The sequence below is a fragment of the Gordonia soli NBRC 108243 genome, assembly GCF_000334455.1.
Lineage (GTDB): Bacteria > Actinomycetota > Actinomycetes > Mycobacteriales > Mycobacteriaceae > Gordonia > Gordonia soli.
In genome coordinates, this window is sequence record NZ_BANX01000030.1 from 57,672 (window position 1) to 115,342 (window position 57,671).

47 protein-coding genes (2 of these 47 cut by a window edge) are annotated in these 57,671 nt (G+C 68.0%); 11 read left to right on the forward strand and 36 right to left on the reverse strand.

The genetic code is table 11. From position 1 onward, the window contains the following. The 4 genes from GS4_RS19010 to nadA all read right to left on the reverse strand — a co-directional run. Positions 1-1,010: the 5' portion of a histidinol-phosphate transaminase gene (locus GS4_RS19010; protein ID WP_007623569.1), read on the reverse strand. It extends 130 nt beyond the left edge of the window; the window shows 1,010 of its 1,140 coding nt (coding positions 1-1,010); its start codon is at positions 1,008-1,010; the stop codon falls past the left edge of the window. Next, complete coding sequence (hisD, locus tag GS4_RS19015) at positions 1,007-2,341, reverse strand: histidinol dehydrogenase (RefSeq protein WP_007623571.1); 1,335 nt, start codon at positions 2,339-2,341, stop codon at positions 1,007-1,009. The genes GS4_RS19010 and hisD overlap by 4 nt, the downstream gene beginning before the upstream one ends. Before the next feature lie 283 nt (positions 2,342-2,624). Continuing rightward, the gene (gene nadC / locus GS4_RS19020; protein ID WP_007623573.1) at positions 2,625-3,536 is read right to left on the reverse strand and encodes a carboxylating nicotinate-nucleotide diphosphorylase; all 912 of its coding nucleotides are present in this window, start codon (positions 3,534-3,536) and stop codon (positions 2,625-2,627) included. Further along, positions 3,529-4,578, reverse strand: a complete 1,050-nt coding sequence (nadA, locus tag GS4_RS19025; protein WP_007623575.1) for a quinolinate synthase NadA — start codon at positions 4,576-4,578, stop codon at positions 3,529-3,531. The genes nadC and nadA overlap by 8 nt, the downstream gene beginning before the upstream one ends. A gap of 168 nt (positions 4,579-4,746) precedes the next feature. Here nadA and GS4_RS19030 point away from each other — a divergent pair, with 168 nt between their 5' ends. Beyond that, positions 4,747-5,481: an NUDIX hydrolase gene (locus GS4_RS19030; RefSeq protein WP_040511080.1), complete on the forward strand. Its 735-nt coding sequence runs from the start codon at positions 4,747-4,749 to the stop codon at positions 5,479-5,481. A gap of 119 nt (positions 5,482-5,600) precedes the next feature. Here GS4_RS19030 and GS4_RS19035 read toward each other — a convergent pair whose 3' ends face one another. Genes GS4_RS19035 through GS4_RS19060 form a run of 6 tightly spaced genes read right to left on the reverse strand, consistent with a single transcriptional unit; the run spans position 5,601 to position 10,913 of the window. Then, the gene (locus tag GS4_RS19035) at positions 5,601-6,311 is read right to left on the reverse strand and encodes a DUF2567 domain-containing protein (RefSeq protein ID WP_007623579.1); all 711 of its coding nucleotides are present in this window, start codon (positions 6,309-6,311) and stop codon (positions 5,601-5,603) included. Continuing rightward, positions 6,308-6,559, reverse strand: a complete 252-nt coding sequence (gene bsaP, locus GS4_RS19040; protein WP_040511098.1) for a biotin synthase auxiliary protein BsaP — start codon at positions 6,557-6,559, stop codon at positions 6,308-6,310. The genes GS4_RS19035 and bsaP overlap by 4 nt, the downstream gene beginning before the upstream one ends. A 31-nt stretch (positions 6,560-6,590) precedes the next feature. Next, on the reverse strand, positions 6,591-7,643 hold the full coding sequence (bioB, locus tag GS4_RS19045; RefSeq protein WP_007623583.1) for a biotin synthase BioB: 1,053 nt from the start codon (positions 7,641-7,643) through the stop codon (positions 6,591-6,593). Then, positions 7,640-8,365, reverse strand: a complete 726-nt coding sequence (gene bioD / locus GS4_RS19050) for a dethiobiotin synthase (RefSeq protein WP_007623585.1) — start codon at positions 8,363-8,365, stop codon at positions 7,640-7,642. Before bioD ends, bioB begins: the two co-directional genes overlap by 4 nt. Further along, positions 8,362-9,549, reverse strand: a complete 1,188-nt coding sequence (locus tag GS4_RS19055) for an 8-amino-7-oxononanoate synthase (RefSeq protein ID WP_040511100.1) — start codon at positions 9,547-9,549, stop codon at positions 8,362-8,364. The genes bioD and GS4_RS19055 overlap by 4 nt, the downstream gene beginning before the upstream one ends. Positions 9,550-9,563: 14 nt before the next feature. Further along, positions 9,564-10,913 carry an adenosylmethionine--8-amino-7-oxononanoate transaminase gene (locus GS4_RS19060; RefSeq protein WP_007623589.1) on the reverse strand — a complete coding sequence of 450 codons (1,350 nt, stop codon included), beginning with the start codon at positions 10,911-10,913 and terminating at the stop codon, positions 9,564-9,566. A gap of 184 nt (positions 10,914-11,097) precedes the next feature. Between GS4_RS19060 and GS4_RS19065 the strand changes: the two genes are divergently transcribed. The 4 genes from GS4_RS19065 (at position 11,098) to treY (ending at position 19,037) form a co-directional block, all read left to right on the forward strand. After that, positions 11,098-11,685 carry a TetR/AcrR family transcriptional regulator gene (locus GS4_RS19065; RefSeq protein WP_007623591.1) on the forward strand — a complete coding sequence of 196 codons (588 nt, stop codon included), beginning with the start codon at positions 11,098-11,100 and terminating at the stop codon, positions 11,683-11,685. A gap of 191 nt (positions 11,686-11,876) precedes the next feature. Then, complete coding sequence (locus GS4_RS19070; protein ID WP_040511101.1) at positions 11,877-14,087, forward strand: acyltransferase family protein; 2,211 nt, start codon at positions 11,877-11,879, stop codon at positions 14,085-14,087. 81 nt (positions 14,088-14,168) lie between these two features. After that, positions 14,169-16,697: a glycogen debranching protein GlgX gene (glgX, locus tag GS4_RS19075; RefSeq protein WP_007623594.1), complete on the forward strand. Its 2,529-nt coding sequence runs from the start codon at positions 14,169-14,171 to the stop codon at positions 16,695-16,697. Positions 16,698-16,700: 3 nt separating this feature from the next. After that, a complete protein-coding gene (gene treY, locus GS4_RS19080; protein WP_007623595.1) occupies positions 16,701-19,037 on the forward strand; it encodes a malto-oligosyltrehalose synthase in 2,337 nt (778 codons plus the stop codon). A gap of 6 nt (positions 19,038-19,043) precedes the next feature. Here the strand turns inward: treY and GS4_RS19085 are convergent, their stop codons facing one another. From GS4_RS19085 to GS4_RS19125, 9 genes are all read right to left on the reverse strand, one after another. Beyond that, a complete protein-coding gene (locus tag GS4_RS19085; protein ID WP_007623596.1) occupies positions 19,044-20,006 on the reverse strand; it encodes a hypothetical protein in 963 nt (320 codons plus the stop codon). A 62-nt stretch (positions 20,007-20,068) separates the two neighbouring features. Then, on the reverse strand, positions 20,069-21,247 hold the full coding sequence (locus GS4_RS19090) for an MlaD family protein (RefSeq protein WP_007623597.1): 1,179 nt from the start codon (positions 21,245-21,247) through the stop codon (positions 20,069-20,071). Next, a complete protein-coding gene (locus tag GS4_RS19095) occupies positions 21,244-22,401 on the reverse strand; it encodes an MlaD family protein (RefSeq protein WP_157226695.1) in 1,158 nt (385 codons plus the stop codon). The genes GS4_RS19090 and GS4_RS19095 overlap by 4 nt, the downstream gene beginning before the upstream one ends. Before the next feature lie 50 nt (positions 22,402-22,451). Continuing rightward, positions 22,452-23,561 (reverse strand): MCE family protein, encoded by a 1,110-nt coding sequence (locus GS4_RS19100; protein WP_007623599.1) that lies wholly within the window; start codon positions 23,559-23,561, stop codon positions 22,452-22,454. Then, on the reverse strand, positions 23,555-24,544 hold the full coding sequence (locus GS4_RS19105; protein ID WP_007623600.1) for an MCE family protein: 990 nt from the start codon (positions 24,542-24,544) through the stop codon (positions 23,555-23,557). Before GS4_RS19105 ends, GS4_RS19100 begins: the two co-directional genes overlap by 7 nt. Then, positions 24,541-25,575 (reverse strand): MCE family protein, encoded by a 1,035-nt coding sequence (locus GS4_RS19110; RefSeq protein ID WP_007623606.1) that lies wholly within the window; start codon positions 25,573-25,575, stop codon positions 24,541-24,543. Before GS4_RS19110 ends, GS4_RS19105 begins: the two co-directional genes overlap by 4 nt. Beyond that, positions 25,572-26,969 carry an MlaD family protein gene (locus tag GS4_RS19115; RefSeq protein ID WP_007623608.1) on the reverse strand — a complete coding sequence of 466 codons (1,398 nt, stop codon included), beginning with the start codon at positions 26,967-26,969 and terminating at the stop codon, positions 25,572-25,574. The genes GS4_RS19110 and GS4_RS19115 overlap by 4 nt, the downstream gene beginning before the upstream one ends. A gap of 15 nt (positions 26,970-26,984) precedes the next feature. Then, positions 26,985-27,851 (reverse strand): MlaE family ABC transporter permease, encoded by an 867-nt coding sequence (locus GS4_RS19120; RefSeq protein WP_040511081.1) that lies wholly within the window; start codon positions 27,849-27,851, stop codon positions 26,985-26,987. Positions 27,852-27,853: 2 nt separating this feature from the next. Continuing rightward, positions 27,854-28,711 carry an MlaE family ABC transporter permease gene (locus tag GS4_RS19125; RefSeq protein WP_040511082.1) on the reverse strand — a complete coding sequence of 286 codons (858 nt, stop codon included), beginning with the start codon at positions 28,709-28,711 and terminating at the stop codon, positions 27,854-27,856. Between the two features lie 374 nt (positions 28,712-29,085). Here GS4_RS19125 and treZ point away from each other — a divergent pair, with 374 nt between their 5' ends. Both treZ and GS4_RS25675 read left to right on the forward strand, forming a co-directional pair. After that, positions 29,086-30,834 carry a malto-oligosyltrehalose trehalohydrolase gene (treZ, locus tag GS4_RS19130; RefSeq protein WP_157226696.1) on the forward strand — a complete coding sequence of 583 codons (1,749 nt, stop codon included), beginning with the start codon at positions 29,086-29,088 and terminating at the stop codon, positions 30,832-30,834. A 687-nt stretch (positions 30,835-31,521) separates the two neighbouring features. Next, entirely contained in the window at positions 31,522-31,836 is a 315-nt protein-coding gene (locus tag GS4_RS25675; protein ID WP_040511083.1) for a hypothetical protein, read from the forward strand. Between the two features lie 187 nt (positions 31,837-32,023). On the opposite strand, the gene ilvA is transcribed toward GS4_RS25675, so the two are convergent. Continuing rightward, positions 32,024-33,406: a threonine ammonia-lyase IlvA gene (gene ilvA, locus GS4_RS19140; RefSeq protein WP_040511106.1), complete on the reverse strand. Its 1,383-nt coding sequence runs from the start codon at positions 33,404-33,406 to the stop codon at positions 32,024-32,026. Positions 33,407-33,670: 264 nt separating this feature from the next. Between ilvA and GS4_RS19145 the strand changes: the two genes are divergently transcribed. Then, positions 33,671-34,654 (forward strand): SMP-30/gluconolactonase/LRE family protein, encoded by a 984-nt coding sequence (locus GS4_RS19145; protein ID WP_007623618.1) that lies wholly within the window; start codon positions 33,671-33,673, stop codon positions 34,652-34,654. On the opposite strand, the gene GS4_RS19150 is transcribed toward GS4_RS19145, so the two are convergent. From GS4_RS19150 to lspA, 5 genes are all read right to left on the reverse strand, one after another. After that, positions 34,597-34,869: a hypothetical protein gene (locus GS4_RS19150; RefSeq protein WP_007623619.1), complete on the reverse strand. Its 273-nt coding sequence runs from the start codon at positions 34,867-34,869 to the stop codon at positions 34,597-34,599. The two genes, GS4_RS19145 and GS4_RS19150, sit on opposite strands and share 58 nt — an antisense overlap. Before the next feature lie 204 nt (positions 34,870-35,073). Beyond that, the gene (gene dnaE / locus GS4_RS19155; RefSeq protein WP_007623622.1) at positions 35,074-38,616 is read right to left on the reverse strand and encodes a DNA polymerase III subunit alpha; all 3,543 of its coding nucleotides are present in this window, start codon (positions 38,614-38,616) and stop codon (positions 35,074-35,076) included. A 406-nt stretch (positions 38,617-39,022) separates the two neighbouring features. Continuing rightward, on the reverse strand, positions 39,023-40,255 hold the full coding sequence (locus tag GS4_RS19160) for a serine/threonine-protein kinase (protein ID WP_245555768.1): 1,233 nt from the start codon (positions 40,253-40,255) through the stop codon (positions 39,023-39,025). Positions 40,256-40,336: 81 nt separating this feature from the next. Continuing rightward, a complete protein-coding gene (locus GS4_RS19165) occupies positions 40,337-41,263 on the reverse strand; it encodes an RluA family pseudouridine synthase (RefSeq protein ID WP_007623625.1) in 927 nt (308 codons plus the stop codon). Beyond that, entirely contained in the window at positions 41,256-41,900 is a 645-nt protein-coding gene (lspA, locus tag GS4_RS19170) for a signal peptidase II (protein ID WP_007623627.1), read from the reverse strand. The genes GS4_RS19165 and lspA overlap by 8 nt, the downstream gene beginning before the upstream one ends. Positions 41,901-41,924: 24 nt before the next feature. On the opposite strand from lspA, the gene GS4_RS19175 reads away from it, so the two are divergent. Further along, complete coding sequence (locus tag GS4_RS19175; RefSeq protein ID WP_245555769.1) at positions 41,925-43,007, forward strand: hypothetical protein; 1,083 nt, start codon at positions 41,925-41,927, stop codon at positions 43,005-43,007. Positions 43,008-43,143: 136 nt separating this feature from the next. Here the strand turns inward: GS4_RS19175 and GS4_RS19180 are convergent, their stop codons facing one another. Continuing rightward, positions 43,144-43,689 carry a WKL family lipoprotein gene (locus tag GS4_RS19180; protein WP_007623638.1) on the reverse strand — a complete coding sequence of 182 codons (546 nt, stop codon included), beginning with the start codon at positions 43,687-43,689 and terminating at the stop codon, positions 43,144-43,146. A 232-nt stretch (positions 43,690-43,921) separates the two neighbouring features. On the opposite strand from GS4_RS19180, the gene GS4_RS19185 reads away from it, so the two are divergent. Beyond that, positions 43,922-44,878 carry an asparaginase gene (locus GS4_RS19185; RefSeq protein ID WP_007623640.1) on the forward strand — a complete coding sequence of 319 codons (957 nt, stop codon included), beginning with the start codon at positions 43,922-43,924 and terminating at the stop codon, positions 44,876-44,878. A gap of 25 nt (positions 44,879-44,903) precedes the next feature. On the opposite strand, the gene GS4_RS19190 is transcribed toward GS4_RS19185, so the two are convergent. Next, positions 44,904-46,367 (reverse strand): DNA polymerase IV, encoded by a 1,464-nt coding sequence (locus GS4_RS19190; protein ID WP_007623642.1) that lies wholly within the window; start codon positions 46,365-46,367, stop codon positions 44,904-44,906. A gap of 90 nt (positions 46,368-46,457) precedes the next feature. Then, complete coding sequence (locus GS4_RS19195) at positions 46,458-46,910, reverse strand: nitroreductase/quinone reductase family protein (RefSeq protein WP_040511111.1); 453 nt, start codon at positions 46,908-46,910, stop codon at positions 46,458-46,460. A gap of 123 nt (positions 46,911-47,033) precedes the next feature. Between GS4_RS19195 and GS4_RS19200 the strand changes: the two genes are divergently transcribed. After that, on the forward strand, positions 47,034-47,747 hold the full coding sequence (locus tag GS4_RS19200; protein WP_007623646.1) for a TetR/AcrR family transcriptional regulator: 714 nt from the start codon (positions 47,034-47,036) through the stop codon (positions 47,745-47,747). A gap of 21 nt (positions 47,748-47,768) precedes the next feature. Here the strand turns inward: GS4_RS19200 and GS4_RS19205 are convergent, their stop codons facing one another. The 8 genes from GS4_RS19205 to GS4_RS19240 form a co-directional block, all read right to left on the reverse strand. Then, complete coding sequence (locus GS4_RS19205) at positions 47,769-48,665, reverse strand: RNA polymerase sigma-70 factor (RefSeq protein WP_007623648.1); 897 nt, start codon at positions 48,663-48,665, stop codon at positions 47,769-47,771. After that, positions 48,662-49,876, reverse strand: a complete 1,215-nt coding sequence (locus tag GS4_RS19210) for an NAD(P)/FAD-dependent oxidoreductase (protein WP_007623650.1) — start codon at positions 49,874-49,876, stop codon at positions 48,662-48,664. The genes GS4_RS19205 and GS4_RS19210 overlap by 4 nt, the downstream gene beginning before the upstream one ends. A gap of 95 nt (positions 49,877-49,971) precedes the next feature. After that, on the reverse strand, positions 49,972-53,199 hold the full coding sequence (gene ileS / locus GS4_RS19215) for an isoleucine--tRNA ligase (protein WP_007623658.1): 3,228 nt from the start codon (positions 53,197-53,199) through the stop codon (positions 49,972-49,974). A gap of 304 nt (positions 53,200-53,503) precedes the next feature. Beyond that, positions 53,504-54,454 (reverse strand): hypothetical protein, encoded by a 951-nt coding sequence (locus GS4_RS19220; protein ID WP_007623659.1) that lies wholly within the window; start codon positions 54,452-54,454, stop codon positions 53,504-53,506. Between the two features lie 18 nt (positions 54,455-54,472). Beyond that, positions 54,473-55,309, reverse strand: coding sequence for a DivIVA-like cell division protein Wag31 (gene wag31, locus GS4_RS19225; protein ID WP_007623661.1), 837 nt, complete (start codon positions 55,307-55,309; stop codon positions 54,473-54,475). A 309-nt stretch (positions 55,310-55,618) separates the two neighbouring features. Next, entirely contained in the window at positions 55,619-55,939 is a 321-nt protein-coding gene (locus GS4_RS19230; protein WP_007623663.1) for a YggT family protein, read from the reverse strand. A gap of 147 nt (positions 55,940-56,086) precedes the next feature. Next, the gene (locus tag GS4_RS19235) at positions 56,087-56,863 is read right to left on the reverse strand and encodes a cell division protein SepF (RefSeq protein ID WP_007623665.1); all 777 of its coding nucleotides are present in this window, start codon (positions 56,861-56,863) and stop codon (positions 56,087-56,089) included. Positions 56,864-56,969: 106 nt separating this feature from the next. Continuing rightward, on the reverse strand, positions 56,970-57,671 hold the 3' portion of the coding sequence (locus GS4_RS19240; protein ID WP_007623668.1) for a YggS family pyridoxal phosphate-dependent enzyme. 72 nt of this gene lie beyond the right edge of the window; 702 of the gene's 774 nt are visible here — the last part of the coding sequence; its start codon lies beyond the right edge, outside the window — the gene reads right to left on this strand; it ends in the stop codon at positions 56,970-56,972.

A 57,671-nucleotide genomic window follows, 5' to 3' on the forward strand; every position in this document is an offset into this window, starting at 1 on the left:
AGGTAGCGCTGCCAACTGGCCGCCGCATCCCGGAAGGGTCCGAACAGCACGAAGTTGGCGTCGGACTCGGCCACTCGATAGCCCGCCGCGGCGAGTTCGCCGACGACCCGCCGCCGCTCGGCGATGATCGTCGCGACCCCCGCCAGCGTCTCGTCTCCGTGTCGTAGTGCGGCACGCGCAGCCGCCTGCGTGATCACCGAGAGGTGATAGGGCAGCCGGACCAACAGCAGGGCCTCGATCACGGCCGGGGCCGCCGCGAGGTAGCCGAGTCGGCCGCCCGCGAACGCGAAGGCCTTGCTCATCGTGCGACTCACGACCACCTTGGTCGGGAACTCGTCGATCAGTTCCACGGCGCTGGGACGTTCGGAGAACTCGCCGTACGCCTCGTCCACGATGACGATTCCCGGTGCGGCCGCGACGATCGCGCGCAGGCCCTCGTTGGAGATCGACGCCCCGGTCGGATTGTTCGGCGACGTCACGAAGACGACGTCGGGTGCACGGCCGGCGATCTCGTTGACCGCTGCGTCGATGTCGAGTCCGAAATCCGTTGTCCGATATGCCTCGAGCCATGTGGTGTCGGTACCGTCGGAGATGATCGGGTGCATCGAGTACGACGGCACGAATCCGAGCGCGCTCCGCCCGGGACCGCCGAACGCCTGCAGCAGCTGCTGCAGGATCTCGTTCGATCCGTTTGCGGCCCAGAGGTTCTCGACCGACAGCTGCACTCCCGTCGCCCTCGTCAGGTACTCCGCGAGTTCGGTCCGCAGCGCGACGGCGTCGCGGTCGGGGTACCGGTGCAACGCGGTGGCTGCCGCTCGGACCGATTCGGCGACGTCGTCGACGAGGGCGGCACTCGGCTCGTGAGGGTTCTCGTTGGTGTTCAAGGTGACCGGCACCGTCAACTGCGGTGCGCCGTAGGCACTCTTGCCGCGCAGACCGCTGCGGATCGGCAGGTCGTCGACCCCGATCCGCGCCCCCGGCGTACGCGAGGTGGTCGGCGAGGTGCTCACGACGTCGCTCCTGCGGCGAACCGGCGGGCGACGGCATCACCGTGCGCGGGCAGATCCTCAGCCTGGGCGAGGGTGACCACGGTGTCGGCGACGTCGCGGAGTGCGGCCTCGTCGTAGTCGATGACGTGGACGCCCTTGAGGAACGTCTGCACCGACAGGCCGGATGCGAAGCGGGCCGAGCCCGAGGTCGGCAGAACGTGATTGGAGCCGGCGCAGTAGTCGCCGAGACTGACCGGCGCGTAGTCGCCGACGAAGATCGCACCGGCGTTGTGTACCCGCTCGGCGACCGCCGCGGCGTCGCGGGTCTGGATCTCCAGGTGCTCTGCCGCGTAAGCGTCGACGACTGCCAGGCCGGCGTCGAGATCGTCGACCAGGACGATGCCGGACTGCTTGCCGCCCAGTGCGGTCTCGACGCGTTCGCGGTGCTTGGTCTGGGCGACCTGGACCGCGAGTGCCTCGTCGACCGCATCTGCGAGTGCGACGCTGTCGGTGACCAGGACCGACGCCGCGAGGACGTCGTGCTCGGCCTGGCTGATGAGGTCGGCGGCCACGAGATCCGGCGTGGCGGTCTCGTCGGCCAGGATGGCGATCTCGGTGGGGCCGGCCTCGGAGTCGATTCCCACGACACCGCGACAGAGCCGCTTGGCCGCGGTCACGTAGATGTTGCCGGGGCCGGTGATCAGGTCGACGGGGTCGAGCACCGTGCCGTCGCTGTCGGTGTCGGTGCCTCCGTAGGTGAGCAACGCGACGGCCTGAGCGCCGCCGACCGCCCAGACCTCGTCGACACCGAGTAGAGCGCACGCGGCGAGGATCGTCGGGTGCGGCCGTCCGCCGAACTCCTTCTGCGGCGGCGACACCACCACCAGCGATCCGACACCTGCCTCCTGCGCGGGTACGACGTTCATGATCACCGACGAGGGGTAGACCGCATTGCCGCCGGGAACGTACAGGCCGACCCGCCGGACCGGGATCCACTTCTCGCTGACCACACCGCCGTCGACCACCTGGGTCCGGCTGGTCTCGCGCCGCTGGTCGGCGTGGACCGTGCGGGCACGGGTGATCGACTCCCGTAGGGCGTCGGCGATCGCCGGATCCAGCGAGTCGAGTGCCGCTGCGATGGCATCGGTCGGCACCCGGACCGAGTCGGGCCGGACACCGTCGAACCGCTCGCCGTACTCGAGGGCGGCGTCGGCGCCGCGATCGGCGACCGCATGGACGACCGGCGCCACCGTGTCGAGGACTGCGTTGACGTCGGTGCCCCCGCGGGGCAGCGCGCGACGCAGTTCGGCGAGCGTCGGGGTGCTACCGCGCAGATCGGTTCGGGCCAGCATGGGTTCTCCTGGTCGGATCATGGGACCCGTCCAGGATATGTGGTGACGCCATCGGGTTTCACATCCGCCACTGCGCCCCCGCTTTCCGGCGCGTTTGTGGGGTGCTGTCCGGCCGGTGATCAGCCCACGCGCGTACGGTGCGGCCACCGTGCACGCGACCACAATCTGCCGTCCAGCGGGTCACCGCGTGGATATTGCTCGCGGCGGACGGCTGAGTGGCAGATTGTGACCGGCCAGACGGCTGAGCCCGGTCTGATCCTGCCGACCTCGGCGCGACAAGCACTCAGGGCGCCGGGATGTCCAACCCGAGGTCGAGGACGGTGACCGAATGGGTGAGGGCGCCGACCGCCAGGTAGTCCACACCGGTGCGCGCGTAGTCGCCGGCGACGTCGATCGTGAGGCCGCCCGAGCTCTCCAGACGGGTGGTCGGCGAGTGTGCGTCGCGTCGTTGGACGGCCATCTGGGTCTCCCAGAGCGCGAAATTGTCCAGCAGGACCAACTCCGGCGACAGCGCCAGCACCTCGTCGAGCTGCGCCAGTGAGTCCACCTCGACCTCGACCGGGAGGTCGGGAGCGGCCGCCCGCACCGCTCCGAGGGCGGCCGTCACCGAGCCGGCCGCCGCGACGTGGTTGTCCTTGATCAGCGCGGCGTCGCCGAGACCCATCCGATGGTTGACTCCGCCGCCCGCACGGACCGCGTACTTCTGCAGACGTCGGAGACCCGGCAGGGTCTTGCGTGAATCGCGGATGGCCGTCGACGTGCCCTGCACCTCGGCCACCCACTCCGCGGTGGTGGTCGCGATCCCCGACAGATGGCACAGCAGGTTCAGGGCGGTCCGTTCGGCGGTGAGCAGTCGGGCGGTCGGCGCAACGACGCGCAGCACCACCGAGCCCGGCTCGAGCCGGTCACCGTCCGACAGTGCCGCGACGACCTCGTAGGAATCCGCGCCGATCACCTCGTCGAACACCGCACGTGCAACCGGCAGGCCGGCGAGCACACCGTGGGCGCGACTCACGATGGCCGCCTCGGTGGTCGCTTCGGGCGGCACCGTCGCCGCACTGGTCACGTCGGGCCCGTAGCGCAGGTCCTCCTCCAGCGCGGTGCGGATCAGCGTGCGGACCTCGTCGTCGACCAGCGTCTGTTCGGTCACCGAGCCGAGAGACGCCGAGTAGTCGCGGGTCGTGGTGTCATTCACCGGAGCCGGGGTTTCCGATCGCGATCATGCGCTGCACCGACAGTCGCGCACGCTCGGCGACATCGGGGGCGACGTGTACCTCGTCCCGTCCTTCGCGGAGGCAGCGCAGCAACGCGGCCGGGGTGATCATCTTCATGTACGGGCACGATGCGCGGTCGTTGACGGCCTGGAAGTCGACACCCGGCGCGGCTTTGCGCAACTGGTGCAACATCCCCACCTCGGTGGCCACCAGGACCTGCTTGGCGCCGGTCTCACGGGCGGCGTCCAGCATCCCGCCGGTGGAGAGGATCTTGACCTTCTCCTCGGGCACGAAACCCTCGCCGGCCAGGTACAGCGCCGACGTCGCGCAGCCGCATTCCGGGTGGATGAACAGATCGGCGTCCGGGTGTGAGTTCGCCTGGGCGGTCAGCTCGTCGCCGTTGATCCCGGCGTGCACGTGGCACTCGCCCGCCCAGATGTGGATGTTGTCCCGGCCGGTCTCGCGCTTGACGTGTGCGCCGAGGAACTGGTCCGGGAGGAAAAGGACGTCCTTGTCGGGGTCGATGGACGCGACCACGTCCACCGCGTTCGACGACGTGCAGCAGATGTCGGTGAGGCCCTTCACCTCGGCCGTGGTGTTCACATAGGACACCACCACGGCGTCGGGGAACTCGGCCTTCCAGGCCCGCAGCTCGTCGGCGGTGATGGAGTCGGCGAGGGAGCAGCCGGCCCGCTCGTCGGGGATGAGCACGGTCTTGTCCGGACTCAGGATCTTCGCGGTCTCGGCCATGAAGTGCACGCCGCAGAAGATGATCTCGTCGGTCTCGGCCTCCGCGGCGATCCGCGAGAGCGCCAGCGAGTCACCGACGTGGTCGGCGACGTCTTGGATGGCCGGGAGCTGGTAGTTGTGCGCGAGCAGGGTCGCGTTGCGAGCTCGGGCGAGCCTGCGGACCTCTGCGGCCCACTCCTCGGTCGGTTCGACGCCGGTGTATCCACCAGGTGCGTCGTACCACTCGACATCCACCTGTCCGAGGCCCACGGGCCGGTCGCTGGTGATGCTCATCTGCCACTCCTCCAGTCGTGACGTGCGACAGGGCTGGGCCGCACGGCAGGTTTTCGACTGATGATCGAAAACACTGTCATCGTAACACCGGTCACGTTCTGCCCATTCCCGCCGGGACACGCCGCGCGCCGGACGGCCGCGCAGGGTGAGCGCCATACAATCGACGCCATGTCCGTGCCGCGGCCCGATTCCGCCCCCTCGGTCCGCCCGGCCCCCGACGATCCGTCCGACCTCCGCGTCGAGGTCCTGACCGCGGTCTTCCAGGTACGCGCCGTCGCCGACCACGACGATCCGGTGCTCTGCGTATTGCTGCGGGGTCCGGGCGACCGGGCCCCCTGGACACTTCCCGGTGGCGACGTCGGCGCAACGGAGACGCTCTCGGCGAGCGCCCGACGCCTACTCGACGAACAACTGGACGTCCGGTCGGTGACCCACATCGAGCAACTCTCGGTGTTCTCCGACCCCACACGCGTGCCGGGCGCACGGACCATCGCCTCGACCTATCTGGCGCTCATCCCGACCGAGGCGTCGCCCCACCTCCCGGATACGGCACGGTGGCATCCGGTGGACGATCTACCCGAACTGGCTTTCGACCACCACACCATCGTCGAGGCGGCGCGGCATCGGCTGGCCGCGAAACTCTCGTACACCAACATCGCGTTCGCCCTGGCGCCGGCACGCTTCCCGATGTCGGAGCTTTCCGAGATCTACTGCGCCGCACTGGGTTATCCGGTGGACACCACCAATCTGTTGCGCATCCTGAGTCGGCGAGCGGTCATCGTGTCGACCGGGACCGTGGGCAAGACCGGGCGGACAGGAGGGCGACCACCGGCCCTCTACCGCTTCGCCGACACCGAGTTGCGCGTCACCGACGAGTTCGCCACGTTGCGCCCACCGCTCTGAGTCGGACCGCGGCAGCAATCGCCGATCCAGCGCCGGGCCGCAAAGGCACGGCGAGCCGTGCTCCCCCGCCCACTCCGCAGCGGATGTCAGGTCACCTACGACGATGGCAACCGGCAGGCTCAGCCCGTCGCGACCACGGGTGCGCCGGGCGGCGATGGTGGCGGTGTCCGCCGGAGATCGCCGACACCGAGGTCGGCATCACGGGACAGCAGGGCCAGCAGCAGATAGGTCAAGGCCACCGCGATCGGCGCTCCGACGAGGATCACCCACGGCTGGGCGGCACCGTCGCGGATGGCGCCCTCGAGCCAAAGGTCCGGCGTCACCGAGAACCGGGCACCGACCGGCAGGGTCCGCGGGTCGTCGAAGCGCCAGTCGGCGACCAGTGTCCCGATCCACGCGGCGAGACCGGACCCGAGGATCGAGGCCACCGCGAGGACGCCGAATCCGAGCGGTCCACGCCGGTTCCGGGCGACGAACCAGGCGAGCAATGTCACGAGGACGCCGAAGGCGAACTGCAGGATGAGGAAGACCGCGACGCCGCCGAACTCCTCACCCGCCTGGTCACCGGGGATGATGGCCGCGTCCGCCGAGACGACGCGTCCCGACATCGTCGGGGTGACCCAGGCCCACACGAGTCCGAGCACCACGGATGCCAGGAGTGTGACGCCGACGATCGCGGCGAGCGACCGACCCCGATGTGTGTCCGTCGCAATCGACGGACCCGCCGGGGTCCCGGCACCCGCGAACCCGGCGTCGGCGAAACCGGGATGCGGTTCGGCCGACGGGCCCGTCGTGGTCGGGTCGCGCTGTTCGTCTCCGCCCGAGCTCACCGACGACCCAGCTCGGTCGAATCCACCGTGCCGTGGCGAGAGCAACGCGCCGACCATCCGTCCGGCACCACCTGCACGACCATCCGACGGCCGCACTGTCCGCAGAACCGCGGCGGCTCGAGGCCGAGGCGCGCCGAAGGCGGGATCGCCTCGGTGGATTCGAGTTCGAGTTCGATGCCGGTGAACACACCGAATCGGCACGGTTCGGCGAGCGGTCCGGGGATCTCGACGCCGGTCGGAGCGGTCATGTCGGGCACCCTACCCCAGCTCTCCGCGACCTCAGATGCTGTCGTTGAGTGCCTTGATCGGCATCGACAGGTCGGTCAGCAGATCGAGGTCGTCCTCGGCCGGGCGGCCCAGGGTGGTCAGGTAGTTGCCGACGATCACCGCATTGATACCGCCCAGGATGCCCTGCTTGGCACCGAGGTCGCCGAGGGTGATCTCACGGCCGCCGGCGAACCGGAGGATGGTGCGCGGCAACGCGAGCCGGAAGGCAGCCACCGACTTGAGCGCCTCTGAGGCGGGCAACACGTCCAGGTCGCCGAACGGTGTGCCCGGGCGCGGGTTCAAGAAGTTCAATGGCACCTCGTCGGGTTCCAGCGACGCGAGGTCGGCGGCGAACTCGGCACGCTGTTCGAGCGACTCCCCCATGCCGAGGATGCCGCCGCAGCAGACCTCCATGCCGGCGTCGCGGACCATCCGCAGGGTGTCCCAGCGCTCCTCCCAGGTGTGCGTCGTGACGACATTCGGGAAGTGACTCCGCGCGGTCTCGAGGTTGTGGTTGTAGCGGTGCACCCCCATGTCCTTGAGCTGATCGACCTGCTCCTGGGTGAGCATGCCGAGGCTGCAGGCGATCTGGATGTCGACCTCGTTGCGGATCGCCTCGATGCCCGCGGCGACCTGACTGAGCAGACGCTTGTCGGGTCCGCGGACGGCGGCGACGATGCAGAATTCGGTCGCGCCGGTCTTGGCGGTCTGCTTGGCGGCCTCGACCAGCGACGGGATGTCGATCCACGCACTGCGCACCGGCGAGGCGAACAGTCCCGACTGCGAACAGAAGTGGCAGTCCTCCGGGCAGCCGCCGGTCTTCAGCGAGATGATGCCCTCGACCTCGACCTCGGGTCCGCACCACCGCATCCGCACGTCGTGGGCGAGTTCCAGCAACTCCGGGAGACGATCGTCGGCGAGGTGCAGGACCTCGAGCACCTGATCGCGACCGAGTGGCTCGCCGCGCTCGAGTACCTGCTCGCGGGCGATCGCGAGGATGTCGCGCGGGTCGTGTGCGTCGGGGTCCGCACCGCTGGTGCGGGGATCGACGGGTGCCTGGGTCACTGGGGTACTCCTTCTCGACGGTGGACTGCGAACTCGGTGGTGAGCCAGTGCGGGTCGAACCATGACCCCGCACGGCGTCGGAAATCGTCTGGGGCCAGCGACCCGGCCCCGGTCGGGATCACCCCGACGACCGGTACCCCGGTCAATCGTGAGAGATCGGTGCGATTGCACGTCATCGCGAGATCGGGCTCCTGCGGCCACGATCCGATGACGAGTCCGGACGGTCGGAGACCGTGAGCACGGAGTGCGCCGACGGTCAGCTCGGCGTGGTTGAGGGTCCCGAGGCCGGCCGGTACGACCACCACGATGCCGTCGGCGGCGACCGCCGAGGAGACGTCCAGCAGCGTCAGGTCGGGGGCGAGTCGGACGAGCACGCCACCCGCCCCTTCGACCAGCGTCACGTCGTGACGGGCCGCGAGTTCGCCGACCGCGTCGATGATGTCGGAGAGGAGCACCGGTGGCATGCCGGACCGACGTGCGGCCGTCTCGGGTGCCAGCGGGTCGGGGTAGCGCGCGCATTCGGCACCGACCACCGGACCGACGAGACGTCGGATGTCGGCGAGGTCGCCGGGTTGGTCTTCCGACACACCTGTCTGCACCGGTTTGCAGACCGCGACGCTCGCACCGATCGTGCCGACGGCTGCGGTGATGGCGGCGGTCACCACGGTCTTCCCCACGTCCGTGGAGGTGCCCGTCACCGCGTGTACGATGCCGCGCGTCATCGGACGCCTTGACTTTCCAGTGCCGCACAGACGATCTCGGCCACGTGGTCGAGGGTCGCCGGGTCGAGGTCGGCACGCACCGTCAAGCGCAGGCGAGAGGTCCCGATCGGTACCGACGGTGGGCGAAAACATCCGACCAGCACGCCCTGCTGTCGGCACCGGGCGGCGGCCGCCACCGCGGCGTGCGGGTCCCCGACGACGAGGGAGATGACCGCCGACTCCGGCTCGGGTGCACCGCAACGGTCGGCGAGCCGGGCGGCGTTGGCGTGGAGTCGTCGAGGCAGCGTCGGATCGCCCTGCAGGACGGCGAGGGCCGCTCGTGCGCCGCCGACGGCCGCGGGCGCCAACCCCGTGTCGAAGATGAACGACCGCGCGCGATCGATGAGGTGCGATCGCACGACGTGACTGCCGAGGACCACGCCTCCCTGAGAACCGAGCGACTTGGAGCACACCGTGGTCACGATCAGATCGGGTGCACCCGCCAGACCTGCCTCGGCCACCAGTCCCCGACCACCGGGTCCGCGGACGCCGAGCCCGTGGGCCTCGTCGACGATCAGTGCGGCGCCGTGATCTCGGGTCGCGGCATAGAACTCGGCGATCGGAGCAAGCCGTCCGTCGATGCTGTAGACGGCGTCGGTGACCACCAGCGCCCGCTCCTCGGTTCGATCGCGCAGGATCGTGCGGATCGCTTCGTGGTCGCCGCGGTCAACGACGACCACGCGAGCCCGTGAGAGTCGGCAGCCGTCGATGAGTGAGGCGTGCGCGCCGGAGTCGCTGACGATCAGGTCGCCGCGTCCGACCAGCGCTGTGATGGCGCCGACGTTGGCCAGGTAGCCCGACGAGAAGAGCAGTGCCGCCGGGAAACCCATGAAGTCGGCGAGCTGCTGCTCGAAGTCGATGTGCAGCTCCGTGGTTCCGACCACCAGCCGTGACGCCGTCGCCCCGGCGCCCCAGCGCTCCAGGGCGTCGCGGGCCCCGGCGACCACTCGCGCATCGGTCGAGAGACCCAGATAGTCGTTGGAGGCCAGGTTGATCCCCGCGGCGCCGACCGATCCGGTGGTGCGACGAATCAGCGGATCGCGGTGGACACCACGCTCTTCGCGGATCGCGGCGTCGGCGGTGAGCCATGCGAGGGCCCGATCCTCCCCCGTGTTCGAGTGCCGGGGCGCCTCGGCCGACACGATCACCTCGTCGACGCTCACCGTGCACCTCCCGCGACGTCGACGGGCAGTCGCGCGTCGTCCATGGGCAGCCGTGTGACCGCAGCGTTCTCGTGCACTCCGCCCGCGATGACCGCAGCCGCGACACCTGCGCACAGCTGCGCGATCTCGGCGTCGGTACAGACGAACGGCGGCATCACGTACACGAGGTCACGGAAGGGGCGAATCCAGACACCTGCCGCAACAGCGGCATCCGTGGCCGCGACCATGTCGACGGGGCGATCGAGTTGCACCACCCCGATGGCACCCAGCACCCGGACGTCGGACACGCCCGACAGATCCCGCAGCGCGGCCAGTCCGGAGCGGAGTCCCGACTCGATGGCAGCGACCCGCGACCGCCACGGCGTGTCCAGCAGGAGTTCGGTGGAGGCGACGGCCACCGCACAGGCGAGCGGGTTGGCCATGAACGTCGGCCCGTGTGCCAACCCACCTGCTTCGCCGCGGCTGATGACCTCGGCGATGTCGGTGGTGCACAATGTGGCCGCCAGGGTGAGGTACCCACCGGTCAGAGCCTTGCCGACGCACATGATGTCCGGCGCCACCCCGGCGTGGTCGGCGGCGAACATCTCGCCGGTGCGCCCGAAGCCGGTGGCGATCTCGTCGAAGATCAGGAGGACGCCCGCGGCGTCACAGATGCGCCGCAGGTCCACGAGCAGCCTCGGGTCGTGGAATCGCATCCCGCCGGCCCCTTGCACGAGCGGCTCGACTATCACCGCGGCAAGTTGGTCGGCCTCATCACTGACGACACGCTCGAGTTCGGCGACGTAATCGGCGGACCAGGTCGCCGGTGGCGCCGGGACGAAGACCTGCTCGGCGAGCACGCCGCGCCACATGGTGTGCATCCCGCCGTCTGGATCGCACACGCTCATCGGGGTGAAGGTGTCGCCGTGGTACCCGCCTCGCCAGGTCAGCAGCTTCGTACGGCCGAGCGCGCCCCGACTGCGGTGGTACTGCAACGCCATCTTGACCGCGACCTCCACCGACACCGAACCGGAGTCGGCGAAGAAGACCTTCTGCAGCGGGCCCGGCGTCAGGTCGACGAGCAGTCGGGCGAGGTGCGCGGCCGGCTCGTGCGTGAGCCCGCCGAACATGACGTGCGACATCCGGCCGAGTTGGGCCGTGGCCGCATCGTCGAGTACCGGATGGCGGTAACCGTGGATGGCTGCCCACCAGGAGCTCATCCCGTCGATCAGCGACCGCCCGTCGGCGAGTCGGAGTCGCACGCCCGAGGCCCCCTCGACGACCAGCGGCGCAGTGGTCGGCGGCATGGCGCCGTAGGGATGCCAGATGTGCTCGGCATCGAGGCGACTGACCTCGGAGTGATGCACGGATCGGGTCCTTCCGGCGATGGTCCGAGATCTCGATCCGGTCGAGATCTCCTGGTGTCGGCTATGGGCCGGCCGACCACGGCCCGCCCCCGCGGCCGTGTGGTCCTGGACACTGTACAGGCACTGCCTGGACGGCGTACAGGAACCGCGCGCCGGACGCGATGGCGCCCGTTAGGCTGGCCCGGTGAGCAACAGCCGAGCCGATGTCCTCGCCGCGGCACGGCACATATTGACCCAGCACAGCCTCGCCGACCTCTCGATGCGTCGACTGGCGACCGACCTCGGAGTGCGTCCCAACGCGCTGTACTGGCATTTCCCCAACAAACAGACGATGTTGGCTGCCCTGGCAGACGACATCCTGGGCGACGTCGCCGGCCCCGACGCGGACTGGTCGTGGGATCAGCGCCTCGAGCACCTCGCATTGGCCATGCGCGCAGCCCTGGTCGCCGTGCCGGACAGCGCGGAAGTCGTGTCGTCGAGCTGGGCCAGCGGGTTGTCGCAGAAGTCCATCGCCGCGGACGTGGCGGACACGGCTCGGGCCGGTGGTCTCGACACCCGCGATGCCCAGGCCGTCGCGACGGCAGTCTGCCAGCTGGCCATCGGCTTGACGATCGAGGAACAGACCCGCAACCAGATGGAACGCCTCGGCGTCACCGGGCCGTCACATCGGGATTTCGCCGGCGAGTTCGCCGATGGCCTTGCGGTCATCCTCGACGGAGCACGACTCCGTGCCGGCGCCGAGATCGAGCCGCGGACACCTTCCTCGACCTGAGTCGGACGCCCCGCACCAGAGCCTGAGGGATACCTGAGCGCGCGGTGTCTGAATCGTTGATTCACAGGTTGGCCGGGTACATTTCTTCCCGACACCGGCCACCATGCCCCGGGTGATCAGCGCCCGCGGTGTCGGTGTGCAGGGTGAACACCCCCCTCACGAATCCCGACGAACGGAAGACAGCACCGGTCTTGGCAGCTCCGACGCGTATAGATCCGCCTGCGCCAGCAGCGGCGACCCCGCCGACAGTGCCGGCTTATCGCACAGACCTGGACGGTCTGCGCGGCATCGCCATCACGTTGGTCGCGTGTTTCCACATCTGGTTCGGCCGGGTCTCCGGCGGCGTCGACGTCTTCCTCACCCTCTCCGGGTATTTCTTCATCGGCTCGCTGCTGCGCCACGCTATCCACAGTCAGGCCGTCCACGTCACCTGGCGCGACACCGTCGATCCGTGGCCACGTCTCAAGCGACTCCTACGCCGACTCCTGCCGGCGCTGATGACCGTGCTGCTGGCAGTGACCATCCTGACGCTCGTGATCTTGCCGCAGACCCGCTGGGTCAACGTCGGCAACGAGCTGATCGCGAGCGCGCTCTACTACCAGAACTGGCATCTGGCGTTCAATTCACAGGACTACCTCGCGGCGAGTTCCGCGAACAGTCCGCTGCAGCACATCTGGTCGATGTCGGTACAGGGGCAGTTCTTCGTGGTCACGTTGCTGACCGCCCTCGCGTTCGCCGGTCTGCTCAAACTGATGGCGCGCTTCGTGTCCCGCTTCGCCGAGCCCGCGGTCATCCGCGCGCTGGTCGCCGGGGCGGTCATCGCCGTGGCTGCCGTGTCCTTCTACTGGGCGCACATGCGAATGGGCGTCAACCAGCAGTTCAACTACTACGACACGCTCTCCCGCCTCTGGGAGCCGCTGGCCGGTGGCCTGTTGGCGATCTGGCTGCCGAAGATGCGGATCCCGAACTGGATTCGCAACGTCGCGGCGGTCGTCGCACTCGGCTTGATCATCTCGTGCGGCTGGTGGATCGACGGTGTCGACTCCTACCCGGGACCACTCGCCCTCGTCCCCGTCGTCTCCACGATGGTCATCATCTGGGCGGGTGCCACCGCGCTGCAACGACCACGGCGCAGGCACGCCGCGAACGCCGCCGAGTCACAGGCGATGCCCGCGGTCAACCGTTTCCTCGCCGCTTCGTGGCCGGTCTGGCTGGGTACGGTCGCATACTCGCTCTATCTGTGGCACTGGCCGCTGCTGATCTTCTACCTCACCTGGCGCGACAAGGACCACGCGAACTTCTTCGAGGGCGTCGGCCTGATCGCGGTGTCCATCACCCTCGCCTGGCTCACCAAGCGGTACATCGAGGATCCGCTCCGGGGAGGTGGCCGATCGACGCTCACACGCGGCCGCCGGGACGGCCGGAGCCGTTGGCTGGGCTACACCTCGGTGGTGACGACCGTCCTGGTCGTCGGCACGCTGTTCACCGGCGTCGGGATCAAGCTGTGGGACCGCCACGTGTCCAACATCGTCGTCGACACCGCGAACCTGGATCCGCGGCTGTACCCGGGTGGTCGTGCGCTGCTCCACGGGACACCCGTTCCCGCCCTCGACCCGCAGCCGTCCGCGCTGAACGTCACCAAGGACTTCCCGGAGACGTCGACCGACGGGTTCATGAGCGATTTCAACGATCCGGACATCCACGTCGGCACCTACGGTGATCCCACCGCGACCCGCACCCTGGCGCTGATCGGTGGGTCGCACGCGGAGATGTGGGTGACCGCCCTCAACCTCCTCGGCAAGCGCAACCACTTCAAGGTCACCACCTATCTGAAGATGGGGTGCCCGATGTCCACCGAGTTGGTCCCCAAGCAGGCAGGTGTCCCCTACCCGCAGTGTCACGACTGGGTGATGCGCGTGATGAAGAAGGTCATCGCGGACAAACCCGATGCGGTGTTCACCAACTCGACGCGACCGCGCGACTACGAACCCGGCGACTGGGTTCCGCCGACCTACACGCCGATCTTCGACGAGTTCATCGAGGCCGGCATCCCGGTCCTCGGCATCCGCGACACCCCGTGGCCGCACAATGCCCAGGGCGCGATAGACAGTCCCACCTGTCTGGCCGACGGCGGTGACGCCGAGAGCTGCGGGACCAACCGTTCGCTCGCGCTGGCACCCGATGACCCGGCGAAAGCACTCGCGGCGACCCGTCCGATGTTCCACGCACTCGATCTGTCCAACGGAGTGTGCTCGGCAGATCTGTGTCCGGCGGTCGCGGGAAACATCACGGTCTACAAGGACTGGCACCACCTCAGCGCCACCTACGTCCGCAGCCTCACCGACGAACTCGGTCGGCAGATGGGCCTCGCGATCCCGTGGACGGGACCGGCTGCGCACTGACCGTCGGCGACCGACAGGCGTCCGAGATGACCGGCGCGCCGACCACGACTAGGGTCGTCTCATGATCAGTGGAAGGTGGGTATGACCGTCTCCCCGACCGCCGACGGCGAGTCTGATGCCATGTCCGGCCAGCCGGGGGGCGCTAGCCCCACGATCGGCGATCACGCCCTCGACGTCGCGCCGGCGACCGAGGCGCCCGCAGCGCCGATCATCGTGTGGCCTGGCACCCCCTATCCGCTCGGTGCCACCTATGACGGTGCGGGAACCAACTTCTCGCTGTTCTCCGAGGTGGCGACCGCGGTCGAGCTCTGCCTCGTCGACGATCGCGGGCACGAGCGCCGCATCGCCCTCGACGAGGTCGACGGATACTGCTGGCACTGCTACCTCCCGAATGTCGGGCCCGGGCAGCATTACGGCTTCCGGGTGTACGGCCCCTACGATCCCGACCGCGGATTGCGATGCGATCCGAGCAAGCTGTTGCTCGACCCGTACGGCAAGGCGTTCGACGGAGCATTCGACGGCGACGCATCGCTGTTCTCGTACCCGCTCCCGGGCACCGAAGAGCAGGCCGCGGAGCGTGCCGCAGAGTTCGCCGGGGCCGCGGCGGACGCGCAGACCGACGCCGAGGACCCCGCTGCCGCGGACGCCTCCGAGGGCGACGCGTCCGATGAGATCCTCTCCGACGATGCGCAATCCGCGGACGACACGGCCGAAGTCGCGACTCCTGCGGCCATCGGATCAGCTGCGGGCCCCACCGCCGACACCGCGAACGACGAGGCAGCAGCTGCCCCGACGTCGGAGACGCCACCCGAGATCGGCAGCGTCGCGACCGAGCCGCTGCCCGAGGACCCACCGACCCCGGAGATGCCGCAACTCGACTCCCTGGGCCACACCATGGTTTCCGTCGTCATCAACCCGTATTTCGACTGGCAGAACGACCGCTCGCCCAACCGGCCCTATCACCAGACCGTCATCTACGAGGCGCACGTCAAGGGGATGACCGCAACACATCCCGATGTTCCCGAACACCTGCGCGGAACATACGCTGGACTGTGCCACCCGGTGATCATCGACCACCTGAAAGCCTTGGGCATCACGGCGATCGAGCTGATGCCCGTCCATCAGTTCATGCAGGACTTCGTGTTGCAGGACAAGGGACTCCGCAACTACTGGGGTTACAACACCTTCGGTTTCCTGGCACCGCACGTGGAGTATGCCTCGCACCCCGGCAGTGCCGTGACCGAGTTCAAGGCGATGGTCCGCGAGTTCCACAATGCCGGCATCGAGGTCATCCTCGACGTGGTCTACAACCACACGGCAGAGGGCAACCACCTCGGCCCGACGGTCTCGTTCCGCGGCATCGACAACGCGGCGTACTACCGCCTGGTCGACGGTGATCCGGCCATGTACATGGACTACACCGGCACCGGCAACAGCCTCAACGGCCGCCATCCACACACCCTGCAGCTCATCATGGACTCGCTGCGCTACTGGGTGCTCGAGATGCACGTCGACGGCTTCCGGTTCGACCTGGCGTCCACCCTCGCCCGCGAACTCCACGACGTCGACCGTCTGTCGGCCTTCTTCGATCTGGTGCAGCAGGATCCGGTGGTGAGCCAGGTGAAGCTCATCGCCGAGCCGTGGGACGTCGGTGAGGGCGGCTATCAGGTCGGCAACTTCCCACCGCTGTGGACGGAATGGAACGGCAAGTACCGTGACACCGTCCGCGACTACTGGCGTGGGGAGCCGGCGACCCTCGGCGAGTTCGCATCGCGACTCACCGGCTCGTCCGACCTCTACGAGGCCACCGGACGCCGTCCGCTGGCCAGCATCAACTTCGTGATCGCCCACGACGGCTTCACCCTGCGGGACCTGGTGTCCTACAACGAAAAACACAACGAGGCCAACGGGGAGGACAATCGCGACGGCGAGAGTCACAACCGCTCGTGGAACTGCGGCGTCGAGGGCCCCACCGATGATCCGGAGATCCTCGAACTCCGGGCCCGGCAGCAGCGCAACATCCTGGCCACGCTGTTCCTCTCGCAGGGCACCCCGATGCTCGCACACGGCGACGAGCTCGGCCGCACACAGGACGGGAACAACAACGTCTACTGCCAGGACTCCGAATTGTCGTGGATGGATTGGGATCTGCGCGAGACCAACGCCGATCTCCTCGAGTTCACCCGTCGTGCCATCGCCCTGCGTACCGAGCATCCCGTCTTCCGCCGCCGCCGCTTCTTTGCCGGCAACCAGGCCGGCTGGGGCGACCCGGAGGTGGACATCGCCTGGCTCACACCCGCGGGCGAGGAGATGACGAACGCAGACTGGGACAGTGGTTTCGCCAGGAGCCTCGCGGTCTACTTCAACGGCGACGGCATCCAGGAGAAGGACGAACGTGGCGAGACGATCGTGGACGACAGCTTCTACATCTGCTTCAACGCCCACGACGGCGGGATCGACTTCCGTCTCCCGCCCGAGGTGTACGGCCCGGAGTGGGAGGTCGCGCTCGACACCACGAGTTCGACGGGTGACCGCGAGATCATCGCAGCCGCAGGCGATCTCGTCCCGGTGGGCGCTCGCTCGGTCCTCGTGCTCCGTAAGGTGGGCTGATCGGTGAGCCGCGGCGGTGCCCACCGACCGGCTCCCGTTGCCACCTACCGGCTGCAGCTGACCCCCGACTTGGGGTTCGCGGACGCTGCCGCCGTCCTGCCCCACCTCGCGGCTCTCGGCGTCAGCCACCTGTACCTCTCGCCGATCGGCCGCGCCACGGCCGGTTCGCAGCACGGATACGACTGGGTCCCGCCGCCGGGTGTCGCCGATGTGCTCGGCGGATCCGACGGATTGCGCGGGCTCCGCGCCGCCGCAGATGAACTCGGGCTCGGGCTCATCGTCGACATCGTGCCCAACCACACCGGTGTCGCCGACGCCCGACAGAACCCGTGGTTCGCCGACCTGCTGGCACGAGGACCGGAGTCGGCCTACGCGAAGTACTTCGACGTCGACTTCGCACCGGACAACGGCGTCGACGGCAGGATCGCCTTACCCGTCCTGGGAGACGAGACAGACCTCGACGCGCTCGAGATCCGCGACGGCTGGCTGCACTTCTACGATCACGCCTATCCCCTGGCCCCGGACACCGGCGTCGGCACACCGGCCGAGGTCCACGACCGCCAGCATTACCGCCTCGTCCCCTGGCGCAGTGGTCTGATCGGCTACCGACGATTCTTCGCGATCAACGAACTCGCCGGCGTGCGCCAGGAGGACCCGGAGGTCTACGACGCAACCCACGGATGGCTACGCGAGCTGATCGCCGACGACCTCGTCGACGGTGTCCGGGTCGACCACCCGGACGGCCTGTGGGACCCACAGGGTTACCTGGAGAGATTGCGTGCCGACCTGGGGCCGGACCGACTGCTCTACATCGAGAAGATCCTGGCCACCGACGAGCCACTCGAACCGTCGTTGCCGGTGGACGGGACCACGGGTTACGACCAGCTCCGCATCATCGACGCCGTGTTCACCGCGCCTACGGGGGTCATCGCACTCGCCGAGATCCACGAGCGACTGACCGGGGTCGCGGGTGACGGCCGATGGCTTCGCTCGACCGAGCACGCCCGCAAACTGGAGACCATCGCCGAGACCTTCCCGACCGAACACCGTCGGCTCGTCGCCGCGGTACGGGCGGACAGCGGTCCCGACGCCGAGGGTTTCCCGGTGCCCGGGGAACCCGAGCTGCTGTCGACCGCCACCGCCGAGATCATCGCCGACCTCGGCGTCTACCGGGCCGACTACCCCGCCCTGCGGAGTCGGCTCGAGGCAACCGCCGCGCGAGTGAGTGCGACCCGTCCGGGTCTCGCCGGTGCGGTGGCCACGGTCGTCGAGGCCACCGGCCGACACGGCGCCGCGTCGGCCCGACTGGCCCAGACCGGCGGGGCGGTCACCGCGAAGAGCGTGGAAGACAGTCTCTTCTACCGCACCGCCCGACTGGTGTCCGCGCAGGAGGTCGGCGGGGACCCCGCAGAGCCCGCGGTCGATCTCCGGGACTTCCACGCGCACAACGAGGCACGTGCGGAGCGCTGGCCACTCGCGATGACCGCGTCCTCGACCCATGACACGAAACGAAGTGAAGACGTGCGGGCCCGCATCGCGATCCTGGCGCAGGTGCCGGAGCGGTGGACCCAGCTCGTCGACGCGCTGTGGCGGGATCAGCCGCCACCGCATCGCTTGACCGGATACTTCCTGCTGCAGAACTTCATCGGTGTCTGGCCGGTCGACGGCCCGGTGACCGACGATCTGCGCGAGCGGTTGCACGCCTATGCCGAGAAGGCGATACGCGAGTCAGGGCTGCGAACGACCTGGACAGACATCGACGACGATTTCGAGTCGGCGGTGCACAGCTGGATCGACGCGCTGCTGGGCGGCGATTCGGCGGCCGCGATCAGTGAGTTCGTCGCCGGTATCCGCCGGTCGTGGGAACTCGAGTCCGTTGCGCGGAAGGCGATCACGCTGCTGTGCCCCGGCGTCGGCGACATCTACCAGGGGACCGAATGGTGGGACGACTCGCTCGTCGATCCGGACAACCGGCGGCCGGTCGACTACCGCCGGCCCCTGGACGGACCGAAGACGACGGTGGTGCGGCACGCGCTGGCCCTACGCACCCGCCATCCGGCCGCCTTCGGGGTCGGCGGCACCTATCTGCGACTGAGCGCGTCCGGGCCGGCGGCCGAGCACGTGGTGGCATTCGGTCGCGGCCACGACGACTCCGCCGAGGTGGTCGTCCTGGCGGCGCGTTTCACCCACAGCCTCGACCACGAACGGTGCGCCACGACTTCGGTGGCACTCCCCGCAGGCAGATGGCGCGACGTCGCCGACGACTCCGAGTACTCCGGGAGCATCCCGTTGTCGACGGCCATGTCACGGACCGGGGTCACGCTGCTCGAGCGTGTCTGAGGCGGATCAGCCCGCCGGCGCCGGTTGCGGCGCCGGAGTCGGGGTCGCCGGGGCCGGTGCCCCGCCGGTGGCGCCGGGGAGCGCACCGCCCCCACCGGGCAACGACTGCGACGGATCGATCTGTCCGTTGGCACTCCCGGGCGGTCCGTCGACGTTGGAGACCAGCCATCGACCGTCCTCCTTGCTGAGGTCGAGTCGGAAGACCATCAGATTCGAGGTGCCGTTCGGGGCAGTTGCGCTGCGTCCGGAGACCTCGGCCATCACCAAGGTCTTGGCGCTGTCGGTGCCGAAGGACTCGACCGAGGAGAGCTTGATCGACGAGGTCGCCTGCAACTTCAGCGATTCGACGTTCTGCTGGGTGGCCTGTCGATCCTGTTCGAGCCGTTCGCGCAGCTTGCCGGTCGACAGCGGGCCGAGCAGTTCCTTGTAGTTGTCCGCGTTCTCCGCGTTGAGCGTGCTGACGAGCTTGGTGACGAACTCCTCGGAGGCCGCCTTGCTGTCGGTGAACGCGTCGAGTCGTTGCGACTGCTGGCGTGCCTGCAGGGCCAGCAGCACGACCGCCACCACGAGCGCGACCACCGCCAGCGCTGCGATCGCCTTCAGGACGCCGCGTCCGGACACGGTGAACGAGATCTGGCGTCCGCTCGCCGACTTCGGATCCGGAGTCGGCGGTTCCGAGTCGGGCTCGTCCTCCGCGGCAGCAGCCGACGACGCACGGGTCGCGGAACGTTGCGCCGCCGAGCGAGACGCCTTCGACGTCGGCCGCTTGGCGGTCGCCTCGGTCGTCCCGGTCCCGCTCACCCCGGCGCTGTCCGCCACGGCATCGTCGTCCCCCGAGCTACCGTCCCCCGAGCTACCGTCTCGCGTGTCGTCGTCCGCGGTCGGGTCGAGGTCGGCGCCATCGGCCGGCACGGTCTCGAACTCGTCGTCCGGAGTGGTCTCGTCGGGAGTGGAGTCGCGTTCGCTCATCAGTGGTGGGTCACGTCCTCAAAGTGATGTCGGTACTGGGCCGCGCAGAGCCGGATTCGGAGCTATCCCAGCGGGACGGTCCGTGCCTTCGGGTCGTACCCGGGTGGCGGGCCGGCGGTGTCGTCGCCCGGCGGACGCGGCGCGTTGGCCGAACCGCGGACCTGCTGCCGCTCGTCCTCGGTGACACAGTACAGATTGGTCGGGATGGTCAGTTCCAGGATCTTGGTCGGATCGTTGGGTGTGACCGCGTAGTTGCACGACGGCCGCGTGAACAACGAGCCGAACGCCCACCACGCACCGTCGTGGAACATGTACATGCTCTTGATGCCGGCGTCGCGGATGGACGGGAACAGCTGGGCCAGTGCCGGAGCGCGCAACGCGCCCTGCCGCGAGATCTCCACGAACTGTTTGAGTACGTCGGAGAGCGGATCCCGCATCTGCCCGAACGAGCCGCTCAGACTGGTGAACTGGCTGGGACCGCGGCCGAGGAGGGTCCGCAGTTCCTTGTCGGACGCAGCGGCCGCGTTGATCACCGAACTGATCCCGGCGACCGTCGACCCGAAGTCCGGCTGGATCTCAGCCGTCGTCTTCAGGATCGTGCCGGAGTCCTGGATCAGCTTGGTGGTCTGTGGGAGCACCCGATACAGATCGGCGAAGATCGTCCCGCCCGAGTCGAAGAGGACGCGCAACTGGTTGGTGCCATCGGCATTGAGACCCACCTCGAGGTTGTCGACGATCGAGCGCAGCTTCACCGGATCGATCTGCTCGATGACGTTCAACGACGACTCGAGCAGGTTCGGGAACGGCGCGGTGACCCGCGTCTGCGTCGCCTGGATGACGTCACCGTCGGCGAAGTAGGGGCCGTCGGCGGTCGGCGGCTGGAAGTCGACGTATTGCTCACCCGCGGCCGAGAGGCCGAGAGCCGCGACCACCGAGTTCCGGTTGATCTTGACGTCGTCCTCGATCTCCACCGAGACGTCCACCGACTCCGGACGGACCTGGATGTCGGTGACGTCCCCGATCCGGGAGCCGCGCAGGGTGACCATCGAGGTCTGTTGCAGGCCACCGGAGATCGGGAAGTGCACGGTCAACGCGTAGGTGCCCTGCAGCGGTTGCCATCGCAGTGCCCCGAACGTGAGATACGCCAACCCGATCAGCATCACCACGATGAGGCCGAGGTTGCCCACCATCACGCTGTGCGAACGCAACCAACCGAACAGGCCCGAGCCACGTGAACTCATCCGCAGCACCCCTTCGTCCCGGTCAGTCGGGCCAGCAGTCGCGTGAGTGTCTGCTGCAGTGCCGCAGAGCCCTCGTCGACGTCCTGGAGTTCCGGCAGGCGCGACGCGGAGTCGACGCCGACGCCGGGGCTGAGGAAGTAGACCTTCGCCGAGACCGACGCCGCGCTGCTCGCGGTCGACTTGGCCCATTTGGGGGTCAGCTTGGCCATGTTGTCGGCGAGCGGACCGAGTGTGGTCGCAGTGTCCCGCAGACCCGCGAGCACCGTGGACAGATGGCCGAGCATCTCGATCATGTTGCCCTGGTTGGTGTTCAGGAAGTCGTTGGTCGCCGACGTGACGCGATCGGTCTTGTCGAGCGTCGACAGGATGAGACCCATCTGGTTGTTGACCGCGTTCAACGCCGGACCGAGCTTGTTCACCGACGCCATGATCTGCGCGCGACCGGCGGCGAGCTGCCCGGTGAGCACCCGGGTGTTGGCGAGTGCGGAGTCGACCCGGCCCGCGTTCGCGTTGAACTTGGTGATCGCGGTCGTGAGTCCTTCCACGGCACCGTTCAGCTGGTCCGGGTTGGTCGACACCGCACTGCTCAACTCACTGATGATGCTGGTGAGCGAGTTCAGCGAGCCACTGTCGACGACGCCGGTGAGACTGACCAGCAGGTCCTCCACCGTCGCCGCGGCCGACGTCGGTCCGGTGAGGCTTCCGCCCGCCGGGATTCGAGCCGCCGAGGCCGGGTTCTCAGGCGGCAGCAACGCGACGAAGACGTCACCCAATGGGGTGGCCTGCCGCAGTTCTGCCCCCGTTCCGACGGGGATCGCGGTCGAGCGGCTGATCTGCATGGTGACCGCCGCCGTGTAGTTCTCGGCCACGATGTCGGTGACCTGACCGACGTCGGTGCCGTTCAGCTTCACCTTCGCGCGGCCCGGCAGGTTCAGCGCGTTGTCGAAGCGGGCGTGCACCTCGATGGAGTCGCCGATCCCACCCGGCGCGGGCAGCGGCACCTGCTCGACGGTCAGCCCGGGGAGGACACCGCATCCGGAGAACAGCAGCATCGATGCGACGGCGACCGCGAGCACGCCACGACGACCGGAACGACGCTCCCGACCGTCGGTGCTCACCCGGAACGCAGACACCCGGGACCCGTGCGGGTGCATCGCCGGCCCGGGCCGGCGGAGGGCCGTGTGCAACAGCTCTGTGCGGCGGGTCATTTGCTCAACTCCAGCAGTCCGTTGAACACCCCGAGGTCGGGGCCGAAGTCCTTGAGTTGGCCGGTCCGGCAGCCGTCGGCCTGGAGGTTGATCGCCTGGCAGAACTTCGACACCAACTCGTTGTCCAGCAGCGACTTGTCGAGCAATACCTGCGCACGCCACGCGCGCGTCTCCGCCGACACCGAATTGCTGAGGTTCTGGAACAGCAGCGGGCCGACGTCGACGGTCTCCACGACCTGTCGCGAATAGTCGCTGAGGTTCTCTGCCAGCGCAGCCAGTCGGCCGGTGGAGGCACCGATGGTCCCGGAGTTGTTGCGAAGGAACTCGGTGGTGTTCTGCAGGGTGGTGTTCAGGTTGCCCAGCGTGGCCACCAGACCGGGCGACTGTCGTTGCAGGATCTGCGACACCTGGTTGATCGAACTCGAGAAGGCCTTCATCTTGGGGTAGTTGTCGACGAGTCGGGTCGTCAGCTTCTGGATGGCCTTGATGATCTCCACCAGTCCGTCGCCGTTGCGCGAGACCACCTGAGAGGCCTTGCTCAACTCGTTGATCGCCTCCTGCATGCGTTCACCGTTGCCGCTGGCGATCCCCGCGGTGATGTCGACCATGTCGGCGACCGGTCCCTCACCGGGACGCGTTCCCGACAGCGACTTCACCAGTCCGTCGATCGAGTCGAACAGCTCGTCGATGGACACCGGCGCCTTGGTCTCGGTGATCACCGAACCGTCTGTCAGCTTCGCGCCCTCGGAGTACGTCGGCGACAACTCGATGTGACGTGTGGTGACGATCGACGTGTTGACGATGGCGGCCGTGGCGTTCGCCGGGATCGGGACGTCGTTGTCGACGGTGAAGGTGACCTTCACCCGATTGCCCTGCGGCTCCACCTTGGTGACCTGTCCGACCGGCATGCCGAGGACGGCGACGTCGTTGCTCTCGTAGAGTCCTGCGACGCTGTCGAAGAACGCGGACACCGTGATCGTCGAGCCGAAGGCCGACGACACCGACGCCGGCAGGATCGAACAGCCGGAGACACCGACGACCACACCGAGTGCCACCGCCGTCGCTGCGAGGGTCGACCGGATACGCCCCATCCCGCGGCTCAGCATCCGTTCACCACCCGGGCCAGGCACAGCCAGTTGTCGGGGAAGATGCCCCATGGCAGATAGCCGTTGGCATACGGCCCGTCGCCGATGATGTTGTTGGTCAACCGTGCGGTCACGGGCAGGATCTCCAGGAGCTTGCGCAGGTTGTCCCGATTCTTCTCGAGGCCCTGCGTGATCGTGTTGAGGTTCGCCATGATCGGCGCGAACTGGTTCGAGTTCTCCGCGGCAACCGCTTTCGCCTGCGTCGTCAGCGCCGCGATGCCGTCCAGCATCCGGGTCACCAGAACCTCGCGGGCGGAGATCTTCTCGGCCAGTTGACGTCCCTGACCCACGATGACCGCCAGCTGGAACTGGTTGTCGTCGACGATCCCGGTGATGGTGCGGGTGTCGTCGACGAGTTGGTTGATCTGGTCACGCCGATTGGTGATCACCTTCGACATCGCGGTCAACGAGTCGAGCGTCGGCTTGGTCACCGCGGGCGCGCCGGCGAGCTGACGGTTCAACGTGCGCAGACCCTGGGCGAACTGCTCGTCGTCGATCCCGGCCAGGATCGGGGTGCCCTTCTCGATCGTCTGGTTCAGGTCGTAGGGAACCCGGGTCTGGGCGATCCGGCCGTCGTGTGCCGGATCGGTCGAGTCACCCAGCGAGACATCGACATAGCGCTGCCCGAGCAGGGTCGACAGCTTGATCTCGGCAGAGCCGTTGGCCGTCACGTCGACGTCCTTGTCGACCTTCATGGTGATCTTCACGTGATCGCCGGACAGTTCCGTCGCCGAGACCTTTCCGACGTCGATCCCGGCGACGCGCACCTTGTCGCCCGGCCGGATGCCACCCGCCTGCGCGAAGTCGCCGTAGTAGGTTTTCTTGCCGATGCCCGCACCCGCGATACCGGTGATCGCCACGAGAGCGAGCACCAGGACCGCCGCGCCCGCGACGCCGAACCAGAATCGGCGGTTGTCCCGATAGTGCCTGGAGAACCAACTCATCGGCACACCACCGAATGCTGAGTGCCGCCGATCTTGTTGATCAGCCCGGGCGGGAAGAGGACGTCACCGATGGCGATGTCGAGATCGCAGGCGTAGATGTTCAGGTAGGCCCCCTCGCCGAGCACCATCGGGAAGTGGCCCAGGAAGATCGGCAGGTTCTTCGCGAGCCCGTCGAGGCGCGAACCACTGTTGATCAGCGTTCGCGTCGCGGCGCGAGCATCGGTGGCCGCATCCTGCAGCGACCCGCGGCTCTGGGTGAGGACCTCGGCGAATCCGCTGGCCGTACGGCCGATCTGACTGACCGACTTACCGAAGGCGGCCGAGTTGGAGTTCAGGTTCTCGATCAGCTTGGAGATGCTGGTGATGACCGTGCCCACCTGGTCCCCCTGAGCCGCGAGGTCGCGCATCACCGTGCTGAGATTGGTGATCACGGCTCCGATGACCGCATCGCGGTCGGCCATGTCGCTGGCGAGCCTGCCGACCTCGGCCACCGTGTTGCTCAGTGACACGTCGTTGCCCTGGAACGCCTGGATCAGGCCCTCCGACAATGCATTCACCTGCTCGGGCTGGAGAGTGTCGAACACCGGCTGGAAGCCCGAGAGGAGCTTGGTGACGTCGAACGAATCCTCCGAGGGCATCTTCAGGCTCGATCCCTCCGCGAGCGGCGTGCTGTTCTCCCCCTTGACCAGGGTCAACGACAGGAAGCGCTGGCCGATGAGGTTCTGGTAGCGGATCGATGCCTGCGTGTTGCTCAGGACCTTCTGGTCCTTCTCCACGATGAACTGCACACGGGCGCGGCCCTTGTCGAGATCGACGGACTCGACGCGGCCGACGCGGACGCCGGCCATCCGGACGTCGTCTCCCTCGATCAGTCCGGAGACGTCGTTGAAATAGGTGCTGAACGAGGTGGTCGATCCGGGGACGGAACGCTCCAGCGTCGACCAGATGGTGTATGTCAGAAGCAACGCGATCACCGCGAACAGGGAGAACCCGATCAGCGGTCGACGAAAGCTCGACTGTGGCTGGCTCATCGACCACCTCGCTGCTCGCCGGAGGCCGCACCCGACGGTTTCGGTTGTTGCGGGCTGGGCTTCTGTGCGCTGGGCTTCTGGGCACTCGGCTTCTGGCTCGCCGAGGGCTTTCTCGGGGTCACGGACTGGACCAGCGGCCCCAGCATGAGCGTCTCCGCGGCGTTGGGCTGGCGCCGCAGTGCGGCACCCAGCGTCTTGTTGTCGGTCTTGGTGGTCACCTGGCCGAAGGCAGAGGCGACCTTTCGGTTCAGCTCCGGGTACACCTGCAGCGGGCCGGAACTCGTCGGTCCGGTACCGGTGCCCGGTCCCACACATCCGGGCCCACGGGATTGTCCGTAGGGCCCGCCGTTGTACACCGGGCAGTTCTGTCGCGTATAGCGCTGGAACGCGCCGAACCCGATGCCGAGATTCAGCTGGACATGGCCGTTGACACCGGTGAACACGGTGAGGACGCGCGCGGCCAGATTGTTCAGGGCGGTGATCGACTGCGGGAGGGACTGGGGTTCCAGCACCAGCGCGCCGAGCATCGTGTTCAGGTCCCGCACGACGTTCTTGCCGCCGTTGGGGTTCTGCGCGAAGAGCGCCTGGGTCTCGTCGAGGAACCCACCCGTCGCGGTCAGGAGTGCGGTCAGGTCGCGTTGCTTCTCGGCGATGGTCATCGCCGGGACCACACTGCGCCCGAGGGCATCCAGTAACTGCGGCGCCGACTGTGACAACCCGCGGATGGAGCGGTCGAAGTTCTCGAATCCGGACGGTGCGCCGGGCGGGAACTGCGCGTTGATGCTCTTCCAGTAGTTGTCGAGGATCGGGACGAAGTTACCGAAGACGGCACCGCCACCCTTGAGCGCATCCGACAGCGTGCCGAGCACCGCCGCGAGATCCTCGGGTGGGACCGCCTTGAGGAGCGCGTGCAGTTCGTTCTGCGCATCCTGGAGCTTGATCGTCTCTCGCGACCGATCGGCGAGGATCGTGTCGCCCGAAGAGAGTCGGCTGGTGCCCGGGTCGGCCGGCCGCACCAATTCGACCGCGTTGACGCCGAAGAGATTGGCCGGCACCGTCCGCGCGGTCACATCGGATGGAATCCCCGACGCCTGCTTGGGCTCCAGATCGATGTCGACGTTCTTGAGCTGCTGCGTGCCCCCGCCGGTGGCGTCACCGAGGCTGACCGCCGAGACCGTGCCGACGATCAGCCCGTTGTAGCGGACGTCGGCACCATCGGTCAGTCCGTCGCCGACGTCGGTGAGCTGGGCGCGCACCGGCACCGTCGAGGTGAAGGTGCCCTGGTAGCGCATGAGCAGCAGCACGAACACGATGACGAGCACGAGCAGGAAGATGAGCCCACGCAGGACGTACTGCAGGAGTGAGGGATTGCGGCCGTCGGTGGCTATCTGCATCGGATGTCGCCTCCCCTATCCCGAGACCCGGATCCCGGGGTCGGTACCCCAGAAGACGAGGGTCATGATCAGGTTCGCGAAGACGATGACGATGATCGCCATACGGATCGCGTGACCCGCGGCGACGCCGACACCCTCCGGACCACCGGACGCGAAATAGCCGTAGTAGCACTGGATGAACGTCGTCAGCAGCACGAACACCAGGACCTTGATGAACGAGAACACCATGTCGCCCGACACCAGGAACTGGTGGAAGTAGTACAGGTAGGTGCCGGCGCCCTGACCGCTCTGGAACTGGAACATCACCTGGCACGCGATGTAGTTGGCGGCCAACGAGATCGCGTACAGCGGGATGATCGCGATGACCGCGGCCGACATCCGGGTGGTCACCAGGTACGGCAGCGGACGGATCGCGATCGACTCGAGTGCGTCGATCTCCTCGCTGATCCGCATCGAACCCAACTGGGCTGTGAACCGGCATCCCGACTGCGCGGTGAACGCCGTCGCGGCCAGCAGCGGCGCGATCTCACGGGTTGTCGCGAAGGCCGAGAGGCCACCGGTCACCGGCCCCATGCCCAGGAGGTTCAGCGCGGTGTAGCCCTCGATGCCGACGGTCGCGCCGCCCATGACACCGAGGATGATCATCACGCCGACGGTGCCGCCGCCGACCACGATCGCGCCGTTGCCCCACGCGACGTCCGCGAGCAGGCGCCAGACCTCTTTGCGGTAGTGGGTGAACGCGATGGGCACCGAGCCGATGGACTTCACCAGGAAGGTGATGAGGTGCCCCATCTGCGCGAGCAGACCGCGCGGGGCCCGATAGACGGACTTGGCCGCCTCGACCGGGCGGAGCAGCGGGGGTACATACCGGGACGCGGTCATCGTCACACCACCTTCGCCGGGAAGAGCATGGTGAACACCTGGGTGAGGATGACGTTCACGGTGAACAAGAGCAGGACCGAGTTGACGACGGCGGCGTTCACCGAGTTGGCGACGCCTGCCGGTCCACCCTTGGTGTTCAGACCTCGGTCACAGGCGACCACCGCCACGATGGCACCGAATATGACCGCCTTGATGATGGCGAACGCGAGGTCGGCCGTCGACGCGAAGGACGCGAAGGTACCCGTGTAGCTGCCGGGCGTACCGCCCTGGAAGTAGACGTTGAAGACGTAGCCACTGATGAAGCCGACGAAGCAGACGAAGCCACACAGCAGGAAGCTGACGACCATCGTCGCCAACAGTCGTGGCGAGATCAGTCGCTGGACCGGGTTGACGCCCATCACCCGCATCGCGTCGACCTCGTCGCGGATGGTGCGCGAGCCGAGGTCGGCGGCGATGGCCGACCCCACGGCCCCGGCGAGTAGGAGTGAGGTGACCAGCGGTGCGCCCTGTCGGATCACCCCCAGTCCGGTCGCGGCGCCCGAGAACGACGTGGCGCCGATCTGTCCGGCGATGTTGCTGACCTGGATCGAGACGATCACCCCGATCGGGATCGCCACGAGCATGGTCGGGATCACCGAGGTGCTGGCCATGAAGGCGCACTGTCGGATGAACTCGCCGAACGGGAACCGTCGTTTGACGATGTCGACGACCAGCACCTTGAACACCTCGACGAACATGCCCATCTGGCGTCCGAAGGTGTCGAACGAGGCCATGACGTGCTCACGGAACCATCGACTGATCCCACCGGAGCGCCGCGTGCGCACTTCCTCGTTCTCCGAGGTCACCGCGTCAGTACTCAATCCCCTACCTCGCGTCTGGACTGCCCCACCTGGCAGAGCCCGATTCCCCCAGGTCGCTCACCGTGAGCGGTTCCCCGACAGGCCCGACGGAGTCCGTCGGCGGCCCTGCTGTCCCCCGTCAGTCAGCTTTACTCCGGTGTAATGTACCCCGTCTCCTCAGCGTCTTGTGCTTCGGGTCACACTACCGTCACCTGCGGCGATTTCCGGGGCGACATACCTTGGGTTTCGTGACCGAGGTTCCCGCCACCCCTCCCTCTGATGTGAAGGCCGCCGACGTGGAGGAAACGATAACTGGGACGAACGACCAGAGGGGACGAAATCGGTCCTTTCCGGTCCCGGGTACACCATTCCGTGGCCCGCGCGACATCGACGACATACGCGTCTGGGCACCGCGCGCCGGCTCCGTCGGGTTGCGCACCGACGACGAGGCGGCCGCCGATCGTCCGATGGAGGTCGATGGTGGAGGCTGGTGGCGCGTGTCCGGCGCTGCCGGCGCCACTGCCGGCTCGGGGCCCGGCCTCGGCGCGCGGTACGGCTTCGTCGTCGACGGCGCCGACCCGATCCCCGATCCCCGGGCGACCCGCCTGCCGGACGGCGTGCACGGACTGGCCGCGTTGTCGGCCGTCGATCCGGCATCGCGTCCGGACACCGGGTGGACCGGGCGCTCGATACGTGGAGCCGTCATCTACGAACTGCACGTCGGCACTTTCACGCCCGCGGGCACGCTCGATGCGGCGATCGATCGGCTCGACCATCTGGTCGACCTCGGCGTCGACTTCGTCGAGGTCATGCCCCTGAACGCCTTCAACGGCGACCACGGATGGGGGTACGACGGAGTCGGCTGGTTCGCGGTGCACGAGCCCTACGGCGGGCCGGATGCGTTCGTCCGCTTCATCGACGCCTGCCACCTACGCGGGGTCGGCGTGGTCCTCGACGTCGTCTACAACCACCTCGGTCCGTCGGGCAACTATCTCGACCGGTTCGGGCCCTATCTCACCGAGGGTGCGACCGGGTGGGGTGCGGCGGTCAACCTCTCCGAGGCCGACTCCGACGAGGTGCGGTCGTTCATCGTCGGCAACGCCCTGCGGTGGTTCGCCGAGTTCGGCGTCGACGCGCTGCGTCTCGATGCGGTCCACGCGCTAGCCGACCACCGCGCGGTCCACATCCTCGAGGAACTCGCGGTCTCGACCGACGCATTGGCGGCCGACCTCGACCGGCCGTTCTCGTTGATCGCCGAGAGCGATCTCAACGACCCCCGGATGATCCTGGCCCGTGCCGATGGTGGATACGGGCTTACCGCGCAATGGAATGACGACGTGCATCACGCGATCCACGCCGCGGTGTCGGGTGAACGGCAGGGCTACTACGCCGATTTCGGCGACCCCGACGCGCTCGCGAAGGTGTTCCGAGGTGGCTTCTATCACGACGGCACGTACTCGTCCTTCCGACGGCGAGGCCATGGTCGACCGATTCCGACGGACGTGGTGCGTGCATCGTCCTTGGTCGCCTTCACCTGCGATCACGACCAGGTCGGCAACCGGGCGATCGGCGACCGACCGTCGGCGTACCTCACCGGGGGTCAGTTGGCGATCAAGGCCGCCCTGGTGCTGCTCTCCCCTTTCACCGCGATGCTGTTCATGGGCGAGGAATGGGGCGCGGACACGCCGTTCCAGTTCTTCACCTCTCATCCGGAACCCGAGTTGGGTCGGGCGACCGCCGAGGGGCGGCGAGCCGAGTTCGCCGAGCACGGCTGGGATTCCGCCGATGTCCCCGACCCCCAGGCGGAATCGACCTTTCTCGACTCCAAGCTGGATTGGTCGGAGATCGACGATCCCGCACATCGTCGCGTTCTCGACTTCTACCGCGCGCTCATCCACCTGCGCCGGACCGAGCCGGACATCGCCCGCGACGACTTCGCCTCCGTAGCGGTCGAGCACGACGCCGACGCCGGCTGGTTCGTGCTGCATCGCGGGACGATGAGCGTCGTCTGTGTGTTGTCGCCCGACGAGACGGTCGTACCGATCACGCTCGAGCCGGTCCTCGCCTGGTCCGACGGCGGAGTCGTATCGGACGGGCTGCGGAGTCCGGGGCACAACGTGATCGTCGGACGTCGGGTGGACTGACAGCGGTTCACCGCCGTTCCCGCGACCTCGTCTCGTACCTGCGACCTCAGTCGAGGTCGCGGGAGCGAAATGAAATCGCAGGGCTGTTCGATGACCTGCCTGTAGTGGGCAGCGGACGGAACACTCTCTGGTGACAGGGCCGCAGAGGTTGCTCAGGTCACCATCGAGCAGCGCACAGTCCTCCAGATCGAACGCGATAGCAATGGAATCGGTCCGATTGATCGATTTCGAAGGCAAAGGTCGCGGATCGACGATCGCATCGTTCGGGCACCGACAGAAGTCGGTCTACGTCGATCGTGCGCGCGGATCCGTTGACCGTGCGCGGGAGTGCTGCACGTGCGTGAAATCTGCATCTCGGCGCAGCGGGGCTCGGACTACTGGCACGTCAGCGTGGCGCGGTGTGGTTGGTGCACAGCGCGGTTCGCTCAGGTGACAGTTGTGTTGTGGGCAGTGACCGGGAACTGTCGGCGAACGAGTTTGTCGGTGGGCTCGGATAGTGTTCTGGGTAGATGACGGAGGCTATGAGGATCATGGCTTTCGACAAGCGACCACCCGCACCCAGTTCGTTCGTGTCGGATGGACCACCCAGTTGGACCGCACCACTGGCAGAGTCACCTGGACCCCACCAGCATCGACAGAACCCATCAACGGCCCACCGAGGCCGCGCCTCGACGAGATTCACCATGCGTGTCGACTGCGAATCGCCCCGGTGCCGTTCGGCACCGTCGACGCACGCGGGATGCCCTCCTCGAGGCCAAGGTCGCTCTCGGGCCCGACGAGATCGCCCACCGACTGCGTCGAGACCTACGGTTCTCCGCGCCCCTCGCTCGAGCGCAGTCGTCGCTGAGCCGACGTCGGCGCATAAGCTCGGTGGACGTGCACATCCCGTTCGGCACCGCTGCCGGATTCGTCGCGGCGTTCGACGAGATGACGGCGGACACCACGTCGGCGGGATCCGCCATCAGTTCAGGGACACCCCAGCCGGATTCGAGGCTCGTTTGACGATCGAGTTCCCCCTGCCGACTCTCCCCCAGATGATCGCGGGCCACCGCTGGCATCTCGCCTGTGAGTTCTCGAACTGGATCATCGGAGCGCACAACTGAATCGGGTCGGCGGGCGGACGATCCCGGAACTTCCGATGCCTTGTGGGGCCGCACGCCCACGCCGGGTCACGTGCCAGACGCAGCGATCAGGTCAGGTAGCTGTACGCCGGCGAGCCGGGCTGTAGGTGCTCGCAGTGCAACCGCGAGCCGGCCATCCGCTCGAGCAGTCCCGCAAGGCCTTCCGGGACACCGAGTTCCACACCAACCAGCGCCGCGCCGGTCTCACGGTTGTTGCGTTTCACGTACTCGAACAGCGTGACGTCGTCGTCCGGGCCCAACACCTCGTCGAGGAATCGGCGCAGGGCACCTGGCTCCTGTGGGAAGTCCACCAGGAAGTAGTGCTTGAGCCCCCGGTGCACCAACGATCGCTCGATGATCTCGCCGTACCGGGAGACGTCGTTGTTGCCGCCGGAGACGAGGCACACGACAGTGGCATCGTCTGGGAGCTCTATCTCGCTCAGACCGGTCACCGCGAGCGCCCCCGCCGGCTCGGCGATGATGCCCTCGTTCTGGTACAGCTCCAACATCGTCGAACAGATCGCGCCCTCGTCGACATGGGAGATGTGGGTCGAGCCCGGCGCGAGCGACACCCGGCCTGCAGGCAGGATCGTGGCCTTGCTGCTCGATGCATACGCACCCAGCTCAGGGTGCTCGGTGATCGTCGCCCCCATCCGCGCCATCACCTCGTGGCCGAGCCCACCGATGCGCTTGACGGCCGCGCCGTCGACGAAGGGGTCGATGGTGTCGAGCGTGACCGGGTGACCGGCAGCCAAGGCCGCGGCCAGCGACACCGCACCGGTCGGCTCCACTCCCACGATGGTGACGTTGTCGTCGTGTGCACGCAGATAGGTCGCGATGCCCGCGAGGCATCCGCCGCCACCCACCGGAAGCACGACGACATCGGGCACACGCCCGAGCTCCGAGACGATCTCGTGGGCGATCGTCCCCTGCCCGGCAGCGGTCCGCGGGTCGTCGAAGGCGTGAATCCAGGACGCACCGGTCCGGACGACATCGGCCTGGGCAGCAGCTGCCGCGGCATCGTAGGTCTCTCCGACCGCGATCAGCTCGACATGATGGCCACCGTGCCAGCTGATCCGGTCGCGCTTCTGCTTCGGTGTCGTGGTGGGCACATAGATCCGACCGGGGATCTCCATGACGCGGCAGGCGTAGGCGACCCCCTGCGCGTGATTGCCCGCGCTCGCCGCCACCACCCCGTTGGCGCGGTCGGCCTCCGACAATTGCGCCATCACGTTGTACGCACCGCGGATCTTGTACGAACGCACCGTCTGCAGGTCTTCGCGCTTGAGGTACACGTCCGCACCGACCGCCGCCGACACCCGCGCTGCCGGCTCCAGCGGGGTTCGTCGGACCACCGCGGCGATTCGCTCGGCAGCCGCGTCGACGTCGGCAGCGGTCAGCGGCGGGAGCCCGGTGGTGACGGACGTGTGGGAGGTACTCACGAACTCCATGGTCTCACCTCGCCCGATGTGGTGATCGGGCGGCAGTTGCGGCCGATCGTCGACGAGACCGGCGAACCGGACCAACCCGACGATCGAACCGAACATCGCGCAATCACTTGCGGTGGCACATAGACTCGGCTCGTCAGCGACGCCGACGCCCCGAGCAAGCCCGTCGCACCGAGGCGTCCTCGATCCCACCAGTCCCGGGAGGACGACATGTTCCGGCGCACAACGACTTCGACCCGCACTCCGATCGGCACCGATGGTCGCGCCATGTCCGATCCGACATCCCGCCATCGACCCCGGCGCTGGTCACGGACCGTCGCCGTCGCCGCAGGCGTCGCTCTCACCGCAGGACTGGCCACCGCGGTCGAGGCTCCGGCGGGTGCAGCGCCGGTCTGTCCGGGCGCCGGTCAGGCACCCCGCCTCGTCGGCTCCGTCCCCGGCGCGGCACTCGAAGGCTTGACGGTCGACAAATCGGGTCGGCTCTACACCACCGACATCATCAGCGGCCGGGTCTACCGCTTCTCCGCACCGGGTTCCGCAGGCGTACCCATCACCCGCCTCCCCGGGGGTGGCGGCGCACTCGCGTGGACTCCGGACGGGACACTGCTCGCCGGATATGGCGCCGACCCGCGTGTGATCGTCGGTGACGCGCTGCGGCACGCCGGCATCGTGCGCATCAACCCGAACACCGGCGCCAGCCGGCCGTGGGTGGGCGGATTGAGTGCCGCAAACGGTCTCGACGTGTCGGCACGTGGAAACGTGTATGCCACCAACGACTTCGGCAACCTCATCGGCCGGGTAGCACCCAACGGTGCCGTCAACGCCGCGTGGGGCGCACTGCCCAGTGCCAACGGCGCGGTCCTGGGTCGCGGCGATCGCTACCTGTACGTCTCCCGGACGTTCGTCAACCCGGGCGTCAGTCGCATCTCGACGGCCAATCCGCGGGTGGTACAGAACCTGCTGACACTCGGTGGGGCGGATGCCGCTGCCGCGCCGGACGGCCTCACCCTGGATTCGCAGGATCGTCCGGTGGTCCCGTTCAACACCGCCGGCCAGATCGTGCGTATCACGTCACCGGGACGCTATTGCGTACTGGGCGGCGGCATTCCGCTGTCGAGCGTGCTCAGCTACGGCAACGGGACGCGCGGCTTCTCGGCCGGGCGCCTGTTCCGGGCCGGATTCGACGGCCGGATCTACGAGATCCCGGGCGGATTCGACCGGGGTGCGGTCGCGGCGTCGCCGACGACCTGACGGATACGGTCGCCCCACCAGAAGGCGAGTACGACGACGGCGGTCACCCACATGGTGACCTGGCCGGAACCGGTTACCGACAGCGTCAGAAGCGCAGCGAGGAGTCCGGCGACGACCGCGAGTACCTTGTGGCGCGGCCAGTCGGTGCCGGCGACGTCGACCACGGGGGCCGGGACGCGCCGGCGTATCGGAGTGGGTTCGATGAGAGCTGTCATCGGTCCTCCTCGAGCTGACGGGCTGTGTCGGCGTCACCGGTGTATCGACACCCGGACTTCGCCTCGTACGAACACCAAGTGTAGCTGAACCGGAGAAGAATTGTTCGGGTAGCCGAACACTTTGCGTCCGGGTGGCCACAAAGCCCGCTGAACAGCCCGTTCGGGACGTCGAGTTTGCCGGTGTCGGCGATGGCCGACCGAGGGTCAACCGGTCAGACAGCCTGGTCCGAGCAGCGCCTTCAGGTCGCCCATCAACGCGGAACTCGGCGTGACGCGCAGCGACTCTGCCAGGGTGAGGAGCGTCGACCGCTGGTCGGACACCAACGTGACGTGGACGTCGGCGGTCCCCGGATGCCGGGTGAGCACCTGCTTGAGCGCCTGCACACGGTCGGGAGTACACAGGCGGGCGGTCAAGGTCAACGACACCGGCTTGGCGCTGCCGGCTGTCGCCAGGTCGGGCACGGCCAGATCGTTGGCGCTGATCATCATGCTGTCGTCGCGCAGATTCACGCGAGCGCGCACCAGCACGATCTGGTCGGCCACGATGTCGAGCCCATACGCGGCGAAGGCACGCGGGAAGAAATAGACCTCGACACCACCGACCATGTCCTCGAGCGTGACGACCGCGTACGGCTCACCCTTCTTGTTCACGCGACGGTTGACCGACGAGATGATGCCGCCGATGGTGATCTGCGCGCCGTCGGAGACCTCACCCTCCAGCAACGACGAGATGCTGGTGTCGGTCTGGGCGGCAAGCGCGTGCTCCACCCCACCGAGCGGATGTCCGGAGACGTAGAGCCCCAACATCTCTCGCTCCAAGGCGAGTTTGTGTTTGGAATCCCACTCGGTGTCGGGGACCTTGACGGCGAACACCTCGGCCATCGTGTCGTCGGCACCGCCGGCATCACCGAAGAGATCGAACTGACCGATCGCCTCGGCCTTCTTGGTACCGAGGACCGAGTCGACCGCCTCGGCATGAACCAGGAACAGTCCCTTGCGCGGATGCGACAGCGAGTCGAATGCGCCGGATTTGATGAGTGATTCGGTCACCTTCTTGTTGCACGCGGTGACATCGATCTTGCCCAGGTAGTCGGAGAAGCTGATGAACTTCCCCTTGTCCTCACGCGCCGCGAGGATGGACGTCACCACGCCGGTGCCGACGTTGCGCACGGCGGCGAGCCCGAAGCGGATGTCGCCGCCGACGGCCGCGAAGTTGCGCTGCGACTCGTTGACGTCCGGCGGGAGCACCGTGATGCCCATCTTCCGGCAGTCGGCGAGGTAGATCGCAGCTTTGTCCTTGTCGTCGCCGACCGAGGTCAGCAGGCCCGCCATGTACTCGGCGGGATAGTTCGCCTTGAGGTAGGCCGTCCAGTAGGAGACGAGTCCGTAGGCCGCGGCGTGCGACTTGTTGAACGCATAACCGGCGAACGGGAGGATGGTCTCCCAGAGTGCGTTGATCGCCTTGGTCGAGAAGCCGTTGTCCTTCATGCCGGCCTCGAAGCCCTCGAATTCCTTCGCGAGGACCTCGGCCTTCTTCTTGCCCATCGCGCGGCGCAGGATGTCGGCTCGGCCGAGCGAGTAGCCGGCGACCTTCTGCGCGATCTGCATGATCTGCTCTTGGTAGACGATCAGGCCGAAGGTGTCGGCGAGGATCTCCTTCAGCGGCTCTTCGAGCTCCGGGTGGATCGGCTTGACCTGCTGACGACCGTTCTTGCGGTCGGCGTAGTCGTTGTGGGCGTTCATGCCCATCGGACCGGGACGGTAGAGAGCGCCGACGGCGACGATGTCCTCGAATGCGGTGGGCTGCATACGCTTCAGGAGTTCACGCATGGGCCCGCCGTCGAGCTGGAACACGCCGAGGGTCTGCCCGCGGGCGAGCAACTCGTAGGTCGTCGTGTCGTCGAGGGGCAGTTCGTCCATGTCGAGGTCGATGCCTCGGTTCAGACGGATGTTCTCCAGCGCGTCGTTGATGACCGTGAGGTTGCGGAGTCCGAGGAAGTCCATCTTCAACAGGCCGATGGCCTCGCACGACGGGTAGTCCCAGCCGGTGATGATCGCGCCGTCCTGGGCACGCTTCCACACCGGGATCGCGTCGGTCAGCGGTTCCGAGGACATGATCACCGCGCAGGCGTGCACACCCGCGTTGCGGATCAGGCCTTCCAGCCCGAGGGCTGTGTCGTAGATGCGCTTCACGTCGGGATCGGTCTCGATCAGTGCCCGGACCTCGGACGCCTCGCCGAAACGCTCGTGGTCGGGGTCGGTGATGCCGACCACCGAGATGTCCTTGGCCATGATCGGCGGCGGCAGCGCCTTGGTGATCTTGTCCGCGATGGCGAAACCCGGCTGTCCGAACTGGACCCGCGCCGAGTCCTTGATCGCGGCCTTGGTCTTGATGGTGCCGAAGGTGATGACCTGGGCGACCTTGTCACTACCCCACCGCTCGGTCGCGTACCGCACCATGTCGCCGCGCCGACGGTCGTCGAAGTCGATGTCGATGTCGGGCATCGACACGCGCTCGGGGTTGAGGAACCGCTCGAACAGCAGACCGTGCGGGATCGGGTCGATGTTGGTGATGCCCAACGCGAATGCCACCAACGATCCGGCCGCCGAACCACGGCCCGGTCCGACCCGGATGCCCACCTCGTGCGCGTGGCGGATCAGGTCACCGACCACCAGGAAGTAGGCCGGGAACCCCATCTCGATGATCACGTCGAGCTCGTACTCGGCACGCCGACGGTAGTCGTCAGGCACCGGCTGATCAGCGAACCGTCTGGTCAGCCCCTCGGCGACCTCCTTGCGCAGCCACGTCTGCTGCGTATGGCCCTCCGGCACCGGGAACACCGGCATCCGGTCGCGGTGGTCGAAGACCTCGGCGTAGCTCTCGACCTTCTCCGCGATCTCCAGGGTGGTGTCGCACGCGCCCGGGATCACCGAATCCCACAGCTCGCGCATCTCCTGCGCGGACTTCAGGTAATAGCCGTCGCCGTCGAACTTGAACCGCGTCGGATCCGAGAGCGTCTTGCCGGTCTGCACGCACAGCAGGGCCTCGTGCGAGGTCGACTGGTCGCGGGTCACGTAATGGCAGTCGTTGGTCACCACCGGCTTGATGCCGAGCTTGCGTCCGACCTCGAGCAGGCCGTCCCGGACCCGACGCTCGATCTCGAGGCCGTGCTCCATCACCTCGAGATAGAAGTTGTCCTTACCGAAGATCTCCTGCCACTTCGCCGCGGCCTCGAGGGCCTCGCGATCGTGTCCCAGCCGCAGGCGCGTCTGCACCTCTCCCGACGGGCATCCGGTCGTCGCGATGATGCCCTCGGAGTACTCCGCGATCAGCTCGGCGTCCATCCGCGACCACTTGCCCAGCTGACCCTCGATCGAGGCCAGCGAGGACAACTTGAACAGGTTCCGCAGCCCGGTCGCGTTCCGCGCGACCATGGTCATGTGTGTGTACGCGCCGGAACCCGACACGTCGTCGCTCTTCTGTTCCCGACTGCCCCACAGCACGCGCTTGGTGTCGAAGCGTGACGCCGGCGCGATGTAGGCCTCGATGCCGATGATCGGCGTGATGTCGTGTTTGACCGCGGCGTTGTAGAACTCGCTGGCGCCGAACATGTTCCCGTGATCGGTCATGCCGATCGCGCTCATCCCGAGTCGCTTTGCCTCGGCGAACAGCGGCGACACCTTCGCCGCACCGTCCAGCATCGAGTACTCGGTGTGGTTGTGCAGGTGGACGAACGAATCGGTCACGGTGCCTCTCGGTGGGACTCGGCAACTGCTCGGGCGGGCGTCTCGGGGGTCGGCGGGGCGGTACTGCGCATGGTCGGGCAGCAGGGGTCTACCTCGCCGGGTTCGCGGCGCCCGGGGAACCCGTCACGTGGGGCGGTTCCGACGCGCGTTCTCCCGGTGGGCCACCGGCACTCGGACCTCGCGGTCCGATGAGACCGGCAGTCCGTCCACTGTAGGCCGGGACACCGACAGCACGGTCTCGCCACACGCAAGCGTGACAGATGTGGCAGGCGAGGCGGACACCGTCAGCGTGTCGCCCCGGCGTGTCGGTTGGCATCGACGTCATCCCCGACCGACCGGAGAGATCACCGCATCGGCGACCACCTCCCGGCCGTATCGGAGCGCAGCCCGGGCGACCGGGCTCGGCTCAGAGCGCCGCGACGATGAACACGAGCACGATGACGGCGACCACCACCAGGCCGACCAGGATGGCGACCACCCCGGCGTTGGACTGGGTCGCCGGACGCGGGCCGGTCTGGTGGTGCTGGAGGCTCGGTCCGGACGTCAGATGCGCTGCGGGCAGGTGTGGCCCCGAATGACGCGGCTGCTGCGGAACCGGCGATCCGACCATCCCCTGGACTCCGATCCCCGGCACACCGGCCGGCCCCGCATTCTGCCGCCCGGCCATCACACCGCCCTGCTGCACACCGTGCTGCGGCTGCTGGACCGGGACGTCCACCGACGGTCGGACCGTACCGCCGCCACGTACCGCCATCGTCAGCGCGTCGGAGAACTCGCGGCAGCCCGAGAACCGGTCCGCGGGCGACTTGGCCATCGCCTTGGCGAGCACCGCGTCGACGGCCGGGGACAGCCCGGCGACCCGCGTGGACACTCGCGGGACGGGATCGGTGAGGTGAGCGCTGATGACGGCCGCGCTCTCCTTCTGGTCGAAGGGCACCGTCCCGGTGAAGAGGTGGAAGGCCGTCGCGGCCAACGAGTACTGGTCGGTGCGATGGTCGAGGACATCGCCGCGGAGCTGCTCCGGTGACGCATACGACAGGGTTGCCAGCACCGTGCCGACCGCCGTGAGGTTGTCGACCTCGTCGGTCGGCTTGGCGACCCCGAAATCGGTGAGCAGCACCCGCTGGTCGTCAAAGCTGGCGTCGTCGTCGATCTCGGACAGGAGGATGTTCGCCGGTTTGATGTCCCGGTGCAGAAGTCCGCGACGGTGTGCGTGGTCGACGCCGCGGGCGGTCTCGGCGATGATCCGCACGACGCGACGAGCATCCAGGCCGCGACCCACCGCATCGATCTCGGCGGCGCAGTCGCTGCCCGGCACGTACTGCATCGCGATCCACAGCAGACCGTCGCCGCCCGAGTGCACCTCGGCACGACCCCGGTTGTAGATGGTGACGATGTTCGGGTGATCGAGGCCTGCGGCCACCTCCGCCTCGCGGAGGAAGCGCAACCGGAACTGTTCGGTCGCCCCGACCGACTCGCTGAGCACCTTGAGCGCGTCCGAGCGCGGCAGCTCGGGATGCTTGGCCAGGTAGACCGACCCCATGCCGCCGCTGCCGAGGGTCCGCTCGATGCGATACCCCGCGATCCACGAACCGGGCTTGAGCACCACACCACCTTCCCCCGACCGGCTGCTGCTCACAACCGTTCACCAGAACCAACGCCTCATCGACGACCGTCGGAGACGGACACCGACGACCAGGTTATCGCGTCGGGCCGACGCTCAGGCCTCGCGCAACACGTCCAGCGCCGCCTGCAGGTCCGCGGGATACGAACTGAAGAACTCCACCTGCCTGCCGTCGGCCGGGTGCGCGAAGCCCAGGGATCGTGCGTGCAGCCACTGCCGTTCCAGGCCGAGTCGCTGCGCCAACACGGGGTCGGCGCCATAGGTCAGGTCGCCACAGCACGGATGGTGCATGGCCGAGAAGTGAACCCGGATCTGGTGGGTGCGACCGGTCTCGAGGTGCACCGACAACAGCGATGCCGACGCGAACATCTCGAGCGTGTCGTAGTGGGTGATGCTGGGCTTGCCGTTCGCGGTCACCGCGAAGCGCCAGTCACTGCCGCGATGCCTGCCGATCGGCGCGTCGATGGTCCCCGACGACGGATCCAGGTGCCCCTGCACCAGGGCGTGGTAACCCTTGTCGACGGTCCGCTGCTTGAATGCCCGCTTGAGCACCGTGTACGCCCGTTCAGACACCGCCACCACCATCACGCCGGAGGTGCCGACGTCCAGTCGGTGCACGATCCCTTGTCGCTCATGGGCACCCGAGGTCGAGATGCGGAATCCCGCGGCGGCCAGCGCGCCGATCACCGTCGGCCCGGTCCACCCCACGGACGGATGGGCCGCGACGCCGACCGGCTTGTCGACGACCACGATGTCGGAGTCGTGGTAGATGACTTCGAGATTCTCCACCGGCGTCGGCTCGACCCGCAGCGGCTCGGCCGGCTCGGGCAGGGTGACGTGCAACCAACTACCGGCGGCCAGCCGGTGCGACTTCCCGGCCACCGCACCGTCGACCATCACGTCGCCGTCGTCGGCGAGTCCGGCGACCACCGTTCGCGATAGGCCCAGGATGCGGGACACACCGGCGTCCAGTCGCATGCCGTCCACGCCGTCTGGGACCGGCAGTTCGCGTGACTCACGCATCGCGCTCCCCCGTCGTCGGACGGCGTCGTGCCGCAAATCCGGTGCGGGTGCCGTCGAACTCGTACCCCAGCAGCGAGAGCGCGACCAGGAGCACGGCCCCGCAGACCACGGCCGAGTCGGCGATGTTGAACACCGGCCACCAGCCCACCGAGATGAAATCGACCACGTGACCGCGCAGCACACCCGGGGAACGGAAGAGGCGGTCGACGAGATTGCCACACGCACCGCCCAGGACCAGCCCCAGACCGGCGATCCACCACCACGACCGGAGTCGGGTGCTGTAGCGGATGATCCCACCGACGACCACGAGGGCGACGATCGTCAGCACCCAGGTGTACCCCGAGGCCATCGAGAACGCCGCGCCGCTGTTGCGGACGAGCCGAAGGGTGATCGCGTCGCCGACGATCTCGATCGGGCGGAACGGGTCGAGCAGGTGTACCGCCAGCGTCTTGGTCAGCAGGTCGAGACCGATCACGGTCGCCGCGACCGCGGCCAACGTACCGATGACGACGCGTCGCGAGCCGGGTCCGTCCGGCGTCACCTCCGGATCGATCGCATCGTCGGCCGGTTCGTGCGCGTCGGCCGCCTCGGGCGTCGAACCGCGCTGTGCTCCGTCATCCACCCCATCATCATCCATGAGTGCTCCAATACCCTGGCTGCCGTGTCCCCTGCCGTGCCCTCACCCGTGTCCCCCGCTGCGCTCATCCCGTCGGCCCCCGCTGCGCTCATCCCGTCGGCCCCCGCCGTGCTCGCATTGGCGGCCCCTGCCGGGCGTGAGGCCGCATGCTCGCGCAGGTCGTCGCGGCATCGCCGATCGGGTCGACTGCTCGGCCCGCTCGCCGCAGCCGTGGCGTGCGTGACCATGCTGTCGGCGTGCGGATCGGGTGACGACGACTCCTCCGCGGCGTCCAGCGGGAGCGACACCTCCGCCGGATGCGCCACCGACACCACCGCGGGCAAGCCGGGGGTCAACCTGCTGCCGATCCCGCCCGCCCAAGTGGTCGTGAGCGACAAGGGATCCGGCCCGGCGCAGGTCCTCGCCGCCGAACCCGACCGGCGCACACCACAGCGGGTCACCCTGGTCACCACCTCGTCCGTCGCCTCGGCCGGCGCCCGCGACGCCCAGACGGTCGAGCTGCCGCTGACCGCGCAGATGCACTGCACCGACAACACCGACCTGGAGATGACGCTGGGGCGGGCCACCTCGCCCGATGTCGTCCTCGACGACCAACTCCGTCCGGTGGACGGGTCCGCGGCCGGTCTCGCGATCGGCCCGGGCTCCAGCCCCATCTCGTTGCGTCTGATCCCCGCTGCCGAGGCCGGCTCCGAAGCCCGATCGGCGATCGAACAGTCATTGGTCCAGTCGTTGCAGAAGTCGGTGGCGCTGCCCACCGAGCCCATCGCGCCCGGAGCGCGCTGGCAGATCCGTCGGACCATCAGCTCGGCGGCGACCGTGGTCCAGACGATCGACGCGACCCTGCGATCGGTCGCCGACGGCCGGGCGCAGATCGACATCTCGGTCGACGAGGAACCGGTGGACTCGGTGTTCTCCATCCCGGGCACCAACAAGACCCTGACCATCAGCCGCTATTCGATGTCGGGGACCGGGTCGGTCACCGTCGACCTCGCACGCGTGCTCCCGGTGGCCGGCGAACTCCGCATGGACGGGGCCCGCGAACTCGTCGGCGCCGACGCGAACCAGCCGCTGATCCAGCAGACCGGCTTCTCGATGACCTGGCGGTGAGGTCGGCCCCCGGGGCATCGGCAGCAGCAGGTCTCAGGTGCCGGCCCCGGTCGCACCGTCTCGATCGGCAACCAGGTACGACTTCGGGCCGCCACCCTGCGAGGGTGACGGCCCGAGAATCTGTGCGGCTGCTACGTCAGTTCGACGCGGGCGCCGGGCACATCGCGCTCTTCACACCGTTGGTGGTGATGAGCGGGCACACGGTGTCCTTGGAGAGCTTCCACCGCCCCTGCGAGTAGGTGATGCCCGCCTCCAGGTTCGCCGGCGGGTTGTCGGGCAGCTTGACCTGCACCTTCACCTTGGCCTTGTTCGGGCCGGCCGGGATCACCGGCGGGATGATCTTGTAAGTCACGCCCGGGTTTTCCTTCTTCGCCGCGACCAGCTTGTCGAAGATCTCGGGGTCGGCACTCGACCCCTCCACCAGCTGGGTCTTCTGGCTGTTCGGCACATTCGGGTCCAGCGCCTTGTCGAGCATGTCGTTCAGCGCGGCGACACCCGGACGCTTCTTGGCGTCGGTCAGATCCGTATCGCTACCACCCGAAGCACCACCGGATGCGGATGCCGACGCGGCGGTCGTGGTGGGCAACGGCGGAGCGTCACCGCCGTCATCGCTGCCACACGCCGCCAACGACGTCACTGCTGCCGCGATCATCGCGGCCGTAACGATCTTCGGGTACTTCACAGATCTCCCTCACTGTCGTTTGTCGAGCGCGGTTCTGCGCTGCGGACCAGGCATTTCGTCGGCCCGGCAGACTCCCCTGGGCGCCTGAGCACAACCCACTATGCCAAAAGGACGCACAACCGCCCAACCTCCTCAGCGAGTCCTCAGACTCAGCACAGAGTGCGCCGACCACGGTGAACCCTCATGGTCGAGCAGTTGCGATGCCCGCCGGCGCCGACGACGCTGGTTCACCATGACGAGCACGAACATCGTGGTGATCTCCACCGGCGGGACCATCGCCGCCACGGCCACCGACGACGGAGCGGTCCCGAGTGTCGGTTCAGCACAGCTGGTCTCGGCCGCGACACGCGACTCGACACAGGATCGACACGTCCTCCGAACCGTCGACCTGTTCGCGGTGGACAGCTCCGCGCTGACCCCGGTCGATCAGCTGCGGATCGCACGTGCCGTCGCCGACGCCCTGTCGGATCCGACGGTAGCGGGAGTCGTGGTCACCCATGGCACCGACACCATGGAGGAGTCGGCGGTTCTGGTCGACGTGCTCCACACCGATGTCCGACCGGTCGTCTTCACCGGGGCTCAGCGACCGGCGGATGCAGCCGAACCCGATGGCCCGGCCAACCTCGCCGACGCGGTGCGGGTCGCCGCCGACCCGGCGTCACGCGGGCGCGGCGTGCTGGTGACCATGGGCGGTCGGGTGCTCCCGGCGCGCGGTCTCTTCAAGAGCTCCACCACCGCACTGGAGGCGTTCGAGACCATCCATCCGACGCTGGGACGGCCGACACTGCCGTTTCCACCGGCCTCGGCGTCGCTGCCGCGGGTCGACCTGGTGGCCCTGTACCCCGGCATCGCCCCCGGGGTCATCGCCGCCGCCCTCGCCCAGAACACCGCGGGGGTGGTGGTGTCGGCCACCGGGTCGGGCAACACCCATCCCGACATCGCCGCCGAGATCTCCCGCGCGATCCGTGGTGGGACGCCGGTGATCGTGACCTCGCGCGTCCCACACGGGGCAGTGGTACCGACCTACGGCGGCGGCGGCGGCGCAGTCGACCTGGTGCGGGCCGGCGCCATCGTGTCCGAATGGTTGCGCGCCCCGCAGGCGCGGATCGTCCTCATGCTCCTGGTGGCCGCGGGTGGGGCCACCGCGGACATCGCCGACTTCTTCGCACGGACGGCCCCCGGGGACTGACGTTCGACCGGCGTCGATCGCGCGCCTATTCGGCGCCGACGTCCGGGTCAGCAGCGGCGACCACGACTCCCGATGTCGCGCCCCGGTCGTCCACCGCCGAGACGTCGGCCTGGTCATCGGCCGCCGACAGGTCGGCGGGATCCCAATCGAGGCTGTCCAGCGGATCACCCACGCGCAGTTCAGGATCGGTCATCGCCACGGTGACCGCTCGGCCGGGCCCGGTGGTGCGCGTCTCGAACCGCACGGTGACGACACCATGGCCCGCACCCTGCACCCATCCGTGTCCGTGCTCGGGATGGCGGACGTCGACCCCGGTGCTCCATCCGGTGGTCGTACCGTCCCGCACGGGCTCGGACCCCGATGGCTCGTCGACCGCCCCGAGCGCGGCGTCGGCGGTGACCGGATCGGCCACCGCGGAGTCGGCCGGGACCGGGTCCGGATCCGGCTCCCCGAACAACGTGAACTGCTCGACCGTGCTCAACCCCGAGTAGCCGACCCCGACCAGCCGGATGGGTCCGACGCTCAGCGGATCGAGCGCGAGCCGCTGGGCAGCCGCGGTCAACACGTCGAGGTCCGTGGTCGCCGCAGGCAGTGTCGCCGAGCGCGTCAACACCGACATGTCTGCGCGCTTCATCTTGACCACGATGGTGCGCGCCCCTCGGCCATCGGCGAGCAGGCGGCGATGGGCATCCCCGGCAGAGCGTCCGATGGCCGGACGCAGCCCCGACATGTCGATGATGTCCCGCGCGAAGGTCGTCTCCGCGCTGATCTGCTTCGCCGACGCCCGCTCTGCCACCGGCCGGTCGTCGACACCCTGGGCGAGCAGGTGCAACGAGGGGCCGATCGTCGAACCGAGCACGGATGCCACCTCGACGTCGGACATGGCGGCGAGATCACCGATCGTCTCGACGCCGAGTCGATGCAGCCGATCGCCGGAGACGGGACCGATCCCCCAGAGCTTGCGCACCGGCAACTCGTGGAGGAAGGTCAGTTCGCGGCTGGGCGGGATCGCCATCACCCCATCGGGTTTCGCCAGACCGGAGGCGATCTTGGCGATCTGCTTGCCACTGCCGAGGCCCACCGATGCGGCGAGACCGGTCTCGGTCCGGATTCGTCGGCGGATGTGCTGGGCGAACTCGGTGACCGTGGCCAGATCGGCACCGGCGAGCTCGGCCGGCTCACCGAAGGCCTCGTCGAACGACAACATCTCGATCACCGGCACCGACTCCCGCACGACCTCGAAGATCCGCGCACTGACCACCCGATACAGACCGCCCCGCGGGGGCAGCACCACAGCACCCGCTCCCACGAGCCGTCGGGCCTGGTGCATCGGCATCGCCGATCGGGCACCGAAGACGCGGGCCTCATAACTCGCGCCCGCGACCACTCCGCGTCCGCCGGTACCACCGACCAACACCGGGCGATCGCGCAGCGTGGGGCGGGTGAGTTGCTCCACCGACGCGAAGAACGCGTCCATGTCGAGATGCATCACCCACCGTGAGCTGCGCTCACGAGGGTCGGCGGATGTCACATCAGTGATGCTAAACCGCGCCGCCGACTCCTCCGGTCCACCGTCGTCTCAGGCCGCGTGGATCTCGAACACCGGGAGGTCGGCGATGTGGCGGGCCAGTTCGTCATCGGTGGGGTCGACACCGAGTCCCTCGGGGAGCAGCCGACCGACCTCCCATCCCCACTTGTCCAGATAGGTGCGGATGATCGGTGCTCGCTGATCGACGGCGATCTCGGCGAGGCGGACGGCACGGACCCGACGGCCCCGGCGTAGCTCGGCCGTCGGGACGGCGCGCGCATTGCGCGACCACTGGGTGTTCCCCCGCGGAGAGACCAAGTACTCGTGGCCGTCGATCTGCAACGGATTCACCGGGATCCGCTGCGGGGTGCCGGACACCCGGCCGGTCACCGTGAGGGTCTGCGCCCCGGCCAGGTTGACCCCACGGTCGGTGAGCCAGCGCACCGCCCGGTTGAATACGTTCTCCACGCCGTTGGCGGGTGCTCGGTAGTCGGTGGCGTTCATGATGGGCCTCTCCTCCGCGGGGTTGTTGACGAGATACGAGAGCACTGCTCTCTCTTTATCGAGTGTGCGCCACGCGGCGCGCAAAAGCAAGAGCAGTGCTCACATTTCGCCTACGATGTCGCCATGGCGACCGATGACGGACTCTCCCGTGCCGAACGCAGACGACGCACCGAAGCCGAGATCCTCGAGGTCGGACGCGCGCATCTGGCCAGCTACGGGGCCGCGGCGATCTCCCTGCGCGCGGTCGCCCGCGACCTCGGCATGGTGTCGTCGGCGATCTACCGATACGTAGACAGTCGCGACGAGCTGCTGACACGCCTGCTGGTCGAGGGCTACGACGACCTGGCAGACGAGGTCACCACCGCCGTCGAGGCACTCGGAACCGTGATGTCCGACGACGTCCATCGCCGACGCGCACAGGAGGTTGCCCGGGCGGTGCGGCAGTGGGCGGTGGCCAATCCCGAGCGATTCGCACTGCTCTACGGCAGCCCTGTGCCCGGGTACCAGGCACCGCCGGAGCGGACCGTCGGGCCGGGCACTCGGGTCACCACGATGCTCCTCGCCGACCTCGACGCAGCGGCCAGGAGCGGCGCACTGCCGGCCCGCGAGACCCCGGTCTCCGACGTCACCACCCGCGACTTCGACGTACTGCGCGACGAGATCTGCCCCGCGCTGTCCGACGGGCAGCTCGCGCACGCCGTCCTGCTGTGGGCCGGGGTGATCGGTCTGATAGGCCAAGAGGTGTTCGGCGCCTACGGTCAGGACACCTTCCACGATCCGGCGGGGCTGTTCGACACCCAGCTGGGCATCCTGCTGGACTCGGTCTTTCGCGCGTGACGCATGTGACGCACGTGCTGGTCAGCGCCCGATCCGGCGCGGAGTGTCGATGCCGGCGAGCTTGTCGGGGTTGCGCATGACATAGATGGCGGCGATGCGGTCGCCGACGACGTCGGTGATCAGCACGCCTTCCACCCGGTCGTCCAGGTACAGCACCACGCCCGCCGAGCCGTTGAACATCCGCGGCTCCAGCCGGATCTCCCCCTGGGTCATCAGACGGACCATGCCGACGAACAGCTTGCCGACGTTCTGCGCACCACGCACCGGCCGTCGGGCCGCGCTCGCCTTGCCGTCGCTGTCGGCGGTGTACACGACGTCGGGGGCGAGCATCGTCATGAGTCCCTCGAGATCGCCGGTCGCCGCAGCGGTCAGGAACTCGGTGGTGATGGTCGCCGCTCGGTCGGCATCGACCGGATCGAACCGGCGGCGTCGCGCGTGGACGTGTTCACGTGCGCGGTGAGCGATCTGACGCACCGCCGCCGACGACTTCCCGACGATCGTGGCGATCTCGGAGTGCTCGAACCCGAACACCTCACGGAGCACGAAGACCGCACGTTCGTCCGGGCCGAGTGTCTCGAGGACGAGCAACAATGCCGTGGAGACGGACTCGGCCAGTTCCGCGTCCCGGGCCGGATCGTCGGGCGCCAAGAGGATCGGTTCGGGAAGCCACGGCCCGACGTACTGCTCTCGTCGTCGGGCCGCGGCTCGCAGCGTGTTCAGCGACTGTCGGGTGACGACCGTCGCGAGATACGCCCGCGGGTCATCCACACCGGCGAGATCGACGCCCGCCCACCGTAGATAGCTCTCCTGCAAGACGTCCTCCGCCTCGGACGCCGAGCCGAGGATCTCGTAGGCGACCGTGAAGAGCAGCGGACGGAGTTCGGTGAACTGGCGTGCGTGCGCCTCTCCGACCGTCATCGACGCGCCGGCTCCACGACGTCGCCCAGTGCGGCGACGTCCCGCTTGCGTGGCAGTCCGCGATAGGAGCCCGGCTTACGCCCCTCCTTACGCAACGCCCCGACCGTGGCGCTGCAGACCGTCTCCTTGAGGCGTGCGCCCAGGCGGCCGGGCACAAACACCCGGATCGGGGTGTCGTCGAGTCGGGCGAACTGGACGATCCCGCGTCGGCGTCCCAAGCTCACACAGTGTCCGACGAACGCCGCATCGATCGGGGCCGCGGCCACCCCGTCCAGATGCGCGGCCACCACACCCGCGGCGTGCGCACCGAGTGGCATCGCGGCCTGACAGCTCATCCGCAGAGCGTGACCCGACGGCGACGCCGCGTCCCCCGCCCCGACAATCCGCGGGTCGTCGACGCTGGTGAGGGTCTCGTCGGCAAGCAGACGCCCGACCGCGTCGACCGCGAGTCCGCTGTCGGCGGCAAGAGTCGGCACCGTGAAACCCGCGGTCAGGACCGTGGTGTCCGATGCCAGCCGCATGCGCATCCCGTCCGTTCGCGAGGTCGTGATCACGGCATCGGCCTGCACCTCGACGACGTCGGTGTCGGCGACGACCTCTACGCCGAGCCGGGTCAGGGTTCCGACCACCGACTTCCGGCCGCCGAGGCTCAGGGCACCGCCTACCGGCCCGCTGCTGATCAATCGGACACGATGGCCTGCCTCCGCGAACTCGGCGGCCGCCTCGATACCGGTGACCCCGCCACCGACGATGGTGATCATCCCGCCGGGCCGCGCGGCGAGTCGATCCCGCAACCGCTGCGCGTCCTCCCACTCGGCGAGCGGACAGGCGTGCTCTGCGGCGCCGGGCAGATCCGGCACGGCGCTGCGGCTGCCCACCGCGTAGATCACCTGGTCGAACGCGACCCGCTCGCCCGAGGCGAGTTCCACGACACCCGCCGTCCGGTCGATGCGGATCGCGGAGTCGACGACCAGGCGAATCCGCGGGTTCAGCACCGACTCGTAGTCCACTTCGGCGCTGCCCGTGTCGGCGACCAACTGGTGCAACCGGATCCGCTCGACGAAGTGTGGTCGGGGGTTCACCACGGTCACATCGACGTCCTCACGCCCGCACAGCCGGTTGGCTGCCAGCGTGCCTGCATATCCACCGCCGATCACGACGACGGCATTGCGGTCGGTTCCGACTGCTGGACCGATCCTGGGTGTGCTCATGGTCTCCTCCTTCGATCGTGGACACCATGAAGACACCGGGTGGCCCGCCGATGTGACACCGTGGTGTCCACGATCACATCCGGAGAAGCTGCGCGCTAGGCGGTTCCGACCTTGGCCACGTCCGCGGTGACCCCGTCACCGAGCTCCACGGCGCCCGCCGGACCGGTCTCGACGTCGAACCCGACTGCGAGCACCTCGCCGGCGATCAGATCCGCGTGCCGTAGCGCCCAGTCCCGACGTTCCGCGGGCACGACCAGCCGCACCGTGATGCGGTCGGACACCTCGAGGCCGGCGGAGCGACGGGCGTCCTGGAGCTCCCGGACACGATCCTTGGCCCAGCCCTCGGCTTCCAGTTCCTCGGTGACCGCGGTGTCGAGCACCACCAGTCCCCGACCACCCGGGAGTTCAGCCGTCGAGTCGGGCTCGACCGCGACCAGCCGGCGGGTGTACTCCCCGTCTACCAGATCGATGTCGGCGGCGGTGACGATTTCCGTACCGTCGTCACCGGTGCGTACCGACCAATCGCCTGCCTTGACCGCCTTGATGACCCGCTGCACGTCCTTACCCAGGCGCGGACCGGCCGCGCGAGCATTCACTGCCAGCTCGTAGCGACCGTACTGTTCGGGCTCGGTCGCCAGCGTCACCGACTTGACATTCATCTCGTCGGCGATGAGATCGGTGTACGGACGCAACTGTTCAGCCGTCTCGGAGGCGACCGTCAATCCGGGCAGGGGAAGTCGCACGCGCAGCTTGTTCGCCTTGCGCACGCTCGACGCCGTCGAGCAGACATCCTGGACCTCGTCCATCGCGGTGACGAGGGCGGTGTCGGCGGGGAGTTCGTCAGCCGACGGCCAATCGGTGAGGTGCACCGACCGTCCACCGGTCAGACCGCGCCAGACGGCCTCGGTGGCCAACGGCAGCAGCGGTGCCGCAAGCCGAGATGCCGTCTCCAACACCGTGTACAGGGTGTCGAAGGCCTCCGGATCTGCATCCTGACCACCCCAGAACCGGGCTCGGGACCGGCGGACGTACCAGTTGGTCAGCGCCTCACAGAACCCGCGGAACGCCTCGCAGGCGCCGGCGACGTCGTAGACGTCGAGGGAGTCGGTGATGGCGTCCCTGGTCGCCGACAGCTTCGCGAGGATGTAGCGATCCAGCACATTGGTGGAGTCGGTACGCCACGTCGCCGGACGCTCCGCGTAGAGCTGCAGGAAGCTGTACGCGTTCCACAGCGGCAGCAGCGCCTGCCGCACGCCCTCCCGGATTCCCCGCTCGGTGACCACGAGGTTGCCGCCCCGCAGGATCGGCGAGGCCATCAAGAACCACCGCATCGCGTCGGAGCCGTCGCGATCGAACACCTCGTTCACGTCGGGATAGTTCCGCTTGGACTTGGACATCTTCTGTCCGTCGTCACCGAGCACGATGCCGTGCGCGGCGACCGACCGGACGGCCGGACGGTCGAAGAGCGCCGTGGCCAGGACGTGCAGGTTGTAGAACCACCCTCGGGTCTGGCCGTTGTACTCGACGATGAAGTCACCGGGATTGTGCGGCAGCTCACCGGTCTCGGCATTCCCGTCGAACCAGTCGGCGTTCTCGAACGGGTAGTGGACCTGGGCGAACGGCATCGACCCCGACTCGAACCAGCAGTCGAGCACCTCCGGCACCCGGCGCATCGTCGACTTTCCGGTCGGGTCATCGGGATTCGGTCGGGTCAGGTCGTCGATGTAGGGGCGGTGCAGGTTCGTCGGGCGCACACCGAAGTCGCGTTCGAGTTCGTCGAGCGAGCCGTACACGTCGGTCCGCGGGTACTCGGGATCGTCGGAGACCCACACCGGGATGGGCGCGCCCCAATAGCGGTTTCGGCTGATGTTCCAGTCCTTGGCGCCTTCGAGCCACTTGCCGAACTGTCCGTCCCGGATGTGTCCCGGGGCCCAGGTGATCTCCTGGTTGAGCTCGAGCATGCGGTCCTTGATGGGCGACACCGCGACGAACCACGACGGAACGGCCATGTAGATCAACGGCTTACCCGACCGCCACGAGTGCGGATAGGAGTGTTCGATGGTCTCGTGTCGCAGCACGGCACCGGTTTCCTTCAGGTCCTTGATGATCACCGGATTGGCGTCGAACACCATCAGACCCTCGTAGGGCGGGACCATCGTGGTGAACCGACCACCGGGATCGAGCGGTTGGACGACCTCGATTCCGTAGGTCGTCGCCAGTTCCATGTCCTCCTCGCCGAAGGCCGGGGCGAGATGGACGACCCCGGTGCCACTGTCGGTGGTCACATAATCGCCGAGTAGCACGCGGTGGGCATTCGGGTGCCCGCGGAAGAAGTCGAACGGCGGTGTGTACGAGAGTCCCTCGAGCTGCGCCCCCTGGTAGGTCGCCAAGGTCTCCGGCTCCGCGATCTCGGCCGCATACGCGCCCAGACGGGCCTCGGCGAGCAGGTACTGCTGACCGTCGGCGGCGCGGACGTGGGCGTAGGTGATCTCGGGGTTGACCGCGATCGCGAGATTGGACGGCAACGTCCATGGCGTGGTGGTCCAGATCAGTGCGTTCACACCGTCCAGAGCCGCGAGCTCCGAGTCGGCCGGGACCACCAACGGCATCCGGACGGTGACCGCCGGGTCCTGGCGCATCTTGTAGGCGTCGTCGAGTTTGGACTCCTGGTTGGACAGCGGCGTCTGCTCGTACCAGCTGTAGGGCAGCACGCGGTAGCCCTGATAGATCAGTCCCTTGTCGTTGAGGGCCTTGAAGGCCCACATGACCGACTCCATGAAGTCGATGTCGAGGGTCTTGTAGTCGTTGTCGAAGTCGACCCACCGGGCCTGCCGGGTCACGTAGTCGCGCCACTCACCGGTGTAGCGCAGCACCGACGTCCGGCAGTAGTCGTTGAACTTCTCGACGCCCATCGACTCGATCTCGGACTTGTCGGTGATGCCCAACTGCCGTTCGGCTTCCAGCTCGGCGGGCAGTCCGTGTGTGTCCCAACCGAACCGGCGCTCCACACGCTTGCCACGCATGGTCTGGTACCGCGGTACCAGGTCCTTGACGTAGCCGGTCAGCAGATGACCGTAGTGCGGCAGTCCGTTTGCGAACGGCGGCCCGTCGTAGAAGACGAACTCCGCGGCGTCGGCGCGATTGGCGATGGATGCGGCGAAGGTGTCATCGGCGGCCCAGTAGTCCAGGACATGACGTTCGACATCTGGGAAGGACGGTGCGCCACGGCCGGTGCCGTCGGTGAGGTCGACGATCGGATAGACCGGGGCGGTCGTTGCCGCCGATCCGGATTCCGTTGCCGCGGGGTCCTCGGGTCGTGTCATCGCGCTGCTCCTCGTGCCGTGGTGCTCGGACACCTGCGGTGTCCGCGGTCGGCGGCGGATGCCGTCGACCTGGCACGGGGACGCACTCCCGGACGGGCGTGCGCGGTACCACCCCGCTTGCGCCACTGGAGGTGGCGCCGCTCGGCGACCCGCGATCTCACGGGCCCGCGGCTGTGACGGGCCGCTCCCGCCCGGGTCTACTGGGGATCGATGATCCCGTTCTTCCGGGTGCTCCCCGGTGATGGCCGGATCGTAGCGGTGACCAGTGTAGCCAGCGGTCGGCGACCGGGGCCAATCAGTCGAGTCAGTCCAGCGGTGGACGCCAATTCGGGTCCAACGGATCGAATCCCCGGGTCTCCGGGTCACGCGCGCGACCGGTCTCCGGATCCCGTGCGCGCCTGCGCCCGCCGGGCTCCCGCTCCGAGGGCTCCGCCCCTGCAGGATCGTCTCGGGTGGCATCGAATCGCGGGTCGTCACCGAGTGACGGCCACGGAGCCGGCGTGGCGGTCGGCGGTTCCGTCGACCGCGGGTATTGCGGTGCCGAATACTGCTGGGCCGAATACTGCGGTGCCGAATACTGCTGGGCCGGATTCTGCTGGGGCGCCCCGTGGGTCATCGGATCCTGGTGCGTCGGCTCCGGGTTGCGGCGCTGCGGCGGGAAGTGATCCGTCGCAGGATCGCGATCCGTCCCGTACCCGTCGGGATAGGACTCAGCAGCATAGGACTCGGCAGGATCGGCACCACCGGGCCCGCCCACCGATCGCACGTAGTCGTCGTACCCGCCGATGCGGGTCGTCCCGGTCGGCTGCGCGCCACGATTCGGATCGGAGGGCACGCCGACGTCTGCCTGCAGGACCCCACTGTCGTCCCGCGGCCGCGTCACGTCGCCGTCGGCGTCGCGTGAGCGCACAACGTCACCGAGGCTAGGTCCCTCGTCGTATGGGGCGGTATCGGTCCCCCCGCCCGATGGCGGGGCAGGCCCACCACGAGTGGGTGGGCCGTCGGCGACCGTCCGTCGGCGATCTGCGTCCACGTCATCACCGCCGACATCGTCATCCGGCAACGACAGGAACGATCCGCTGTCGGCCTCCGGCTCGCCCCGCCTACCGGCGGTGACGATGTCGGCGACCAGGAGACCCAGACCGATCAGGCAGATCACGATGCACGCGACCGCCAGCCACACGGTGCCGGTCACCAGACCGAGCACCAGGAGCACGAAGCCGACCAGCGTCGCGGCCAGGGCCAACGTCAACACGAGAACCCCTGGGTAGAACTAGCTCGGGGTGTAACTGGTGAATCCGCCATTGCCCGGATCGGACGAGAACGAGTCGGCACGGCCACCGCTCTCCACCGGAGCTGCGCTGCCGCGCTGCTGCAGTTCTTCCAGTTGCGACTCGAGGTAGGTCTTCAACCGTGTCCGATACTCGCGTTCGAAGGTCTTCAGTTGTTCGATCCGGCCTTCGAGCACACCGCGCTGCTGGTTGATCGTGCCCATGATCTCGCTGTGCTTGCGCTCGGCGTCGTTCTGCAAGGCCTCAGCACGTTCCTGTGCCTGACGGACCTGCGCCTCGGACCGCGTCTGCGCATCGGCGAGGATCGCCTCGGAGCGCTGACGCGCGTCGGACAACAGTGCGTCCGACTTCGTCTGGGCCTCGGACACCATGGCGTCCGCACGCGACCGCGCATCGGCGAGCAACGAATCCGCTTCGGACCGTGCGCTGTTGGCGACCCGATCGGCGGTGTCCTGCGCGAGTGCCAGCACCCGGGCGGCGCGCACGTTGGCATCGTCGTCACCGAGTGGCTGGGACGGCGCAGCGGGGCGCGCCGGTTCGGCGTACTCGGGCTGTTGCGGCGCACTCGCCGCGAACACCTGGGTGCGCTCCTCGGCCGGCGGCGCAGAAGGCGCCTGCGGCGCCGAATGTGCTTGCGCCAGCTCACCTTCCAGCTCGTCGACGCGCTGCTTCAGATCTGTGTTCTCCTCGATCAGCCGAGCCAGCTCGGCCTCGACGAAATCAAGGAACTGATCGACCTCGTCCTCGTTGTAGCCGCGTTTACCGATAGGCGGTTTGCTGAACGCGACGTTGTGCACATCAGCTGGTGTCAGCCGCATGTCGGTTCCCCTTTATGTGTCGTTCGAGCTTTTCTTCAGTTTGGCGGGTCGATCAGTCTGCAGAGTCTTTACTACAGGCAGTCACTCTTTATTCATACCAGTCGACAAACTTAACTGGCGTCCCATCCTGTCACACCAGAACCGTTCGTTGCACGACATCGATGCGGTCTCGCAACGAAACGGTCACTCGATGATGACATTCAACGGTAGACCACCGCGGGTCTCACGGTACAACCGACCGCGACCTGCGGAGGCGGTCCGATTCGGCCCATAGGGGCGAAAACGCTGGTGGGACGACCACGGTCGGAATCAGATCCCGGCGAGCGCCGCCACGGCGGAGTTACGGCCCAGCGAGCTGACCACCTGCATCAGGATCAGGACCACGATCATCACGATCATCAGTGACAGGTCGAGGCGGACCGGACCCAGCGGGATCGGCGGGAGGATCCGGCGCAGTGCCTTGATCGGCGGATCGGTCGCGGTGAAGACGATCTCGATGATCACGACGGCCACCCCGGTGGGCCGCCACTCGCGGGCGAACGTACGGACGAGCTCGATCACCAACCGGCCCAACAGGAGGAGCCAGTAGACGAACAACACGTAGTAGAGGATCTGGAAGACGATGGTCACGACTCAAGAGTGCCTGATATGTCGGCTCCACGTCCGAGGTGGTCGGCCACCGGGGTGCACCGACCCGACCTCAGACGCCGACCGCCCCCGTCGACCGTGGTCGACGGGGGCGGCGGGAGACACTGCCCGGCAGCTCGGCCGGGTGGATCAGCCGTGGTTGTAGAAACCGGTCTCGGCGATCTTGCGCCGGTCCTCAGGCGAGACGTCGATGTCGGCGGGCGACAGCAGGAACACCTTCGTCGCGACCTTGTCGAACGATCCGCGGAGCGCGAACGCGAGCCCGGCGGCGAAGTCGACCAGCCGCTTGGCATCGTCATTGCTCATGTCGACGAGGTCCATGATCACCGGGCTGCCGTCACGGAAGCGCTCGCCGATCGTGCGCGCCTCGCCGTAGTCGGACGGACGCAGCGTGGTGATCTTGTTCAGCGGACCGTCGGCGAAGATGCGATCGAGCTCGGCACGCTGCTCGACAGTCAGGCTCGACCGTCCACCGGCAGCCGCGCGCAGCGTCGCCGCGGACGAACGCTGGAGGGGCTCGAGCCGACCGGTCGGGCGCATCCGCTCGACCGGCTCGGAGACGGCACGTCCGCCGCCCGCGTAGGCGTATTCCGGAGCGGCCTCGTAGCCGGGCCCGTCGAACGCCGGCCCGTCGTACCCGACGGCGTACCGGCGCTCCTCGAGCCGCTCGTCCGCATATCCCTCACGGAAGCGGTCCTCACCGTACGAGTCCACATAGCCCGCGTCGCGGTAGCCGTCGCGGAACGCCGGCTCGCGGTAGGAGCTGTCGCCGTAGTACTCGTCGCGGTAGATGCGCTCACGCGAGGCACGCGGTCCGGCGATCCCCGGCTCCTCCAGGTAGTCGTCGTCGTACTCACTCGGAGGCACCATGCCGAAATATGCCTTGAACTTCTGCATCGTGGTCATGAGTGGCCTCTCCGTTCCTGCCGGTCGGCAGCGCCTGTGGTGCAGGTGATATCGATGTGGTCGCTGGTGTGGCTGAGCCCGATTGGTTCTGGTGTTACTAATGTGATTACTGAGAGAGTAACGGCCGCTTGCCGAGGATTGCGGTTCCGACACGCACACATGTCGAGCCGTGTTGCACGGCCTCTTCGAGATCACCCGACATCCCCGTCGACAACGTGGTCGCCTCGGGATGGTCGGCCAGGAACCGCTGATGCACGCGGGCAGCCTCCGCCATCCACCGATCCGCGCCACCGTCGATCGGCGCGATCGCCATCACGCCCCGCAGCCGGAGCGCCTCCGACTCCTTTACGAGCTCGGCGATCGCGGGCCACTCGTCCTCGGTCGCTCCGCCCCGGGTCGGGTCACCGTCGAGACTGATCTGGATCAGGATCTCCAACGGTTCACGACGCCGCGCCTCGGCGAGGGCGGTGGCGGCCGCGCGGCCCAGTGCGGTCACGATCTTCTCCCGATCCACCGAGTGCACGGCGCGTGCCCACCCGGCGACACTGCCCGCCTTCTTCGACTGAACCGACCCGATCATGTCGAATGCAACTGCCCCGGAACCGATCTCACTTGCAGCACGCTGGTCCCGATTCGCCTCGCAGGCGCGCAACTCGTCGATCTTGCGGCTCGCCTCGGGCTCCCTGGACTCACCGAACTGCCGCGCCCCCAGCGAGATCAAGCGCTCGACATCGGCGGCCGGGAAGAACTTGGTGACGACGAGCAGGTCGACATCGCCCGTCCGACGACCGGCGGCCGCTACGGCGGC

Excerpts from the sequence above, each read along its gene's own strand:
- hisD (WP_007623571.1), bottom strand. The coding sequence starts at position 2,341 with ATGCTGGCCCGAACCGATCTGCGCGGTAGCACCCCGACGCTCGCCGAA.
- nadA (WP_007623575.1), bottom strand. The coding sequence starts at position 4,578 with ATGAGCATCACCAGCGACCGGCCCGTGGGCCTCGGACAGGTGGATGTC.
- GS4_RS19030 (WP_040511080.1), top strand. The coding sequence starts at position 4,747 with ATGTCCGTGCCGCGGCCCGATTCCGCCCCCTCGGTCCGCCCGGCCCCC.
- bsaP (WP_040511098.1), bottom strand. The coding sequence starts at position 6,559 with ATGACCGCTCCGACCGGCGTCGAGATCCCCGGACCGCTCGCCGAACCG.
- bioD (WP_007623585.1), bottom strand. The coding sequence starts at position 8,365 with ATGACGCGCGGCATCGTACACGCGGTGACGGGCACCTCCACGGACGTG.
- glgX (WP_007623594.1), top strand. The coding sequence starts at position 14,169 with ATGACCGTCTCCCCGACCGCCGACGGCGAGTCTGATGCCATGTCCGGC.
- GS4_RS19085 (WP_007623596.1), bottom strand. The coding sequence starts at position 20,006 with ATGAGCGAACGCGACTCCACTCCCGACGAGACCACTCCGGACGACGAG.
- GS4_RS19090 (WP_007623597.1), bottom strand. The coding sequence starts at position 21,247 with ATGAGTTCACGTGGCTCGGGCCTGTTCGGTTGGTTGCGTTCGCACAGC.
- GS4_RS19095 (WP_157226695.1), bottom strand. The coding sequence starts at position 22,401 with ATGCACCCGCACGGGTCCCGGGTGTCTGCGTTCCGGGTGAGCACCGAC.
- GS4_RS19100 (WP_007623599.1), bottom strand. The coding sequence starts at position 23,561 with ATGCTGAGCCGCGGGATGGGGCGTATCCGGTCGACCCTCGCAGCGACG.
- GS4_RS19105 (WP_007623600.1), bottom strand. The coding sequence starts at position 24,544 with ATGAGTTGGTTCTCCAGGCACTATCGGGACAACCGCCGATTCTGGTTC.
- GS4_RS19110 (WP_007623606.1), bottom strand. The coding sequence starts at position 25,575 with ATGAGCCAGCCACAGTCGAGCTTTCGTCGACCGCTGATCGGGTTCTCC.
- GS4_RS19115 (WP_007623608.1), bottom strand. The coding sequence starts at position 26,969 with ATGCAGATAGCCACCGACGGCCGCAATCCCTCACTCCTGCAGTACGTC.
- GS4_RS19120 (WP_040511081.1), bottom strand. The coding sequence starts at position 27,851 with ATGACCGCGTCCCGGTATGTACCCCCGCTGCTCCGCCCGGTCGAGGCG.
- ilvA (WP_040511106.1), bottom strand. The coding sequence starts at position 33,406 with ATGGAGTTCGTGAGTACCTCCCACACGTCCGTCACCACCGGGCTCCCG.
- GS4_RS19145 (WP_007623618.1), top strand. The coding sequence starts at position 33,671 with ATGTCCGATCCGACATCCCGCCATCGACCCCGGCGCTGGTCACGGACC.
- GS4_RS19150 (WP_007623619.1), bottom strand. The coding sequence starts at position 34,869 with ATGACAGCTCTCATCGAACCCACTCCGATACGCCGGCGCGTCCCGGCC.
- GS4_RS19165 (WP_007623625.1), bottom strand. The coding sequence starts at position 41,263 with ATGCGTGAGTCACGCGAACTGCCGGTCCCAGACGGCGTGGACGGCATG.
- lspA (WP_007623627.1), bottom strand. The coding sequence starts at position 41,900 with ATGGATGATGATGGGGTGGATGACGGAGCACAGCGCGGTTCGACGCCC.
- GS4_RS19185 (WP_007623640.1), top strand. The coding sequence starts at position 43,922 with ATGACGAGCACGAACATCGTGGTGATCTCCACCGGCGGGACCATCGCC.
- GS4_RS19190 (WP_007623642.1), bottom strand. The coding sequence starts at position 46,367 with ATGCATCTCGACATGGACGCGTTCTTCGCGTCGGTGGAGCAACTCACC.
- GS4_RS19195 (WP_040511111.1), bottom strand. The coding sequence starts at position 46,910 with ATGAACGCCACCGACTACCGAGCACCCGCCAACGGCGTGGAGAACGTA.
- GS4_RS19200 (WP_007623646.1), top strand. The coding sequence starts at position 47,034 with ATGGCGACCGATGACGGACTCTCCCGTGCCGAACGCAGACGACGCACC.
- GS4_RS19205 (WP_007623648.1), bottom strand. The coding sequence starts at position 48,665 with ATGACGGTCGGAGAGGCGCACGCACGCCAGTTCACCGAACTCCGTCCG.
- GS4_RS19210 (WP_007623650.1), bottom strand. The coding sequence starts at position 49,876 with ATGAGCACACCCAGGATCGGTCCAGCAGTCGGAACCGACCGCAATGCC.
- ileS (WP_007623658.1), bottom strand. The coding sequence starts at position 53,199 with ATGACACGACCCGAGGACCCCGCGGCAACGGAATCCGGATCGGCGGCA.
- wag31 (WP_007623661.1), bottom strand. The coding sequence starts at position 55,309 with ATGCGGCTGACACCAGCTGATGTGCACAACGTCGCGTTCAGCAAACCG.
- GS4_RS19235 (WP_007623665.1), bottom strand. The coding sequence starts at position 56,863 with ATGACCACGATGCAGAAGTTCAAGGCATATTTCGGCATGGTGCCTCCG.